The 57671-nt window shown below is 44.0% G+C and carries 51 protein-coding genes and 1 pseudogene (1 of these 52 running past the window's edge); 30 read left to right on the top strand and 22 right to left on the bottom strand.

Annotation, left to right across the window (positions count from 1 at the left end):
* The 3 genes in view from V7R39_RS03550 to V7R39_RS03540 are tightly spaced (at most 44 nt apart) and all read left to right on the top strand, a layout consistent with a single transcriptional unit that may run on beyond the window.
* Positions 1-833: the 3' portion of an ABCB family ABC transporter ATP-binding protein/permease gene (locus V7R39_RS03550; protein ID WP_334028265.1), read on the top strand. The gene continues 958 nt to the left of window position 1, outside the view; 833 of the gene's 1791 nt are visible here — the last part of the coding sequence; its start codon lies off the left edge, out of view; its stop codon occupies positions 831-833.
* A 22-nt stretch (positions 834-855) separates the two neighbouring features.
* Positions 856-1071 (top strand): DUF3820 family protein, encoded by a 216-nt coding sequence (locus V7R39_RS03545; RefSeq protein WP_334028262.1) that lies wholly within the window; start codon positions 856-858, stop codon positions 1069-1071.
* A 44-nt stretch (positions 1072-1115) separates the two neighbouring features.
* Positions 1116-1442, top strand: a complete 327-nt coding sequence (locus V7R39_RS03540; protein ID WP_334028260.1) for a hypothetical protein — start codon at positions 1116-1118, stop codon at positions 1440-1442.
* 252 nt (positions 1443-1694) lie between these two features.
* Here V7R39_RS03540 and V7R39_RS03535 read toward each other — a convergent pair whose 3' ends face one another.
* The 4 genes from V7R39_RS03535 to V7R39_RS03520 form a co-directional block, all read right to left on the bottom strand.
* Positions 1695-3038, bottom strand: coding sequence for a class II 3-deoxy-7-phosphoheptulonate synthase (locus V7R39_RS03535; protein ID WP_334028257.1), 1344 nt, complete (start codon positions 3036-3038; stop codon positions 1695-1697).
* A gap of 93 nt (positions 3039-3131) precedes the next feature.
* Entirely contained in the window at positions 3132-3902 is a 771-nt protein-coding gene (locus V7R39_RS03530; protein WP_334028255.1) for an ABC transporter ATP-binding protein, read from the bottom strand.
* On the bottom strand, positions 3899-4855 hold the full coding sequence (locus V7R39_RS03525) for a FecCD family ABC transporter permease (protein WP_334029106.1): 957 nt from the start codon (positions 4853-4855) through the stop codon (positions 3899-3901). Before V7R39_RS03525 ends, V7R39_RS03530 begins: the two co-directional genes overlap by 4 nt.
* Before the next feature lie 21 nt (positions 4856-4876).
* Positions 4877-5359: a low molecular weight protein-tyrosine-phosphatase gene (locus V7R39_RS03520; protein ID WP_287010030.1), complete on the bottom strand. Its 483-nt coding sequence runs from the start codon at positions 5357-5359 to the stop codon at positions 4877-4879.
* A 156-nt stretch (positions 5360-5515) separates the two neighbouring features.
* On the opposite strand from V7R39_RS03520, the gene pepE reads away from it, so the two are divergent.
* Positions 5516-6238, top strand: coding sequence for a dipeptidase PepE (gene pepE, locus V7R39_RS03515; protein WP_334028252.1), 723 nt, complete (start codon positions 5516-5518; stop codon positions 6236-6238).
* Here the strand turns inward: pepE and bioD are convergent.
* Genes bioD through bioB form a run of 4 tightly spaced genes read right to left on the bottom strand, consistent with a single transcriptional unit; the run spans position 6209 to position 10183 of the window.
* The gene (gene bioD, locus V7R39_RS03510) at positions 6209-6898 is read right to left on the bottom strand and encodes a dethiobiotin synthase (RefSeq protein WP_334028250.1); all 690 of its coding nucleotides are present in this window, start codon (positions 6896-6898) and stop codon (positions 6209-6211) included. The genes pepE and bioD overlap by 30 nt on opposite strands.
* Positions 6895-7809: a methyltransferase domain-containing protein gene (locus V7R39_RS03505; RefSeq protein ID WP_334028248.1), complete on the bottom strand. Its 915-nt coding sequence runs from the start codon at positions 7807-7809 to the stop codon at positions 6895-6897. Before V7R39_RS03505 ends, bioD begins: the two co-directional genes overlap by 4 nt.
* Complete coding sequence (locus V7R39_RS03500) at positions 7806-9053, bottom strand: aminotransferase class I/II-fold pyridoxal phosphate-dependent enzyme (RefSeq protein ID WP_334028246.1); 1248 nt, start codon at positions 9051-9053, stop codon at positions 7806-7808. The genes V7R39_RS03505 and V7R39_RS03500 overlap by 4 nt, the downstream gene beginning before the upstream one ends.
* Complete coding sequence (bioB, locus tag V7R39_RS03495; RefSeq protein ID WP_334028244.1) at positions 9053-10183, bottom strand: biotin synthase BioB; 1131 nt, start codon at positions 10181-10183, stop codon at positions 9053-9055. Before bioB ends, V7R39_RS03500 begins: the two co-directional genes overlap by 1 nt.
* A gap of 109 nt (positions 10184-10292) precedes the next feature.
* On the opposite strand from bioB, the gene bioA reads away from it, so the two are divergent.
* The 7 genes from bioA (at position 10293) to V7R39_RS03465 (ending at position 16354) form a co-directional block, all read left to right on the top strand.
* Positions 10293-11558, top strand: a complete 1266-nt coding sequence (gene bioA, locus V7R39_RS03490; protein ID WP_334028242.1) for an adenosylmethionine--8-amino-7-oxononanoate transaminase — start codon at positions 10293-10295, stop codon at positions 11556-11558.
* Positions 11559-11855: 297 nt separating this feature from the next.
* Positions 11856-12377, top strand: coding sequence for a DUF2937 family protein (locus V7R39_RS03485; RefSeq protein ID WP_334028240.1), 522 nt, complete (start codon positions 11856-11858; stop codon positions 12375-12377).
* Positions 12378-12639: 262 nt separating this feature from the next.
* Complete coding sequence (locus tag V7R39_RS03480) at positions 12640-12921, top strand: hypothetical protein (RefSeq protein ID WP_334028238.1); 282 nt, start codon at positions 12640-12642, stop codon at positions 12919-12921.
* A 239-nt stretch (positions 12922-13160) separates the two neighbouring features.
* A complete protein-coding gene (locus V7R39_RS17780) occupies positions 13161-13517 on the top strand; it encodes a transporter substrate-binding domain-containing protein (RefSeq protein WP_438823508.1) in 357 nt (118 codons plus the stop codon).
* A gap of 72 nt (positions 13518-13589) precedes the next feature.
* Entirely contained in the window at positions 13590-13997 is a 408-nt protein-coding gene (locus V7R39_RS17775; protein ID WP_438823507.1) for a hypothetical protein, read from the top strand.
* Between the two features lie 373 nt (positions 13998-14370).
* Positions 14371-15162 (top strand): DUF1206 domain-containing protein, encoded by a 792-nt coding sequence (locus V7R39_RS03470; protein WP_334028236.1) that lies wholly within the window; start codon positions 14371-14373, stop codon positions 15160-15162.
* Positions 15163-15223: 61 nt separating this feature from the next.
* Positions 15224-16354, top strand: a complete 1131-nt coding sequence (locus V7R39_RS03465; RefSeq protein ID WP_334028234.1) for an AI-2E family transporter — start codon at positions 15224-15226, stop codon at positions 16352-16354.
* Between the two features lie 43 nt (positions 16355-16397).
* On the opposite strand, the pseudogene V7R39_RS03460 reads toward V7R39_RS03465, so the two are convergent.
* Positions 16398-16891 (bottom strand): annotated as a pseudogene (locus V7R39_RS03460) (hypothetical protein).
* A 252-nt stretch (positions 16892-17143) separates the two neighbouring features.
* Here V7R39_RS03460 and V7R39_RS03455 point away from each other — a divergent pair.
* The gene (locus tag V7R39_RS03455) at positions 17144-18112 is read left to right on the top strand and encodes a calcium/sodium antiporter (RefSeq protein ID WP_334028232.1); all 969 of its coding nucleotides are present in this window, start codon (positions 17144-17146) and stop codon (positions 18110-18112) included.
* A gap of 20 nt (positions 18113-18132) precedes the next feature.
* On the opposite strand, the gene V7R39_RS03450 is transcribed toward V7R39_RS03455, so the two are convergent.
* On the bottom strand, positions 18133-18567 hold the full coding sequence (locus V7R39_RS03450; RefSeq protein WP_334028231.1) for a hypothetical protein: 435 nt from the start codon (positions 18565-18567) through the stop codon (positions 18133-18135).
* Between the two features lie 266 nt (positions 18568-18833).
* On the opposite strand from V7R39_RS03450, the gene asnS reads away from it, so the two are divergent.
* Positions 18834-20231 carry an asparagine--tRNA ligase gene (gene asnS / locus V7R39_RS03445; protein ID WP_334028229.1) on the top strand — a complete coding sequence of 466 codons (1398 nt, stop codon included), beginning with the start codon at positions 18834-18836 and terminating at the stop codon, positions 20229-20231.
* Positions 20232-20391: 160 nt separating this feature from the next.
* Positions 20392-21717: a short-chain fatty acid transporter gene (locus V7R39_RS03440; protein ID WP_334028227.1), complete on the top strand. Its 1326-nt coding sequence runs from the start codon at positions 20392-20394 to the stop codon at positions 21715-21717.
* A gap of 93 nt (positions 21718-21810) precedes the next feature.
* Here V7R39_RS03440 and V7R39_RS03435 read toward each other — a convergent pair whose 3' ends face one another.
* Entirely contained in the window at positions 21811-23028 is a 1218-nt protein-coding gene (locus tag V7R39_RS03435; protein ID WP_334028225.1) for a hypothetical protein, read from the bottom strand.
* Positions 23029-23164: 136 nt separating this feature from the next.
* Here V7R39_RS03435 and V7R39_RS03430 point away from each other — a divergent pair, with 136 nt between their 5' ends.
* The 7 genes from V7R39_RS03430 (at position 23165) to V7R39_RS03400 (ending at position 32933) form a co-directional block, all read left to right on the top strand.
* The gene (locus V7R39_RS03430; RefSeq protein WP_334028224.1) at positions 23165-24307 is read left to right on the top strand and encodes a paraquat-inducible protein A; all 1143 of its coding nucleotides are present in this window, start codon (positions 23165-23167) and stop codon (positions 24305-24307) included.
* Positions 24304-25959 carry an intermembrane transport protein PqiB gene (gene pqiB, locus V7R39_RS03425; protein ID WP_334028222.1) on the top strand — a complete coding sequence of 552 codons (1656 nt, stop codon included), beginning with the start codon at positions 24304-24306 and terminating at the stop codon, positions 25957-25959. Before V7R39_RS03430 ends, pqiB begins: the two co-directional genes overlap by 4 nt.
* 89 nt (positions 25960-26048) lie before the next feature.
* The gene (locus tag V7R39_RS03420) at positions 26049-26696 is read left to right on the top strand and encodes a PqiC family protein (RefSeq protein ID WP_334028220.1); all 648 of its coding nucleotides are present in this window, start codon (positions 26049-26051) and stop codon (positions 26694-26696) included.
* 5 nt (positions 26697-26701) lie between these two features.
* Complete coding sequence (locus V7R39_RS03415) at positions 26702-27793, top strand: GGDEF domain-containing protein (protein WP_334028218.1); 1092 nt, start codon at positions 26702-26704, stop codon at positions 27791-27793.
* Positions 27794-27975: 182 nt separating this feature from the next.
* Positions 27976-29124, top strand: coding sequence for an efflux RND transporter periplasmic adaptor subunit (locus V7R39_RS03410; protein ID WP_334028216.1), 1149 nt, complete (start codon positions 27976-27978; stop codon positions 29122-29124).
* A gap of 13 nt (positions 29125-29137) precedes the next feature.
* Complete coding sequence (locus tag V7R39_RS03405; RefSeq protein ID WP_334028214.1) at positions 29138-32314, top strand: efflux RND transporter permease subunit; 3177 nt, start codon at positions 29138-29140, stop codon at positions 32312-32314.
* A gap of 127 nt (positions 32315-32441) precedes the next feature.
* A complete protein-coding gene (locus V7R39_RS03400) occupies positions 32442-32933 on the top strand; it encodes a GNAT family N-acetyltransferase (RefSeq protein WP_334028211.1) in 492 nt (163 codons plus the stop codon).
* Positions 32934-33042: 109 nt separating this feature from the next.
* Here V7R39_RS03400 and V7R39_RS03395 read toward each other — a convergent pair whose 3' ends face one another.
* The 7 genes from V7R39_RS03395 to V7R39_RS03365 form a co-directional block, all read right to left on the bottom strand.
* Positions 33043-34332, bottom strand: coding sequence for a sensor histidine kinase (locus V7R39_RS03395; protein ID WP_334028209.1), 1290 nt, complete (start codon positions 34330-34332; stop codon positions 33043-33045).
* Positions 34329-35672: a sigma-54-dependent transcriptional regulator gene (locus tag V7R39_RS03390; RefSeq protein WP_334028207.1), complete on the bottom strand. Its 1344-nt coding sequence runs from the start codon at positions 35670-35672 to the stop codon at positions 34329-34331. Before V7R39_RS03390 ends, V7R39_RS03395 begins: the two co-directional genes overlap by 4 nt.
* A gap of 149 nt (positions 35673-35821) precedes the next feature.
* A complete protein-coding gene (locus V7R39_RS03385; protein WP_334028205.1) occupies positions 35822-37030 on the bottom strand; it encodes an ABC transporter permease in 1209 nt (402 codons plus the stop codon).
* Between the two features lie 11 nt (positions 37031-37041).
* On the bottom strand, positions 37042-38355 hold the full coding sequence (locus V7R39_RS03380; protein ID WP_334028203.1) for an ABC transporter permease: 1314 nt from the start codon (positions 38353-38355) through the stop codon (positions 37042-37044).
* 1 nt (position 38356) lies between these two features.
* The gene (locus V7R39_RS03375) at positions 38357-39091 is read right to left on the bottom strand and encodes an ABC transporter ATP-binding protein (RefSeq protein WP_334028201.1); all 735 of its coding nucleotides are present in this window, start codon (positions 39089-39091) and stop codon (positions 38357-38359) included.
* A gap of 16 nt (positions 39092-39107) precedes the next feature.
* The gene (locus tag V7R39_RS03370) at positions 39108-40361 is read right to left on the bottom strand and encodes an efflux RND transporter periplasmic adaptor subunit (protein ID WP_334028199.1); all 1254 of its coding nucleotides are present in this window, start codon (positions 40359-40361) and stop codon (positions 39108-39110) included.
* Positions 40362-40812: 451 nt separating this feature from the next.
* Positions 40813-41424: a TetR/AcrR family transcriptional regulator gene (locus V7R39_RS03365; protein WP_334028197.1), complete on the bottom strand. Its 612-nt coding sequence runs from the start codon at positions 41422-41424 to the stop codon at positions 40813-40815.
* A 167-nt stretch (positions 41425-41591) separates the two neighbouring features.
* On the opposite strand from V7R39_RS03365, the gene V7R39_RS03360 reads away from it, so the two are divergent.
* On the top strand, positions 41592-42665 hold the full coding sequence (locus tag V7R39_RS03360; RefSeq protein WP_438823506.1) for an efflux RND transporter periplasmic adaptor subunit: 1074 nt from the start codon (positions 41592-41594) through the stop codon (positions 42663-42665).
* A 3-nt stretch (positions 42666-42668) separates the two neighbouring features.
* Positions 42669-45710, top strand: a complete 3042-nt coding sequence (locus V7R39_RS03355; RefSeq protein ID WP_334028195.1) for an efflux RND transporter permease subunit — start codon at positions 42669-42671, stop codon at positions 45708-45710.
* Positions 45711-45836: 126 nt separating this feature from the next.
* Here the strand turns inward: V7R39_RS03355 and V7R39_RS03350 are convergent, their stop codons facing one another.
* Positions 45837-46256 (bottom strand): CBS domain-containing protein, encoded by a 420-nt coding sequence (locus tag V7R39_RS03350; protein ID WP_334028193.1) that lies wholly within the window; start codon positions 46254-46256, stop codon positions 45837-45839.
* 329 nt (positions 46257-46585) lie between these two features.
* Between V7R39_RS03350 and asd the strand changes: the two genes are divergently transcribed.
* On the top strand, positions 46586-47749 hold the full coding sequence (gene asd, locus V7R39_RS03345) for an aspartate-semialdehyde dehydrogenase (protein WP_334028191.1): 1164 nt from the start codon (positions 46586-46588) through the stop codon (positions 47747-47749).
* Between the two features lie 152 nt (positions 47750-47901).
* Here the strand turns inward: asd and V7R39_RS03340 are convergent, their stop codons facing one another.
* Entirely contained in the window at positions 47902-48915 is a 1014-nt protein-coding gene (locus V7R39_RS03340) for a 2-dehydropantoate 2-reductase (RefSeq protein ID WP_334028189.1), read from the bottom strand.
* Positions 48916-49795: 880 nt separating this feature from the next.
* Here V7R39_RS03340 and V7R39_RS03335 point away from each other — a divergent pair.
* Positions 49796-51535, top strand: coding sequence for a protein adenylyltransferase SelO (locus V7R39_RS03335; RefSeq protein ID WP_334028187.1), 1740 nt, complete (start codon positions 49796-49798; stop codon positions 51533-51535).
* 107 nt (positions 51536-51642) lie between these two features.
* Here the strand turns inward: V7R39_RS03335 and V7R39_RS03330 are convergent, their stop codons facing one another.
* Entirely contained in the window at positions 51643-52023 is a 381-nt protein-coding gene (locus V7R39_RS03330) for a glutaredoxin domain-containing protein (protein ID WP_334028185.1), read from the bottom strand.
* Between the two features lie 282 nt (positions 52024-52305).
* Here V7R39_RS03330 and V7R39_RS03325 point away from each other — a divergent pair, with 282 nt between their 5' ends.
* The gene (locus V7R39_RS03325; RefSeq protein WP_334028183.1) at positions 52306-52740 is read left to right on the top strand and encodes a DUF1499 domain-containing protein; all 435 of its coding nucleotides are present in this window, start codon (positions 52306-52308) and stop codon (positions 52738-52740) included.
* A gap of 34 nt (positions 52741-52774) precedes the next feature.
* Here the strand turns inward: V7R39_RS03325 and nei are convergent, their stop codons facing one another.
* The gene (nei, locus tag V7R39_RS03320; RefSeq protein WP_334028181.1) at positions 52775-53599 is read right to left on the bottom strand and encodes an endonuclease VIII; all 825 of its coding nucleotides are present in this window, start codon (positions 53597-53599) and stop codon (positions 52775-52777) included.
* Between the two features lie 548 nt (positions 53600-54147).
* Here nei and V7R39_RS03315 point away from each other — a divergent pair.
* From V7R39_RS03315 to V7R39_RS03300, 4 genes are all read left to right on the top strand, one after another.
* On the top strand, positions 54148-54840 hold the full coding sequence (locus V7R39_RS03315; RefSeq protein ID WP_334028179.1) for a hypothetical protein: 693 nt from the start codon (positions 54148-54150) through the stop codon (positions 54838-54840).
* 127 nt (positions 54841-54967) lie between these two features.
* On the top strand, positions 54968-55801 hold the full coding sequence (locus V7R39_RS03310) for a hypothetical protein (RefSeq protein WP_334028177.1): 834 nt from the start codon (positions 54968-54970) through the stop codon (positions 55799-55801).
* A 189-nt stretch (positions 55802-55990) separates the two neighbouring features.
* Positions 55991-56554 (top strand): recombinase family protein, encoded by a 564-nt coding sequence (locus V7R39_RS03305; protein WP_334028175.1) that lies wholly within the window; start codon positions 55991-55993, stop codon positions 56552-56554.
* A 10-nt stretch (positions 56555-56564) separates the two neighbouring features.
* On the top strand, positions 56565-57338 hold the full coding sequence (locus tag V7R39_RS03300; RefSeq protein ID WP_334028173.1) for a hypothetical protein: 774 nt from the start codon (positions 56565-56567) through the stop codon (positions 57336-57338).
* The last annotated feature ends 333 nt before the right edge of the window (positions 57339-57671 follow it).

Below are 57671 nucleotides of genomic sequence, written 5' to 3'. Positions count from 1 at the left end.
GCAGCCTAGCAAACATTGACAAGCTGTTTAATTTACTGGCGCAAGTACCTAAAATTAAAGATGCTGAGAATGCAGAGACATTAAAGACAACCAACCCTACAGTCAGCTTCAAAGACGTGCATTTTTCTTACGGCGAAAAACGCAAAATACTCAGCGGCATCACCTTTACTGTTCCTGCCGGTAAAAAGATTGCAGTGGTTGGTGCAAGTGGTGCCGGTAAGTCGACTATTATGAAATTACTGTTTCGCTTTTATGAGCCGAATGAAGGTCAGATATTCATAGACGGCAAAGACATAAAGCAGCTTTCACAAGATAGTCTTCGCGCTCATATTGGCATAGTGCCCCAAGACACTGTGCTTTTTAATACGTCGCTAAAAGAGAATATTCGTTACGGCAACCCCAAAGCCACTGATGACGAAATTAGCCAGGTTATTAGACTTGCCCACCTTGAAGCCTTTATCGAGAAGTTGCCAGAGGGACTCGAGACAACCGTTGGCGAGAGAGGCTTAAAACTCTCTGGTGGCGAAAAACAGCGTGTGGCCATTGCTAGAGCCTTGCTTAAAGGTGCGTCTATTATGATTTTCGATGAAGCGACAAGCTCTTTAGACAGTGCTTCTGAAAAGGCTATTCTATCAGCCTTGCGCGATGCCGCTAAAGGCCATACCAGCCTTGTTATTGCCCATCGATTATCCACTATTGTTGATGCCGATGAGATATTAGTGGTTAACGAGGGAGCCATTGTGGAGCAAGGCACACACGATAACTTGCTCGCAAAAGACGGCGAATATGCCTCATTGTGGCAAACTCAACAGCGTAACAAACTCGAGTCTTAACAACTGGATTTGAAATTAACATATGGACCCAGAAAGCATTAAAGAAGCAATAAACCAAACTATGCCATTCGGTAAATACGCGGGAAGACGATTGTTTCATCTTCCCGAAACGTACCTGGTTTGGTTTCACAAGCAAGGGTTTCCTAGCGGTAAATTGGGAGAGCAACTTGCACTGATGTATGAAATTAAATTGAATGGCCTAGAATCTGTTGTCGAACCTCTTCTTTATGATGACTAAGGCATTTACACACAGCGTTTATATAAGGCTTACATCCAAAGACTATGTCCGTAAGACCCCGTAAGCAAAGGCGAGGTGAAGTCAACGCCCGCATTTTAAAAATACATGAGGCCATGGCAACAAAGGTACTCAATAACCCTGACTTGCTTGATAGCGTGCGCGAAACCTTAGAGCAGCGCTACAACAACAGGCTCATGCGTTACGGCAGCTATATGCTGTGGAGCAGTATTTTAGAAACCGTCAATAACCCTGAGCTATTTAAGTCTTTATTACTTGCTGATGACGAGCGCACGGCAAACCTGAGAAGAGAAACCATATTCACGGGTGTGTTAAGCGAGGAAGAACGCCAGCATGTGCTGACAAGTGAATAGCATATCGCTTATACCAGACTGCATAGATGGTTACTCACTCAGCGAGACTTAAAATGTTCGTAATTGCGGCGTGTTGCCGCAGGTGCAGTGGTTTTACATCAAGGTGACACAACAAAAGGCGCTCGCATTACATTTGAATGTAAATATGAGCGCCTTTTTTGATTTGCGGCATAGCTTCTATGCCAAAATCAAACCTTATAAGCTTTGGCTTTATAAGCCTTGATTTAAATGATGAGGCTTAAACGTCGAGGCTTAAGCGTTGCGCAAATGATCAGCCACTAAAAACGCCATTTCTAATACCTGATCCGCATTTAAGCGAGGGTCGCATTGGGTTTTATACGCTTGGGCTAAGTCTTCGTCACTTATTTCGTACGCGCCGCCCGTACACTCAGTTACGTGCTGTCCCGTCATTTCTAAATGAATACCACCGGCATGAGTCCCTTCTGCTTCATGCGCTTGGAAAAACTGCTTAATTTCGCGCAATATGGCGTCGAAATTACGAGTCTTGTAGCCAGAAGACGCAGAGAACGTATTGCCGTGCATAGGGTCTGAACTCCATACAACATGACGACCTTCATTTTTCACTCTGCGCAGTAAGCGCGGAAGGTTATCGGCAAGATTGTCAGCACCCATTCGCGTTATCAATGTTAAACGACCAGGATCGTTCAGCGGGTTTAATGTATCGATGAGACGAATGAGTTCGTCTTCTTCCATACTTGGCCCCACTTTTACCCCTATGGGATTGTGAATGCCGCGGAAAAATTCAATATGCGCATGGTCGAGCTGGCGCGTTCTTTCACCTATCCATACCATGTGCGCCGAGCAGTCGTAAGGCTTTCCAGTTAGCGTGTCAGTGCGAGTTAGCGCTTGCTCGTAGTTTAACAACAGTGCTTCGTGAGACGTAAACAGCGAGGTCTCGTGCAGCGTAGAACTCGAGTTAGCATTAATACCAATAACATCCATAAACTCCAACGAATCTTGGATGCGCGTGGCCATATCAGAATAACGTTCTTTTAGCGGACTATTTTCCACAAACGCCATATTCCAGCGATTCACTTCGTGAAGGTCTGCTAGCCCACCTTGCGCGAAGGCGCGTAATAAATTCAACGTAGAAGAACTGCGATGATATGCCTCTAGCAAACGGTTTGGGTCTGGACGACGCGCCGCTTCAGTAAACTCAAAATTGTTGATGATGTCGCCGCGGTAGCTTGGCAGTGTAATGCCATTTCGCGTTTCAAAATTAGAAGAGCGAGGCTTAGCATATTGGCCAGCCATGCGAGCAACTTTGGTTACTGGGCAACGCCCCGCAAACGTAAGCACTATCGCCATCTGTAAAAGCACTTTAAACGTATCGCGAATTTTAGGTGCGTTAAATTCATCAAACGACTCTGCGCAATCTCCGCCCTGCAACAAAAACCCTTTTCCTAGGCTTACTTCGCCAAGCTGACGACGAAGCTCTCTGGCCTCAGCAGCAAATACTAATGGAGGATAAGTACTTAGGGTCTGTTCAACATTGCTTAACAAGGCACTGTCTTCATATTCTGGTTGCTGCAGAATAGGTTTCTGCCTCCAGCTATCTACTTTCCATTCACTCACCGGTACTCTCCTGAAAATACGTCATCGTAAAGCTATGCATATGCGAGCATGCTTACGGACGCTAAAAAATAATCTCTGAATATTTTAACATACTTATGGGAGGGTGATAGGCGCACAAACTTGAATTTCTAGAAAGTTTTTCTTCTTGCTTATTAGAAAATGACACTCAAATACGCGCTCTAAATTGTGTTGAGTCGCCACAGAATGCGGCGCACCGCTAGCCACAATACGCCCCTTATTCATAAGCCATAGAGAAGTGCTGTAGTTAGCACTTAATGCAATATCGTGAGAGCTCATAATAATGGTGTTGCCTTTAACGCACAGGGCTTGGATAAGTGAAGCGACTGCGTATTGATGTCGAATATCTAGCCCTTGCAGAGGTTCATCGAGAATGGCAATGCCATCACCGATTTCCAGCTGAGGCCAAATTTGTATCAGTGCCCGACAAATCTCTACTCGCTGTCGCTCCCCTCCTGAGAGGTGGGTAAGTGGCTTATCGAGAAATAACTCTACTTCAAGCGCACGTTCCAGCATAGCTGGAATAAGAAGATTATCGCGATGACTGTGAGCATAAAACGATAAATACTCACCCACACGTAAGGCAAAGTTAGACTCCAACTGTTGCGATAGCATGGTTCTAAGTGATGCTAACTCAGCAAGTGACCAGGTGCCTAGTGCTTTATCGCACAGCACGACTTCCCCTTGCTCTGGCGCAATAAGACCGGCAATAACGGCCATCAACGAACTTTTTCCCGCACCGTTTGGGCCAAGAAGGTGTATGCACTCCCCTTTTACAGCATGCAGTGAATCAACTTGTAAGCGGTTGGTGAGACTAATATTGTTTAAATGAAGCACCGTACTCATCGAAGTTGACCTTTTAACAACGCCCAGATAAGCAGCGGCCCGCCAAGTGTAGCGGTGATCATCGACACCGGCAGAGTGATCGCTCTTGTAAGCTCTGAACACAGTGCAACAAGCAGCAGCAGAGTTGCCCCGGCTAAAGCGCACAGTGGCAAAAGAAACTTATTATTGTGTCCAATCAGTAAACGAAGAATGTGCGGAATCAACAAGCCTACAAAGGCAATAGAGCCCGCCATCGACACGGCAGCCCCAACGGCTATGGCGCAGGCGACTAAACTTCGCTCTGTGAGCTGATGCACATCTACACCACTGCTTGTTGCCGCTGCATCACCTGCATATAGCCTGTTGTAGCTGCCTGCACTAGCGAACTGGTACCACAGCGCTGTAATAATGAGTGGGCCACCCACCAGCAGTATTGGCCAGCTGGTTTGGTATAAGCTTCCCATTAGCCAGAAGGTAAGGTTTCTAAGTGAATTGGCATCGCTGAATAAATAGAGCCAGGCGATAATTGCTCCGCTCAAGGTGGAAATAGCGATACCTGATAAGATAACCGCAGTAGACGACCCGAGTAGCTTCCTGGCGAGTTTGTAAATAGTGAAGGTGGTTGCTAGTGCCCCGATAAAACACCCTAATGGTAGTAGATAGTGAAGATATGCTTGGGCCCAGTGTGGCGTTATGAGCAGCAGCAAAGCCGCCACAAGGCTGGCGCCACTTGTAATACCGACAATACCTGGATCGGCCAGTGGATTTCTTAGCACGACCTGCAAGGTCGCTCCACTCACCGATAACGCAGCTCCCACCAGGGTGGCAGTCAGCACAAGAGGCAGCTGCAGTTGATATAAAATATGCAGCTTAAGCGCGTTCGGTGAATCTGAAAACGCCACGACAGCGAGTACACTCACCAGCGCAACAACAAATAATGATGCAACTGCAGTAACCGTTGCTTTAGGATTTATCAACGTGTGCTGGCCTAGTTATTACACCGCGCTACTGGAGGCGTTTTTTATATGTGTGATTAAGCCATCAGAGGCCGACTCAATGAGGTCGAGCACTAACTCAAATCCTCGTTTCCCCCCGTAATACGGGTCAGGCACTTCTTTTTCATCTTCATCGCAAAAGTCGAGAAACAGGCTGACTTTTTCGTGATATTGAGCAGGGCACATACCATGTAAGTTGCCTAGGTTGCTCTCATCCATCGCCAATATATAATCAAATTTTTCAAAGTCACTTTCGTGAACTCGACGACACTTCAGCCCTTTAAAACTGTAGCCTCGCTCTACACCCGCCGCCTGAGAGCGCTTATCTGGTGGGTTGCCGATATGATAGCCATGAGTGCCTGCAGAATCGATGAAGAGATCTAATCCCGCTTCTGCCGCTTTATGTTTGAAAACTGCCTCTGCTGTAGGAGAACGACAAATATTCCCTAGACAGACAAATAAAACCGATGTGGATTGCTTCATTTACGTTCCTTTAACCTACGTAAGACTATCGATACGAACACCACTGCAACATAAAGTTCGCCGCACTAAACTTTATCGCCAATTTAGCGTATTCTTGCTGCAATTATTCTTACGTTAGCCAGCGTAAATCTAAATCTATGATTTTGTGGAGTTTGTATGACCGCACATGCACTAATGCTTAGTAGCTCTCGTCAAGGTGACGAGGCATACCTTGAACATGCAAGGCCTCATATTCTTGCACACTTAGGAAATATTCGCGACCTCCTATTCGTTCCTTACGCTGCCGTCACTGGCACCTACGACGAATACGTAAACAAAGTCGCAGAGGCACTGCCAGAGTGCAATGTCACTGGATTGCATACGGTAGAAGACCCAGTATCTGCTATTAATCATGCCAAAGAAAACGGCCAAAGCATTGTGGTTGGTGGAGGCAATACCTTCCATCTACTCTCAACCTTGTATGCCAGTGCATTAGTGGTTCCCATCAAGCATGCCATCGCAGACGCAACTCCCTATATTGGCTGGAGTGCAGGCTCTAACATTTGCGGTCAATCAATTAGAACCACCAACGACATGCCCATTATAGAGCCGCCTAGCTTTGAAGCACTGAGCATTGTTCCCTTCCAATTAAATCCGCACTACACCGATTATCAGCCTGAGGGCTTTAACGGTGAAACTCGTGATCAACGGCTTTTCGAGTTTACAGCGCTAAACCCCACCACCCCCATAGTAGCTATTCGCGAGGGAACGGCACTAACGCTGACTGACGATAAGCTTGCGTTAGTTGGAGAAAAAGAGGGCTATATATTTTTAGGCAATGAAAAATCACCTATTGCCCCCGGTGCAGATTTAACAGAGTTGCTCAATCGCGAGGGCTAATCTGTCGTCGCTTGGCTGTTGGCCGAAGGGGATTTCGGCTAACAACGGCTCTGGCAGCATTGCTTTTAACGACGCTAAATTATCGCCATAGCGGGTCATATTGCCAGTAATATCGTTGGCTATCCAGCCGGCAATGTTAAGCCCGTCACCTCTAATTGCTTGGGCAGTAAGCAAGGCATGATTTAAGCACCCCAAGCGCATACCCACCACTAAAATTACGTCCATACCAATGGATGCCACCACATCAGATAAAAACCTGTTTAGCTTAGTCTCATCGCCCACATTCAGCGGCAAGCGCCAACCACCGGCACCTTCCATCAATAACAAATCTGGCTTGTAGGCTTGCAGGCTTCCCAGCCCCTTTATTATTTTTTCATCGCTTAGTAACACGCCCGCCTCAGCGGCCGCTATATGCGGAGCGATGGGCGGTTTAAGCGCAATGGGGTTTATTTCGCTAATAGGTAAATCAATGCTGCTAGATTTCTGGATAGAGGCGGCATCTTCGTTTACCCATTCACCATTAACAAGGTCGCATCCAGCGCTTATTGGCTTATAACCAATCGCTGTGTGCCCTAATTGTGACGCTGCTTTAAGAAGCTGGCATGTCACGTAGGTTTTGCCGACTTCGGTGTCTGTGCCGGTGATGAAGTATTGTTTCATGCATTTTTTTCCAATCTAAAATGACATACGCGATAGGTAAGCGGAAGACGCCCCGCTTCGCTATGAATATTGTGATACGCCATACTCAATTTTTTAATATCCTGACGACTAAGCACTTTTTGTTGCTTGCCTGTCTCTCCTGCCCCTACGCCTTTCACCGAGCGCAATAAAGACATAATGTCGCTATGGGTATCTACATAGTTACAACTAATAACTCGCTTTACGGCTAGACCTGCACCGCGAAATGCGCGATTCCAAGCATCGGCAGTGGGCAATGAAGTCATTGCCGTAGGAAGCTGAGCTAATTTGCGCGCATTGGTCAGCTCTTCAAAGGAACCTGATACCATAATGGCCAACTCTGCGATGGCATCACGTTTGAGTACCCGATGCACTTCCTCAGCGACGCTATTCAAGCAATTGGCCCACTGCAATGCCATAGATGAATAGACAACATCAATGCTGTTACTCGCTATAGGTAGCGCTTGAGCACTACCCAGTTTAAAAGTGAGATGAGGGTAGTTAGTACCCGCTAACGACAGCATCCCTTGTGCAATATCAACACCAACGGCATGTAAGCCACGTGCGTTGAGAGATTGGGTGTGTACGCCTGTCCCGCATCCAATATCAAGGGCATTGCCTACAAGTTGGGCAGGTAAGTTGTGTAACCCCTGCTGCGCAATGGTGAATTGAATAGCCGCGAGCTTATCGTAACGTGGGGCTGCCTTGGAAAAGCGCTCTGCGACTGCTTTCTCACTTATGCCTGCGCTTATGCCTGAGCTTATGCCTGCGCTTATATTTGGACTTTTACTAGCGCTCTGTAGTGGGGGTGGCCTATCCAGGCCTTTCTCCTGAGCCACTGCGCCTGCCTCCTGAACCAATGCGTTTGCTGCTTGAGCGCAAAATTCATTCACGATATGGCCCCATTCGACAAAGCGAGCGCGTCGACTAACATATCGATATCTTGTTCGGTATGGGTGGCGGTAAGAGTAATACGCAGTCTATCTTCATTTTTCGGCACCGTGGGTTGACGAATAGCGCTAACCCACATCCCTCGCTCTTTTAACGCATCACTAAGCGCGACAGCTCGCTTAGGGCAACCCACAATAACAGGCTGAATCGCGCTTTTAGAGCCAACCAAAGAGAGGTCGCCAACGGTCGCTGCGTTATGGGCAACGCGGCCTTCTCCAAACTCTTGGACAAACCGCACTCTGAAATATTCAATATTTACCGCTAGCTTCTCACGGCGAGAGGTGTCAGAGCCAATATGGGTTAGCGAATACAAGGTGGCAACTGCTTGCGCAGGCGGCATGGCCGTTGAATAGACATAGTGTTTTGAGAAATTAACTAAATAATCAATCAGTGTTTGACTACCCGCAATAAATGCTCCGCCTGTTCCAATGGCTTTGCCAAAGGTTCCCATTACAATAGGTACTTGGCTTTGACTTAACTTTAGTTCCTCAACTGTACCAAACCCGTTGTCTCCATAAACACCCATGCCATGAGCGTCATCGAGCATAAACCAAGCGCGGTGTTGCTCAGCTAATGCAGCTATCTCTTTTACAGGCGCTCGGTCGCCATCCATACTAAACACGCCCTCGCTGGCGATCAGCGCATCAGTGTGTAACGACTCGCGAGCAGACAGCAAAGATGCTAAGTGCTCCACATTATTGTGTCGAAACCGGCGAAGCGAGACGTTCTTGTTAAGCGACATAGCCCCTTCAAGAAAGGAAGCGTGCATGAGTTTATCGGCAAAAATAGCCGACGACTGCACTGCCGACGCGTTTGGGGAGCCTTGGCCAAAAAGCGCCGTACACACGGCTTGGTTCGCGGCAAAGCCTGAGCTAAATAACAATGCCGCTTCACGATTTAGCCCGTCAGCAAGGGTGGCCTCTAGCGCGAGGTGAGCCTGTGTATGACCCGTAACAAGCGGTGATGCACCGCTACCGCCACCAAATTGGGCAAGCCCTTCTACCCAGCTTTGCAGCACCCCTTCATGCTGGCGCATACCAAGATAATCGTTGCTGGAAAAGTTGAGATAGTGGTCGCCGTTAATACATATAACGTTGTCTTTTTCGTACTGCTGACACACGCGTTGACGCAGCAAGCCCGCCTGTGCCCGCTGAGTGAGTGCATCGTCTAACCAAGAAAAGGACATCAGACCTCTGCTGTATTCGATTCGTTTTTCAAAGAGGCTTTAGCAGCTGTTGGCTTACTAGCATCGTAAAAAAGTGCGTCAGCATCGCCCTCAGCTTGCTGTGCAATTTCTTCCTCTAGTACTTGTTGATGGGCTTCGTCAGAAAAGTCGCGGGTTCTCTCTGTGTTGATGCCCAACTTTTTAAACAGCATCACATCTTCGTGAGTATCTGGGTTAGACGTAGTCAACAGCTTACAACCATAAAATATAGAGTTAGCCCCTGCCATAAAGCACATGGCTTGCATCTGTTCATTCATTGCCTCTCTACCTGCCGATAAACGAACGTGAGACTTAGGCATCATAATACGCGCCACAGCGATAGTGCGAATAAACTCGAAGTAGTCTAAATCTTCAACGCTGTCTAAAGGCGTCCCTTTTACTTTAACTAACATATTAATAGGAACACTTTGCGGCTGCTCAGGCAGGTTGGCTAGCTGCACAAGCATACTTGCTCTGTCTGCTGCTGTTTCTCCCATACCAACAATGCCACCAGAACATACGTTCATGCCTGCTTCTCTGACATTTTCTAGGGTATTTAGGCGGTCTTCATATGTGCGTGTAGTAATAATATCGCCGTAATATTCTGGCGACGTATCAAGATTGTGATTGTAATAGTCTAGCCCAGCTTGTTTAAGCGCAACGGCCTGGTCTCGGGTAAGCATGCCAAGGGTCATACAGGTTTCAAGACCCAGCTTTTTCACCTCTTCAATCATGCTGACAATGTAAGGCATATCGCGGTCCCGAGGGTTACGCCATGCGGCACCCATGCAAAAGCGTGTAGAACCCACTTGCTTTGCTTCTTTAGCGCGCTCAATCACTTTTTCGATTTCTAAAAGGCGCTCTTTTTCAAGCCCAGTGTCATAGCGCGCGCTTTGCGGACAATATTTACAATCTTCCGGGCATGCACCGGTTTTAATCGACAATAGCGTACTCACCTGAACTTCATTGGGATTAAAATGCTGCCTATGCACGACCTGTGCTTGAAAGAGTAAATCGTTAAATGGCATTTCAAACAAAGCGGTTACTTCGTCTTTTGTCCAATCGTTACGAATTGTTGTCGTTTGCGCATTTTGCGCTGAAGCCAGTGTCATGGACTGTCCTTTACTTGTTCTTTACTAAATGAGAATGCTGGCTTAGTCTATGCGTCATTACAAAGTTGTCAACTCTGACCATTCCAAAATATTTACTAGCGGTTAAATTTTGAACAATATAGAATTTGATAAACAGCATATTTGGCACCCGTATACGTCTGCCGTTAATCCACTACCATGCTACGAAGTCACTGGGGCTAATGGCGCTGAACTGACGCTCTCTACTGGTGAGGTCCTTGTCGACGGCATGTCGAGCTGGTGGGCGGCAATACATGGCTACAATCATCCTGTGCTAAATAAAGCCGCTCACGACCAGGTAGATGCTTTTTCCCATGTCATGTTTGGTGGCATTACCCACCAGCCAGCAGTGGATGTATGTAGAACCCTGCTACAAATGGTTCCTGCAGGGCTAGAACGGGTTTTTCTTGCTGATTCAGGTTCGGTGTCTGTTGAGGTGGCAATTAAAATGGCCATTCAGTATTGGGCATGTCAAGGGCGACCCGAGAAATCGCGAATTGTTGCACCTCGCAATGGCTACCACGGTGATACGTTTGCAGCAATGAGTGTGTGCGATCCGGTTAACGGCATGCATAGCTTGTTTGAAAGCGTGTTGAGCAAGCAATTTTTCGCTCCCGCCCCTCAGACTCGTTACGGTCAGACTTTTAGCGAAGACGACATTCTTGTTTTAGAAGAATTGTTTGAGAAGAATCACCACCAAATGGCGGCGCTGATATTAGAGCCTATTGTTCAGGGAGCAGGCGGCATGCGCATGTACCATCCTGAATATTTAAAGCGCTGTCGTCAGTTGTGCGATACCTATGATGTACTGCTTATTTGTGATGAGATTGCAACTGGTTTTGGACGCACAGGGAAGCTCTTCGCCTGTGAGCACGCGGGCATTACGCCAGACATTATGTGCTTAGGCAAAGCCTTAACCGGTGGCTATTTAACCATGGCGGCAACGATATGCACTGAAGATGTGGCATTGGGAGTTTGCCAAGGTTCGCCGGGGGTGTTCATGCACGGGCCTACCTACATGGGCAATCCGCTTGCCTGTGCTGTGGCTAATGCAAGCCTGTCAATTATCAATGAGAACCATTGGCAGCAGCAGATACCGGCTATTGAGAAACAATTACAGAGCGAATTAGCAAAATGTGCAGACCTACCAAGTGTAGCGGACGTGCGTGTGCTGGGGGCAATTGGCGTAGTTGAAGCAGTGCAGCCCGTTAACGTGGCAGAAATACAGCGTCATTTTGTGAAGCAAGGCGTTTGGATAAGACCCTTCGGTAAATTGGTATACATTATGCCTCCCTACATAATAAATTCAGAGCAGCTAAGTAGATTGACTCACGCTATCTATGACTTTTTTAAATAGCGACATCTTGTAAGGCAAAGCGTAACTAAGGTGAAGTGAAGCCAAGGCAAAGAGCTATTAATGCGAAGGCTACAAAGATTTGGTGTCATCTGGGTGTGGAACTCACACACCACGCACTTCGATGATGGCATGCGCCAAGTATTACGCATTGCGGCTAAATAGCACAGCGAGTAAATAGCGCAGCTGCTGCGGAAGTGGGAGTCTTGAGCGTTAATGCATGCTTTGTTGGGTACATATTTGCTGGTATGGATGCCAAGCAAATCGCTGTCATATTTGTATTAAATTTGAGGTTAACTAATGATCACGCGCGTTTTAGATAAAGTTGTTTTTGCTGTTTTATTTATTATTACGCTACAAGTGCCCATTCTTGCCGATCATTACAGGCAGTACCTTAATGGCTATTACGATGCTATACGAGATGAAGTCACCCTGTCTTCTGAGCTAGCAAAGCAGCATGGCTTTTCATCTGTTGAAGCCATGCTAGACAGCCTCCAACAAAATGACGAGGCTCTAGTAAGAGATAACGCCTCGCAAAAAGCACAGCGCTTTTCAATGATTGAGTCTTTAGAGCAAGGCATGCGAACCCTTGAGTATGGTCATTACTTTGAAAAGCTGACGTACATGGCCAGCCCAAAACAGTTTTCAACGCTAAAAAAAGTAGTCGATAATTTTCGCCCTTCCATTCCCTTAACGCCGGCTTCGGTTATTTTTAGTCTAGTAACCGCTATATTGCTCAACCTGCTTATTTGGACTCCTCATTTTTGCTATTGCCAAGCCAAAAAGTTAAAGAATACGTCAAAGCCCTTCTCTTACAAATAGCCTTCAGGTGTTTATCATTCAGCGGTGATGTTGCTTTGCCACTAACGTGCAATTACACGTTGTAATTTCGAATTGGCATTAATGATGCAACACCTTAAATAGTAACAACGTATTTATTAATTCAGATTATTAGATGAAAGTTAACGAATGAATGTTCATCAGCACCAACCGTGCTCTTGATGCACCTGCATTTGAAAACTGTACTCTTCATAAAAGCAAGGCAATACCTCATTCGTGTTTCATAGCTTAAGGAGAAACAATTATGCCAACTGACGCACAAGTATTGATCGGAAAAGTGTTGCAAATTAAAGACAAGCTGTACGCTAAACGCCACTCTATTCCCACTGATTTACAGAAAGAGTGGAATACACTTGATAGAAAAACAGCATGTTTTGAAAGCGACGCTTTATTTCACTCTGCGGTGAAAGGCAAGAAAATGAACAAAAAGATAAACTATTCAGGTTCAGTGGAAGAATTATCGCAACTTGTTTCACGTCTCAAAACGTTAAACAAAAAGGTCAACATTACTCACGTTCATCACTAATTGCCTTTAACTGCTGGTAAAATTTGGTGCATACATGCACACATTATAGATTTTACTATTGATAAACGTTGAGCTTTGTACCAATTAAGCATTTAGCCTCAAGAGTGCACAGATTGAAGAGTGTCTAGATTGAAGAATGCTTATACTTTAGAGACGTTCTGGTTTGGCAGTAATGCAATATGGAAACAGTTTCTACACGATAATGTCGAGTAGAAATAGAATGTTGTAGTGAACCAGTTTTGAAACCTTTAACTTGCCGCTTTAAAAGCCGACCGTATTGGTCTTTACTGTTAGTGTCGATAGTCAGTTTATTAGTAAATGCATTTCCCGCATCAGCAAACAATACTATTAGTGTGACGGTTTTTGAAAATCACAGGCGGTATGTCGAAGCGTCTGAATCCTACGGCCTTTCGTGGAAGCTTCTTGAGCTAGCAGCGCAACATGCGAAATATCAGCTTGAGCTACAGCCATCTTCGTGGCGAGCTTCTATGAAGCGAGTTCAAGTCAACAAGGTGGACATGGTTTTTGGTGCGCTTAAGACGGTCGAGCGAGAAAGATGGGCTTCTTTTTCGTTACCACTTATCACTGAAGGTTAGGCGATATTTACCCAGCCTACTGATCCTATTACCCATTTTGACGACATTGATTTAGAAAACAGTGCCATAGGTGTGTCTGCAAATTCCCTTCAAAAAACGCTGGCTAAAGAGTTGGGCTTTAAAAATATCTATTCTACGGTTCGTCGCCCTCAGCTTTATGACATGTTGAAAGGAAACAGGTTAGATTATTTATTCTTTGGCACCAGCATAATTAATTATTACTGTGTCAATTACAACAAGGCCGCATCGCCCAGATGCATGAAACAAGTTACTGAAGAGTTCCACCCCAGCGGTGTTCATACTCTAGCGTTAAGCAGCAATAGCGTGGCAGTAGATAAGCTAAATAATGTCAATCAAGCACTTGCCTCCCTTCGTCATTCAAAAGAATTAAAAGCCGTGTTCGAGCACTACGCCAATTCAGATAGCTTGTATAAGGCCTGGCTCAAAAGCATCGACGCTTGGCTTGCTGAAAGAAACTAACGGTTTTTTATCGATTTATATTCACGTTCGATTTATATTCACGAAGCAGCGCTTGTTAATGTTCTAGCATCAACACCAACTAAAGATATTACAGCGAACAGTGTAAATACTTCTTAATTTAATTATGTGTACGTTGGCACAGATATTATATTTCACTCGACCACATCCGAACCACCTTGCTTTTAAACTCTAGAAAATAGCGGTAAATGTTTTCCAGACCTTATCTTACCTGCCCTTAAAAAAGAATCGAGAATACAAAACAAGTATATCTCGCCATCCTCATATATTTACTCAACACTTTGTACCCATGGCGCATAGCTTGCACAGGTCTTTGTCTTTATCACAGCCACTACAAAGCAAATTAGATAGGCATATGGACATCACGTTTCTGACGAAAGTTATTGCTCGCATTGGATACTCAGCAAAATGCATTGTGTACTGTGTTCTCGGCATTCTTACACTGCTAGTTGCGTTTACCGCCACAAGAGCTGAAGAAGTGACAAAAAAATCAGTCTTTCAAGAGATTTTGTATACCCCGTTTGGCTCGGTCTCTCTCACCGCTGTTACCGTAGGTTTCGCCTGCTATATAGCGTGGCGTTTAGCTCAAGGTGTTTCTAATCCTGGCAACCTTGATATGACAAAGCCAAAAGATATCCTCATGCGCCTATTCTATTTCTTTTCTGCCATCGCCTACGGCTCAGCAACTTATGTATCAATAAAAGTACTAATGTCACTACAAGACGATTCTAAACAGCAACAGCAGCAAGTTGGAGAGAGTATTCTTCAAACAACATGGGGAGCGATACTTGTTGGCGCAATCAGTTTGGCAGTTATCCTTTTTTCCCTCATTCAGTTTAAGCATGTAGTAAAAACGGATTTTATGGATAAATTTGTAAGCTCTATGCCTGCCTTACAAAGCAAAATAGTAGTGTGGTGCGGCCGCTTGGGCTTCGCCTGTCGCGGCGTTGTATATTTGATGGTTGGTGTCTTCTTTATGAATGCATCCATCGCGCAAAAATCGGAAAAAGCAGGTGGTCTTCCTGAAGCCGTCTCCACATTATTAGTTCAACCCTTCGGGCCATGGATGGTAAGTGCCCTAGGCGTTGGTTTAATGGGGTTCGGTATTTTTTGTGGTTTCGAGGGCCGATACCGGAAAACAGACTAGTCAATATTGAGACTTAATGACAGAAGTATTCACTCACTCTTCACATTATAAGGACAGTACAATGAAGGAAAATCCACTTTTACATAGGCATGACGAATACAAAGTAAAAACAAGAGATGTTCGAGTTGTAAGGCTTCTGATTGTTTTAGTCGCGCTTGCCACACTCTACACCTTGTATTTCGCTCAGTCGCTGATCATTCCAGTGGTTTTTTCAATGTTGGTTGCACTACTGTTGAGCCCTCTTGTAACTAGACTCAAGCGGCTGTTCATACCGCGGGCCGTTTCCTCTATGGTTCTATTAGCGATGTTGGTTACGCCATTAACCTTTTTGGCATTCGAACTTTCGGAGCCGGCTGAGCGATGGATGAAATCCCTACCGCTATTGGCCGAGCAGATTGCTGAAGAACTCTCAATGATAAGTTCCGTGGCGCACGGCGATACAACCTTGCAGGAAAGCCAAGCGAGTAATACCGCCTACCCGTGGTTTGAAAAAGAGCCAACGCAAAAAACCGACGATTCGGCTGTAGAAGAGCAATTTAAACAAGGTAGTAGGCAAATGATTTTTGAAATGTTGCTGGCTGCTCCGCTTTTTCTCGCACAGGTAATAGGCGCCATTGTACTAACTCTCTTTCTTCTTATTTTTGGGCCACCACTGTCGAAAGTTGTCATCAATGACTTTCCAATAATCAAAAATAGAGAGCGAGCAAAACTTTTGATTAGAAGTATCCAACAGGCTCTATCTCATTATATTTTAACCATCAGTATTATTAATTGTGCACTAGGTGTTCTAACAGCAATCGGCCTTTCGTACTTTAATATTCGCGATGCTATTTTATGGGGTGCCATCGTCGGTCTTTTAAACTTTGTCCCTTATATGGGCTCTATAATTAGTGTTGGTATACTGTTGCTTGTTGGTACGCTGCAGTTTGGAATAACAAGCACGGCACTGCTTCCTGTTGGAATATTCCTTACTTTGAATATCATTGAATCTCAAATAGTAACCCCAACGGTTTTAGGCAAAAGCATGCAGATTAACCCGCTGGTTATCATAGTGTGGCTTTTTGTCAGTGGCTGGATCTGGGGCATGTTAGGTGTACTGTTGGCGGTGCCGATATTTGTATGTATCAAACTGACACTCCAACAAATGGAAGTCTTTCCTCACTGGTTAAAATTCATTGAGGCTCATGACTAACAAAAATAGATGAATAGAAACCGTCCTACAGAAATACGCAACATTACTGCTCATCCTCTGAGGAGCTTGTTGCGACTGATTCATAGGAGACGATATCGTCGACTTGCATTTTCGTTGCATCAAAAAAATGCGTTCTTCAACACTGAGACCACCGCTTGGAAAGTAGAAATATCAGTATTATCCAGTGTACCTTCAATAGGTATTCGCGCAGCGACTAATTGAGACTCATCATTTTCAAGTATTGCACTTAGCAAATCGGCAACGCCCTCAAAAATAATGGTAAATAATTCGTCATCGTCTTTTTCTATATCTTCCCGCCAAGGAAAAATCGAGTGTTCTCACAGACAGCAGCGGCTTAGGAGGTGATTGCTCGTCAACGGCATAAATCTCAATATCGTCAACCGAGTAGGCGCCGCGATACAAATGTAAATCTACGTCGCCGACCTGCCCCATCATGCCTTTTGTCTGATTAATTTGTTGATTGATATAATATTGAACTGCGTATGGCGCGCCGATACGCGCTGATATCACAAGCATTAGCGTCACACATGCTTCCTTCAAAAATTAAGCCAATACGAGCACCACACAATTTGTAAAGCAGTTGCATTCTGTCCATATATAAACGTGAATACCTAGGCCTTTTTGAAAAACTCAGAAACAGCGGATATCTTTTTCATTGCCTGTACGTATTCTGTATTACAAAAAAGAGCAGCATTTGCGATACTAGGGCGTGTTTACAGAACAATGTTAATAGACCGCACATAATAGATGCAGATTTAAGGAGAAAGTATGTTTTTAGCCTGCTTGGCTATTGGTATTGGTTTACCGGTACTACTGTGGAGCGCAGGAAAGTTTGTGGGTGGCGCTGCCTCGGTGGCAAATCACTTCGGCGTATCACCGCTATTGATAGGTATGCTCATCATCGGTTTTGGTACGTCTGCCCCGGAAATCATTGTCTCCATATTTGCCGCGCTCCAAGGAAACTCGGGTATCGCGCTAGGTAATGCCTATGGGTCTAATATCGCAAACGTATTACTTATATTAGGGCTAACCGCTGTTATCAGTCCCATTGCAGTGAAATCAGAGATCATTAAAAAAGAGCTGCCGGTGTTACTTGGCATTACTTTTTTTGCAGCTTGGCAGGTACTTGACCAAGAGGTTTCTAAAGACGATGCGTTCTCACTATTAGGATTATTCGTCCTGCTTATTTCGTGGAGCATTTATCATGGTATGAAAGGCGATAAAGACGCACTTGCCGACGAATACAGTGACGAAATCAACGCTTCAGAGGGCACGGTAAAAACTCATGTGATGTGGCTAATTGCAGGTTTGCTACTGCTTGTTGCAAGCTCTCGCATGTTGGTGTGGGGTGCGGTGGAAGTTGCTACCTTCTTTGGTGTCAGCGACACTATTATCGGGCTTACGGTTATTGCTATTGGTACGTCATTGCCAGAACTCGCCTCTTCTCTTATTGCCGTTAAAAAGGGAGAGCACGACTTAGCCATCGGTAATGTGATTGGCTCTAATATGTTTAACACCCTTGCGGTAGTGGGCATTGCCGGTACCATTCAGCCCATGGCCGTGAGTTCAGATTTTATTTATCGAGACATCGTTGTCATGCTTGCATCCACGGTGGCCTTATTTATCTTTTGTATCGGTATTAAGCGCCAAGGGCGACTCAATCGCATTGAGGGTGGAGCTTTCGTGCTAGCCTACATGGCTTACACCTATTGGCTTATACAAGTGGCTTTCATTTAAACCTTCCACCAACGAAAAAGCTAACTCACTGTTGTGGCCAACGTGATTAAACTGGTGGCCACAATTATTGCGAGAATGATTAAGTTGATACCAAAGCGGTCGTTTTTTCGGCGGCTTCTTTTCGCTCGCATCACGGTGCTAATCAAACTCAGTACTAAACATACGCGAAGCAACACAATCATTGCATCAACGTATGACATGGTCCACGTGTTATCTCCCTCTACGCCCCAGTATTGCTGAACCCCGGTAATGAATTCTGGGCGAGCATAGTGAAACAGAATTAACACCACGACCAAGCCCGCCCAAGCTGCAATATTAAGCCCAAGCATGATCTTGTAAAACAGAGTGTCTGTGTGAGGGGTTTTCCGTCTTTCCTCATTGTGATGTAACGGCTTTGAGTTCATATTGTACTTTTCATCGCCTTTTCTTGATAAAGAAACATTTTTATTTCCCATTTGTCACTCTGTTCTCTGGCATCCAGCTTATGGTTGAGTATACTAGCGTGCTATTGGATTGTGGCAGACTTCTCATTTAAAGCACCTTCGCCAATGTACAGGCAGGCGTGTGTCTGGAAAGCCACGTTTTAAATTTGTGTTATTTTATCGGCAAAAAAATCCAAAACATTGACCAAAAACCATTTTTTCGTGCATTTTGCACACTGCGTTTATGTGACTAATGATAGTACATAGCAGCTAAGAAACAGTAAGACGGAGAAACTAACATGACGCACGCGCCCGTTGTTGACGTACTTAAAGGCAAGTACGCCGTTGGCGAATCGGTAACCGTTAAAGGTTGGGTGAGAACACGCCGAGATTCTAAAGCCGGTTTATCATTTATCGCGCTACACGATGGTAGCTGCTTCGATCCGGTTCAAGTAATTGCGCTAAACTCTCTGTCAAATTACGCCGACATCCAGCGCCTAACCGCTGGCTGTTCGCTGTCGGTTACCGGCACAGTAAAAGAGTCACAAGGTCAAGGCCAGTCTCTTGAGATTGATGCTACAGAAGTCGACGTTATTGGATTAGTAGAAAACCCAGATACGTATCCGATGGCCGCTAAGCGACACAGCATCGAATACCTTCGCGAATACGCACACTTGCGCCCTCGTACTAACGTTATTGGTGCGGTAACTCGCGTACGCAACTGTTTATCGCAAGCTATCCACCGCTTCTTCCACGAGAAGGGCTATTACTGGATTTCAACGCCTATTTTAACGGCAAGCGATACCGAAGGCGCGGGTGAAATGTTCCGTGTTTCAACATTAGACATGATGAACCTTCCTCATGACGACAAGGGCAATGTTGATTATTCTGAGGACTTTTTCGGCAAAGAAACCTACCTAACAGTAAGTGGGCAGCTTAACGTTGAAACTTATTGTACGGCAATGTCTAAGGTTTATACCTTCGGCCCAACCTTCCGTGCTGAAAACTCAAATACGTCACGTCACCTTGCTGAGTTTTGGATGATTGAACCTGAAGTGGCCTTTGCCGACCTAAGCGATGTTGCACAGCTTGCAGAAGACATGCTGAAATACGTTTGTAAGGCCGTGTTAGAAGAACTTCCCGACGATATGGCGTTCTTTGCCCAGCGCATAAAGAAAGATGCAATAGAGCGTCTTGAAAGCCTAGTGAACTCTGAATTTGTGCGCATGGATTACACCGATGCCATCCAAATATTGCAAAACTGCGGTAAAACCTTTGAGTTCCCAGTTGAGTGGGGCATCGACCTTTCATCAGAGCACGAACGCTACCTAGCAGAAGAGCATGTTGGCGCGCCTATTATCATGCAAAACTATCCAAAAGATATTAAAGCCTTCTACATGCGCATTAATGACGACGGCAAAACCGTTGCCGCAATGGATGTATTGGCTCCAGGAATTGGTGAAATTATTGGTGGTTCACAACGTGAAGAGCGTCTTGATGTTTTTGACGCCCGCCTTGAAGAAATGGAACTATCAAAAGAAGACTACGCGTGGTATCGAGACCTTCGCCGCTATGGCACCGTTCCTCACTCAGGCTTCGGTTTAGGATTCGAACGTTTAGTTGCTTACGTAACTGGAATGCAAAATGTACGTGATGTGATCCCCTTCCCTCGTACACCAGGCAATGCAAGCTTCTAAAAAAGCTGCTTTACAAGTACCTTTGAAGCCCGCTACTGCGGGCTTCTTTGTTTACGCCAATTCAATTTCAAATGCCTATTTACCTATACTGCTGTATAGGGTAAATGCGAAAGATACGTTATGCTTTAGCAATCTCTTAACAAAAATAAATTAAAAAACAATGTTAAATAGAGCTGCCAAACCTTTAGTTAAACTGGTTAAGCGTTATCTACCCGACCCGTTTGTTTTTGTTCTTATTCTGACTGTTTGCGTGTTTTTAGCCGCTGTAATCATTGAGCAACAACCTGTTATTACTGTTGTTGAACAATGGGGAAATGGCCTGTGGGGACTACTCACATTTTCTATGCAGATGTTGCTGGTACTTGTCACTGGATTTATGCTGGCTTCTACTGCGTTCATGCGAATGCTGTTAGAAAAGCTGGCTCACCTTGGCAACACTCCGGGAAAAGCAATCCTATTGGTGACCCTTGTTTCACTCTCGGCAAGCTGGATAAACTGGGGTTTCGGATTAGTTGTGGGGGCACTGTTTGCCAAAGCCTTAGCACGAAAAACTCCCGTGGATTATCGACTTCTTGTGGCCAGTGCCTATTCGGGATTTTTGGTTTGGCATGGCGGCCTTGCGGGTTCAGTACCCCTTACTATTGCCACACCGGGTCACTTTAGTGAAAACCAAATCGGTGTAATTAGCACAAGCGATACCCTTTTCAGTGGGTTTAATATTGCGCTGCTTTGCATTCTTTTTATTGTTGTTCCGCTGGTAAATCGGCTTATGCTGCCATCACATCAAGACAGCGTTATTGTCAGTCCAGACAAACTCATCGATAGCATAGAAAAAGAACAAGGCCTAGAACAAGTAAAAAGCAATGAAAGGCCCGCTGATAAATTAGAAAACAGTAAAATTCTGGGCATTCTCATTGGCGTTTTTGGGATAGCGTACCTTGTTAGCTATTTTATAAAAGACGGCGGTTTAAACCTCAACATTGTGAATACTATTTTCTTGTTTTTGGCCATTGCTCTACACGGTACACCCAAACGTTTGCTGCAAAGTCTGCAGCAGGCAGTGAAAGGCGGCAGTGGAATTATTATTCAGTTTCCTTTTTACGCCGGCATTATGGCCGTCATGGTACAGTCTGGTTTGGCTGAAAGTATGTCGCAATGGTTAATTAGCTTTGCTTCTGCCCAGTCGCTACCAGTGCTTACCTTTATTAGCGCAGGTATAGTGAACATTTTTGTCCCCTCTGGCGGCGGTCAGTGGGCAGTGCAAGCGCCGGTGGTGCTTCCTGCAGCAGCCGAATTAGGGGCAGATATCTCTCGCGTTGCAATGGCCGTTGCTTGGGGGGATGCGTGGACAAATTTAATCCAGCCCTTTTGGGCATTGCCAGTGTTAGCAATAGCGGGCTTGAAAGCCAAAGACATCATGGGTTTCTGTTTAGTTCAGCTTATCATCACAGGTGTGATCATCGCCTTAGCGCTGCGCTTTTTTTAAGATGACGAGAGCGACGAGCCGGCCTGGCTATCGAAAAGGCTTTTTTCAACAGAGCGCTTGCCAATGAAGCTTATGCTGTGAGGGCAACCGTTATTAGTTGCCTATATTGGGATTGCCCATATTGGGGTTGCCTACTTGGGGTTGCCTACTTGGGGTTGCATACCTTAGTGGGTTGCCTAACGCAGGCGACTGACAGGCTATCACCTCATAGGTATAGGCATTATCCTCATCAACATTTTGGCTAATTTGCAAGATTTCATAATCGTTGAGCTCGACCACTTTCGTCCCCTCTTTATGCTCGCATCTTGAATGAGTATCAGCCTCAAACCTGAAGATAAATTGAGCTAGCAAATTCTCTTGAGTGCGCCTTAATCGCTTACTTTGTTTATTTGCATCAGATAAGAGTGCTACAAATTCGGCTTCCAGTGGATCATTAGTCTCGTTTATCTCTTTGATAATCGCAGCAATATTTTTTTCCTTTTTATTCTTATCGCCATTAACGTCACTACTTATATTGTCATTCGCATCGCCGCTAATACGACTAATGTTGCTATTACTGTTCATGCTAGTAGGTTTTATGCCACTTTGGCTGGTTACCTTTTCAGTTCTATTCTCAGACAGTTTGATATCTGCGCCTTGAGATACTTCAACGTCCATTCCAGACAATAAGCCGAACTGCGCAGCCACCGTAATTACTTTTAAAAGCAGGGCAAATGTCCAAATATAGCGCACAAGAGCTGTGGTAAAGACAAATCGATAATTTGGCGCATGCCACAGGCTGTGCACGCCTATGGGCTTTAAAATGAGTAACACCAATAAATATATAGGCACAAGCACCGTACTGAGCAACAGTGCGAGTAACGTGGTGATAAAAAACCAACTCGGTAACGTTAAGATGAGAGCAAAATTATGACTATAAGGCAGCGCGCCAGACGATACGCCTGTCACGTCATTAACCATGCCACCTGCCGATGCAATAGCGAAGTTGGCTATTACGGCATAGATAAATAATATAAGCGCTTTGCCTGGCAGGCTATCCCACACTTTCATAAAACGAGGCCATATTTCTTTTACTAACGCCGACAATACAAGGCCAAACATAATCAGCTCAAACAGCGTGTTTTCTACATCGTGATATAACCAAGCAACCATCATTAGTGAAGCAATAAAATAGCAACGTTGAGCAAAAGTTAAGGTGCGCCAAAAGCGAACAAACTGAACACTTTGTCGTGAAAGGTTTTTGGTAAAAAATCGATAGCCACGCTTTCGGCCAGAGGAAAGAAATTGTTGAAACGCCTGTAGTGTTTGCATCACGTATATCGCTAGTTATTGCTTTTAAAATGGAATAGAGTTAAAGACACGTATACAACGTGCTATTTTGTAGACACTAAATATCAATGCTTTATATTATTGATATTACACACAACAGGTGTCGTTAGCGACTAGTATGGAAAATCCAGAGCAATTAACAATAGTGTGCGACCAATGCCACACCAGTGTAAGTATTCCTACTCTTGCCCATCATCAACGAGCAACGTGCCCTAAATGTGGCCACTCGCTGATTTTTTTCAAAAGCAATGCCACTGAAAAGCTTCACGCTTATGCACTCAGTGGGCTAATTTTTTTATTGCTGTCGCTGCCGTTTAATTTTCTTACTTTCAAAGCCAGTGGGCAAAAGCACAGTATCGATTTACCAAGCGGTATCACGGTGCTCATTGAAAACGACTATTTATCATTGGCGATTGTCACCGGGTTGGCTACCATTTTACTACCAGGCTTAGTCCTTATTGGCTTAGCCTGGCTTTCTTTTGCGCAACTTAAACAGCAGCGCCCATTTTATCTATATCGTCTATTTTCTCTCGTAAAGGCGCTTCTTCCATGGAGCATGGCAGAGATCTTTTTAATCGGTACTCTTGTTAGCCTAATTAAAATAAACGAACTAGCCGATGTCACTATAGGGTTATCTTTTTTTGCTTTTGTTGGCTTTAGTGCATTTACTACGCTGGCTATCATGCAATTTGACCCTACGCGTTATGAAATGTGGCTGACACAAGGAAAACCACCGAGGCCTAAACCATTAACCGCGGCTCAAGCAGACGCTAGTATACAGCGCACATGGGCATTGCTTATCACATCGTGCATTTTGTATATCCCTGCCAATTTACTGCCAATTATGTATACTGAACTCTTTGGGCAAGAAACGCCTAACACGATTATTGGTGGAGTAATTTCCCTATGGGAATCGGGCTCTTACCCCGTGGCTATTATCATTTTAATCGCCAGCGTAGTAGTGCCAGTGGCGAAAATTTTAATATTAGCGTGGCTCAATTATTCGGTTCAGCAGCAACGTACTAACTCACAACAGTTGCGCACGCGATACTATCGACTTACCGAGGCTATTGGGCGGTGGTCAATGATTGACGTTTTTGTGGTAGCGGTACTGGTTTCTCTGATACAAATGGGAAACTCCCTATCAATTTATCCTGGACAAGCGGCTCTCGCATTTTGTGCGGTAGTTTTTATTACAATGATAGCTGCAATGACATTTGACTCACGGCTAATATGGCAGCAGTGGAAGCAATTACCATGACCACAAACGAACCGAGCACTAACGAGGCGAAGATAAAACCAACATCATCAGTGTCTAGAATATGGTTAATCCCTATCATAGTGGCACTAATAGGTGGATGGATGGTGTATTATCAGTGGACAAACCAAGGCCCGCTGATAACAATCGAGCTGAACTCAGCGTCAGGTATTGAGGTTAATAAAACGCCGATTAAAGTGCGTGACCTGGACATTGGGCAAGTGAAAAAAATCTCATTAAAGCCCGATCTCGACGGCGTTTTAGTTACCGCTAGAATAGACGCCAGCGCTTCCCATCTACTTAATGAGAATGCCAAGTTTTGGGTGGTAGCACCCCGCATCAGCTTTTCCGAGGTCTCGGGTTTAAACACCCTAATTTCCGGAAGCTACATTGCCATGTCGGCTGATGACAATGGCAAAGAGCAGCTGCACTTCAACGCTCTTTCTCGACCGCCAGTTACACCGCCTGGCACACCAGGGCTTCACGTGATGCTTAGAAGCGACGATGAATTTGCCTATAAACCAGGCGACCCTATTATCTATAAGGGTTTTAAAGTCGGCGAGTTTGAAGATGCTACCTTTAATATCGATGAGCGAGTGGTGTATTACGACGCATTTATCGAAGCGCCTTACCATAAATTAATCACCGTAAATACGCGATTTTGGGATGTCAGTGGCGTAAAACTTCAGCTTGAGTCAAGTGGGGTTAGCGTTGAAACGGGAAGTTTAGAAACTCTACTTGCCAACGGTATAACATTCGGCATCCCCGATGGTGTGCCAAAAGGTGAGCTTGTGGTAGAAAATGCTTTTTTCACCATTTACGGAGACAATACGGCAGCGTCAGATGCCCGTTATAAAGTCGCCGCTGAATATCTGCTGTTCATTGATGAAAGTGTAAGAGGCCTTACTGTCGGAGCTCCGGTTGAGTATCGCGGCATCGAAATTGGGAATGTAACAGGCATCAACTCGCTACCCGCGGTAGAAGGTAATATTTTAGAGCAAGACTACCCAATACCAGTACTTATCAACATATACCCTGGAAAAGCCCGCCAGCCTGATACCGAAGAAGGACTAAGTGCCATTAAGCAAACCTTGCGCAATTGGCTAGAGCGCGACTTACGGGCCACGTTAAGAATGGGGAACGTGCTTACGGGAGGGTTATATGTAGACTTACAACATGTACCTGACGCAGCGGGGAGCGGTGAAATCTCAATAGTGAATGGTTACGAGGTAATTCCTACGGTAAGCAATGAATTTACCCAGCTTACGCAAAAAGCAGACGCCATTCTCGACAAAATAAACCAGCTACCGCTCAAAGAAATGGTAGCAAACGTTCAGCTAGCGGTGGAAGACATGAAGCTGGCGGCAGAATCTGTAGAAACAGCAAGCACCGACTTCGACCTTCTTATTGAAGACATTGACGCCAAGGCACTCAATGGCAATCTAAACCAAGTACTGGTAAGTTTAGACGGTTTACTTAAGAACTACAGTGATGGCGGTTTCAATAAGACGGAAATAAAAGAGACCGTAGATACGCTGCAAGATACGTTGAGAAATGTCCAACCACTGCTGCTGAAGTTGAATCAGTCACCGAATAGCCTCATCTTTTCAAAAGACGGTGGCGAAGATATTCAGCCTAAAGCACAAGAGAAATAACGATAAAATTAGTTTACTGTGCGTTGAAATATCAAGCTAAATTATAAAAAGATAGCCTATTGGCGTATGTTGATAGATAGGGAAATCGCGTGAAGGGACAAAATGAAATGAAAATGACGACTGAGCTTCAATCGAAAACCAGGCGCAATACCTTTGCGCTAGTTATGGCTTCGCTATTGTTTGCGTTGTCTGGCTGCACAAGCACTCAATCGTCTCTATCCTATTATTTGCTTCACTCTGCAGTATCTTTTGAACAGCCAGAAGGCTCTTTGTCGTCACCAACACAGTCAGTGAAGCAAGGCACCACACTTCTTATAACAAGTATTACCCTACCCGACTATCTCAAGCATCGAGGGCTGGTGTATCAAGTAAGTGATACAAACCTGCATATTTCTACGACTCACCTCTGGGCAGAACCCTTTGAAGAAGGTCTTCGCAAGACGCTACGAGATCAGCTTACCAACGACAATCTAGTAGTACTCACAAATAGAGACTATCAGGGCGAGAGTGCAGTTGAACTTAGCATTCACATTTCCGACTTCGTTAGCACTTTCAATGGCAACGTAGTATTGAAAGGTCATTTTATTGTGTCTACCCAGCAACCAGAAAAAAATCGCTATCCATTTTTCATTGAAACAACGTTAAAGGAAGATGGGTTTTCTGCCAGTGTAATCGCCATGCGAAAAGCCTTGGCCGTGTTGTCGACTGAAATTGCAGAAAGTGCTAGAGCAAACTAAGCACAATGATTAGTATTTTCAAAAAATATGTGACGAGTGGCGTAAAGCATCACTATAAAGATGAGACTAACCGCAGGATCATGGTAGTAAATCTATTTTCCGCGGTTGGTGTGTCCATCACCTTCATTTTAGGAATTAGAGCTCTACTTGCGCAAGAACTCCCTCTCGCCATTATTCTGCTAACAGCAAGTGTTGTTTTTGCTTTTTCCCAACGCATTCAAATTCAATTTGGTACGCGGCGCTCACGCACAGTGTCTATTACCCTGTTGATATCGTGTTTAATGGTATTGGTATTTCTTTTACTCGTTACCGGCGGCAAAGATAACACTGGGCCTTTGTGGATTTATTTGGTCCCGCCGGTGACCATGTTTTTCGCGGGGGTAATACGAGGCCTTTTTGCGCTACTTTTATTCACCATCGCCTGCATCCTGTTGTTCTTTGTTTTCGATGAGTCTTTACTTATTGCGTCTTACTCCTACGCGTTTAAATCTCGCTTGCTCTACTCGTTTTTAACGGTGGCGTTTCTTTCTGCTTTTTACGAATACAGCAGACAGAAAAGTTACGATATTGCCCTAGACTTGTCGGAACAGTTTGAGCAACAGGCTAATCATGACCATTTAACCAAGCTTGTTAACAGGCGCGGTGCGCAAACCGCATTAGAACGTGAATATGCGCGAATTCAGCGAAGCAGCAACACATTCTCAATAGCCATTGCCGATATAGACAAATTCAAAAGCATTAATGATACTTACGGTCACGAGGCCGGCGACAAAGTACTTCGCAAAATTTCGCGAATTTTTAGCGCCCGATTAAGGAAGCAAGATATTCTTGCTCGATGGGGTGGTGAAGAGTTTATGTTTATCTTCCCAGAAACATCCGCTAGCGAAGCTGCGAATGTATTAGAAGCGCTACGCGAGGTCTTAAGCTTTTCGCCTATCGCCATATCGGATCACGATATTCACATTACGAGTAGTTTTGGAATTTGTGAGATAACTTCTCAAGTATCTTTAGCCGATGGAATACGGCATGCAGACATGTCCCTTTACCGCGCAAAGGAGTCTGGCCGCAACAAGGTCGTGCTTTACTCTGACAGTTAAAATAACTGCTTACATTTTTCAATAGTTGATGACATTGTCATCACTGTCCCTCTCCACTAGCGTCTGCGCTCTTAGCTGTCTCAGTGTTTTTTTAAGGTCATGTTTAGTTACAAATATAATGGAAAATTTATCTGCATAAGCGCTAGACTATTAGCAGACTCGGCAACTATATAGACTAAGCAATGAAATTGATGAAGATTGTATTACCCATAGGCATTCTTGTCCTCGGATACGCAGGTATGAAAGGTATTGAAGTATCAGCCGCTGATAATACGGCTGCCGAAAAAATTGATACGCGACCTACCGTCACTATCGATTCTTTAGTTCCTGAGGACGTAAGAATACAGCTAACTTCTTACGGAGAGGTTGTCCCATTAGAAACGACCAATCTTTCTGCACAAGTATCCGGTGAAGTTCAAACATGGAACCCTAAGCTCGTCAGCGGGGGGTTAGTGCGCCGCGGAGAAACATTATTTACTATAGAGCCAGACGCCTATGAGGCAGCCCTTCTCCTTGCGCAAGCCAACGTAGCCAGTGCCGAAGCTCAGCTAATACAAGAAAAAGCGCAGGCTGATGTAGCTGCAAGAGAGGCGAAGACCATGCCAAGCTCTAAGGTTTCTGCCTTATACCTTCGAAAGCCACAGGTTATGAGCGCTGAGGCTGGGTTAAAATCAGCGCAAGCTCAACTAAAACTGGCAAAACGTGACCTAGACAATTGCAAAGTAAAGGCGCCATACGACGCGCTTATTGTGTCACGCAATATTAGTACAGGCGATTATGTTTCGCAGGGAACAACAGTGGCCGTTTTAAACAATATTGAGTATGCAGAGGTGACCTTTCCTGTTGCTGGATTTGATAGTAAATTTCTCGACGCCAATACTTTGGGAAAAGAAGTGCTTATTTCAGGTAACACCGCAGAAGACAAAGCGTTGAAAGGCACAATACACCGCGACACGGGGGTCGTCGACAACAATACTCGTATGTCATACCTCGTAGCGCGAATTAATGACCCTTACGCCATTAACTCTAATGGCCCAACATTGAAATTTGGCTCTTATGCATCGGTGACATTTGAAGGAACTTTACTGCGCGATGTTTTTCGAATTCCGCAAGAACTTGTGACTAACAGGAAAGTTTGGACGTTAGATGAAGAGAATAATCTGCATTCCAACACCGTCAGCGTTGTGCGTGAAGAAAACGGAGACTTTTTGATACAAGGTGACTTTAACCCAAAAAGAGTGGTTATGGACTTACCAGAGTATCCGCAAAATGGCATGGCCGTGAAGGTAATTGAAAACCTTTCCGACTCAGTAACAGCGAAAGCAGACTAAAATAGGAACCGCCATGGAGACGCACAACGACACTCAGCACGGTATTATCGCTTGGTTTGCGCGCAATTCAGTTGCCGCCAACCTACTTATGGTTTTCATCATTATTATGGGTATTGCCAGCTTTTTGACGATACAACGTCAAATGTTTCCCAACATTGAAATTAACTATATTACTGTTAGTGCAAATTATCCTGGCGCCTCACCTCAAGAAATAGAAGAAAGTATTTTTATTAAAATTGAAGAGGCTATTAAAGACATCACGGAAATAAAACGCACCGTATCGCGGGCGTTTAGAGGTAGCGGTACAGTTAGTCTTGAGATTGAAACAGATGCGGAATTAACAGACGTCCTCGATAAAGTGAAGCTTCGAATAGATGGTATTGCGACTTTTCCAGCCGATATGGAGCCGGTGAATGTCTCACAAGTAGAATTTCAGCAAGACGTTATCGAAATGCCCCTAGTTGGTGATCTGCCCCTCTCTGAATTAAAAGAAATTGCCAAGGAAGTTGAAGATGAACTTCTACAGTTGAGCAATGTTTCACTGGTTCGCATGTCGGCGCCCGATGACGAAATTGCGATTGAAATCAAGCCAGATACGCTTCGAAAGTACAACTTATCAATTTCTGATATCACCCGGGCTATCAATAACTATTCGGCCAATATGTCTGCTGGGCAAATTCGCACCAATGCAGGCCTTGTTTCGGTGCGTGTTGAAAACCAGTTTTACAGCGGTGAAGAGTTTGCCGAAATACCGGTTAAAATAGGCGCGGGTGGTGCTCGCGTGACGCTTGGCGATGTAGCTTACATAAATGACGGATTCGTAGAGGGAGAAAGATACTTCAAATACAACGGAATGAACGCTATTTCGATGGCGGTTAAAGCCACCAAAACACAAGACACTATTCCTGTTGCCGAAACCGTAAAAGCCTATATCGAACAAAAAAATCAGTCATTTACTAAAGATGTTCGCATTGAGGTATTGGTGGATATGACCTATTACCTTAATGCCCGACTGGACATGATGCTATCAAACCTGCTTCAAGGTTCTGTACTCGTTGCCTTTATGCTTACCCTATTTTTACGGTTTAGGTTGGCGCTATGGGTAATGGTCGGCCTTCCCGTTTGCTTTTTAGGTGCGGTAATGCTGATGCCGTTATTTGGCATTAGTATCAATATTCTCTCCTTATTCGCATTTATCATGGTTCTGGGAATAGTGGTGGACGACGCCATTGTGATTGGGGAAAGTGCTTATACTGAAGTTGAGAGCAAAGGCGGCGGTGTGGATAATGTGGTTCGGGGCGCTAAGCGAGTAGCAACGCCAGCAACTTTTGGTGTACTCACCACTATAGCCGTTTTCGCTCCTTTCACATTGAGTAGCGGGCCAGAGGGCGCATTTTTCTATAATATTGCCGTTGTGGTTATTCTGTGCTTAGTGTTTAGCCTTATTGAATCGAAGCTCATTTTACCTGCTCACTTAGCACACACCACTTTCTCTCCTGTTAAGCCAGATAGCTGGCGCGCTAAATTTAATAAACGCTTTCAAAGTTTTATTAACGGCCCCTACAAACGTACCGTTGAAGCTGCTATTAACGCACGTTGGGTAGTATTTATGATGTTTGTTGCGCTACTCATGATTAGCTGGGGGCTAATAAACGCAAACTACGTACGTATGGTGCCTAACCCAAAAGTACCTCATGACTTCCCTAGCGTACGAATTGAAATGAATGAGAACGTGTCTGACCTTGCGACTATCAATGCGTTAAAAATTGTCGAAAACACCATTCTTAGTGTAGAGGAAGAACTAATAGAAGAGTTCGGCAGCGGCATGGTTCGCGACAGATTGGTGTTCAATGAGTCGCGCAACGAAGGCGAAATACTCACACCGCTAGTTAACGAAGACGACCGCCCTATCGATACATTCGAGTTGGCGCGACGCTGGAGAGAGGCTATACCTGAAATTAGCGGCATGAAGTCATTCACGGTTATCGACGATGTTAACGGCGGTGGTGATGACGGCGAATTCGGTTACCTTCTTTTTGGCCCCGATATTGATACGTTGAACGCTGCAGGCTTGAAGTTTATTGAAATGCTTCAACAGCAAGACGGGCTGTTTGATGTGAGTTCTACTATTGACCCACCTAGCAAAGAAGTACAAATGTCATTATTGCCGGTAGCTTATGACTTAGGGCTTACGCTTTCAGATATAGCATCACAAGTTGGCGCTGGGTTTTATGGAGGAGAAGCTCAGCGCGTTATTCGCAACGGTGAAGAAGTGCGTGTTATGGTTCGCTACCCTGAGCTTACCCGCGAACGCTTTGCCGACTTAAAATACTCGATAATCACTACCCCAACGGGCGAAGAAGTCATGCTTGGTGACGTTGTTGTACTTGAAGAAAAACCAGGTATTAGCTACATACGCAGAGAAGGTGGATACAGAAGCGTATACGTATGGGGCAATATTGACGAGGAAACCGTTGAGCCAAATGAAGTGGTAGAAGAGATCAAAGAAACCTTATTACCTCAGCTTAAAGAGGAGTTTCCTTCGGTGATGACCGAGCTTGGCGGTGACATTGAAGAGCAACAGGCTCAACAAAATGAGCAGGTTTTGTTTTTCATAGCCGCGATGGTGATGGTTTATATACTTCTTGCGGTGCCGTTAAAAAGCTACGGACAGCCGCTCATCATCATGTCGGTTATTCCATTTAGTCTTACAGGGGCTATCTGGGGGCATTTTATTCTAGGGTTAGACCTTTCTATGATGTCTACTTTTGGTTTAATTGCCGCCGCCGGTGTTGTTATTAACGACTCTTTGGTAATGACCGACTTTGTTAATCAGCGACGCAGCCAGGGTTACAGTGTAAAACACGCTGTGGTTGAGGCAGGTACAGCGCGTTTTAGGGCTATTACATTAACCTCAATAACTACCTTTGTTGGGGTTTTACCCATCATGTTTGAGACCAGCCTGCAGGCGGCCTTCGTAGTGCCAATGGCAGCCGCACTTGGGTTTGCAGTTCTTTATGCCACCTTGGTTACGCTAATTTTAGTGCCGTGCCTCTACTTAATCTTACTTGATTTGTGGCTGCCCTTTTCATGGATAAAGAGAAAAGTATTTGGAAGCAGAGGCCTTAATTCAAATGTGGATATAGGCTCCAGCGAACCTGCTGTTGAAAGCAGTGGTCATATTGATTAGCCTTTAAGCCTCGTTTAAATAGCGCACAGAGCGCTGCAAAAAGCGTTAACATAGATAAAACGCCCTGAGCAAATGTCAGCCTTATTTTTAAGGCTGACGTTTTTCATAGAGTAAATAAGGAATTTTCATGAGTAATGCGCTAAGTATTCGCCAAGCCACGCCACAAGATATCCATCAAATTCGTCAGTTTATTTTAGAATTGGCTATTTACGAAAAAGCTGAGCACGAAGTTGAAGCCTCAGAAGCTGACTTACACAACACCCTATTTGGTGATAAAGCCACAGCGCATTGCGTTATTTGTGAAAATGATGGTGCACCAATTGGTTTCGCCGTTTACTTCTTTAACTACTCTACGTGGCAAGGCAAAAACGGGCTTTATTTAGAAGATCTTTATGTTTCCCCACAATCTAGGGGGTTAGGTGCAGGTAAAGCCCTACTTCAGCACCTTGCTAGTATTGCAGTAACATCAAACTGTGGCCGTTTTGAATGGAGCGTACTTGATTGGAACAAACCCGCTATCGATTTTTATGAATCACTAGGTGCGAAAGCGAAAAGTGAGTGGTTAGGCTATAGAATGGATGGTGAAACTCTGGTGAACTTTGCAAAAACGGGCAAATAGGGTGCGTGATATTACCGACTTCATTTTCAGGTATTCTCTTACCGAGTAACTAACGGGTGTCGAGCTTTGCTGCACCACATGCTGCACCACAAAGGTAGACCCGCCTTAATTATTTTTCAAAAATTACACGAACACTCAACCCTTTATGTTGCCTGTTTTGTATAAATAAATTGCCGCCATGGGCGTCGGTTATCTCTCTGCAAAGTGCAAGACCAAGGCCACTTCCATTTGCTTTGGTAGAGTAAAATGGTAGTAGCGCATTTGCCATTACACTTTCAGACATTCCTTTGCCACCGTCGAGCACCTCAATAATAACTTGAGTCGAATTTTGTTTGATAGCCAGCTCAATCTCTTCTTCGCTCCCGCCTGCCTCCTGCGCGTTTTTTAGCAGGTTTATTAGTAACTGTTCTAGCTGCACAGCATCAGCTTGAAATGGCACCGCTTCAGACATGATCAGCTTAAATGGAAACTGCTGCGAAAGCTGCGATAAAATATCATTCCAATTAATTGTGTCGAAATTAGGCGGTGGCAGTTTCGCAAACTTGCCATAACCTTGAACAAATTGATTTAGGTGAGCGATTCTCTCTTCCATCGTATGAAACACGCGAACCAAGCGGGGATCAGAATTTTGTTTGCCTACTATCTTACCACTATGTAGCAAGCTAGATATCGGCCCCAACGAGTTGTTTAATTCATGACTTATTACACGGATCACCTTTTTCCACACCGATACTTCCTGTCTGTTTAGTTCCCGCGTCATTTGTTTAAGAATAAATAATTTGTGGGGTTGGTTGTTCAATAAAAATGTTCCCTTCGCCAAGTGCCACGTTTCAACCCCCTTGTCGCCGATGGGAAGAGTGAATAGGCCTTCCTTGCTATCTGACATCATATCGCCAAGTGCTGTGGGTTTTTCCTTTAGCGCATCATCAAGTAAAACGCCTTCTAGGCGATGCGTCGTATTGAAGAAGCGCCGTGCTTGGTAATTGCTGAAAACAATATGGCGATTATCATTTACAAGTAACAATACATCGGGTGAGCTTTGTAATACTTTGTCTAACATAAGTTCACGCTGATGAAGCCACTGCTTCTCTTTGCGAAGCGTGTCTGCGGTATTATTGAAAAGTGCACATAGTTTGCCAAATTCATCATTAGACGTGCACGCTAGGGTTGACGCGTATTCTCCGTCTTTGAAGTTAAGTAAGCCAACTTCAAGTGCTTGCAAGTTACTGTAAACTTTTGCCGTCATTAAATAAATGCAAATCCAGCTAATGCCAAGAGAAGCAAACACGATTAACACTTTAATATGAATGGCCAAAGTAACTAGGTAAAGCAGTGGCGAGATCCCAATAGCGGTGGCAGCCATCGCCGCTACAATAAGCGTATGACGAACGTTTCTCACGATTTGTAATCTATCGAATATTTATCTAGCCGGCGATACAAAGCCTGTCGAGATAGCCCAAAATGTTTAGCGACCTTTGCAATTACACCGTTAAAATCTATTAATGCCGCCTCTATTTCTGCTTGGTTAGGCTCGATTATTGTGCCGCGAGCGGTTTGCTTTACCCCTGACTTTACAGGCAAGCCAAAAGCGTCAGCATCAAGCACACCAGTTGGGTGTAAAATATTTACCCGCCTACATGCATTTTCAAGCTCTCTCACGTTACCCGGCCAAGCGTGCCGAATGATGGCTTGTTGCGCAGTAAGGCATAACTCGCGACCTGGTAAAAAATGGTTAACTAAAGTTAATACGTCGCTTCCTCGCTGACAAAGGGGCGGAACATTAATTTCAATTACGTTTAACCTGTAAAACAAATCTTCGCGAAACTCTCCCTTAGCAATGTCTTCGATTAGGTTAGAGTTAGTCGCAGAAATTATACGCACATTAGTATGCTGCGTTTTTACCGAGCCAAGCTTCTCAAATTCACCAGTTTGCAACACCCTAAGTAACTTAATTTGGCCAGATAAAGGTAAATTTCCAATTTCATCTAAAAACAATGTACCGCCGTTGGCTGCTTCAAAGCGACCAATTCGGCTTTTGTTTGCGCTGGTAAATGCCCCTGCTTCTGCGCCGAAAAGTTCAGCTTCAATAAGCTCGTGCGGTAATGCGCCAGCGTTCACCTTAACAAAAGGTGCTTTATAAAGAGATGAGTGTCGCTGAATAAGTTCAGCTATTTTTTCTTTACCGCTACCATTTGGGCCTGTGATTAAAACTGGTACGTCAGACTTCGCCACCTGCAAAGACATATCGACAACCCGCTGCATAGCGCCACTCTCGTAAATTAACCCAACTTGTTCGGCGGCATGTTTGGCGCTTACTGATACGTTTGTTTGTTGCTGTAAAACTTTGTTGTGCGTGTTGGCCTGCCCTAACGCGATAAGGTTGTTAACGGTGGTAACCAACTTAGTATCATCCCATGGTTTTGGAATATAGTCGGCCGCTCCCGCTTTGACTAGCTCAACCGCGTGTTCAAGCTCTGTCCACGCGGTAATTAAAACGATGGGTAACAAAGGGTTAAGCTCACGAAGTGCGTTGAAGAGCGCTCGCCCTTCTGCACCCGACGTTGTATCAGCGCTAAAATTCATGTCTTGAATAACCAGTGACACCGACTGATAATTAGCAACTTGCAACGCGTCTTTTGGCGATGTGGCGGTGACAGTTTGATACCCATGAATTTCTAGTAGCAGCGACAACGCTTCCAGCACCGCAATATTGTCGTCTACTAATAAAATTTTCGTCATTATATGCCTGTCTATTGTATTATCTGGTCTAATGTATTATCCGGTCTATTGTATTAGTAAATGCATTAGTCGTTATTGTTTAATGTAGGTTATTTGCATGGTTTTCTCAGACTACTTGCACGCTTTTTTCAGACAGAGGATAAAGCGCCTTAAATACTGCGTGTAGCAATACTCGGTGAAATATTTGCCGCGCGTACAGCAGGCACCACTACCGCCAACAAACTGACTGTTAGCATGAAAAACGCTGTCAAAACGACATAAGGTAATTCAAGCGCTTCAATAGAATAGGTCTGCATAAGCACTCTACCTAAAAATACCGCAGCTACGCTACCAAGCACCAATCCTACAGTACAGACTATGGCGTTCTCTACTAAGAAGTACCTCACAATAGCCGATTTGCGTGCCCCAATCGCGCGACGGGTACCAATTTGTTTGGTTCGCTTACTTATATTAAATTGTGTGAGTCCAAAAATACCAAGGGCGGTCACCAACACTAATATCACCACCAGCACGATAAGCATACGCATCATTAATACATCTGCTGCATCATAGCTGTTTTTGCTTTCATCAAGCCCGTCCACATTAATAATGACACGTTTGTTGTACGCTTGAAGCATTGTATCTTCTATAAGCTTCATAACATTATCACGTTCATTCGACTCTGTTCTTACCAAGAAGTGTTGATAATTTTGTGCATTTATAAAGGGGATAATGCCCGTTGTGCCGCTATCATCAGCGCGAGGCCATGCACTTTCCATAACATCGACTATTCCAATGATCTCAAGTGCTCTGCCGCTAACGTAGAGTGACTCGCCCAGCCCAGCTCCATCGTCGAATAAGTTTTCCGCCAGCATTTTAGAAACAATAATGGTATTGGGGCCGTCATCATGAAAATTATCGCTTATCACAATTTCCTCAGGCCTAAAATTTCTCCCGGCTATTAATTTTACTCCAAAGGTTTCCAGAGCATTTTCATCAGCATAAAAATACGCTAAACGCGCCTCTTTTGACTTTTCTGGAAGTGGCTTTAACCTAGCCGATGTCGAAGAACCACCGCCAGATAGAGGAACGACATGAGACAATGAAGCATTTATTACACCCGGAATACTTCTTATCATGGCTTCATCAAACTCGGCTTGCTGGCTAAGGTTGATATCTTTACCAAAAGTCATTACGGTAAAACTGAATATGTCTTGTTGAAGGTAACCGGTATCCTCTTTTAAATAAGTGAGGTTTTCGTTAATCATAAAAGTGGCGTTACTGACAATGGCAGTGGTTAGTGCTACCTGAAGGAATAATAAAACCGCTCCTGCTTTTGAGCGACGTAATGCACTGAGTATAGGTTTAATATCACGCATTGCAGTGGCTCCTATTGGCTCTTAAGGTAAATGGCAGGTTGTGTTTTACATACCAACCATGCTGGATACAGCCCAGCGATGAAGCTTGCCATCAAAGAAATTACCGGGGCTGCAAGCAACATAGACCAGTCCATCGTTGCCAAGTTAGAGTAATCACCATGAGTTGTACGAATACCCCATAACCCCAGTTGAGCAACAACTATGCCCAGCCCCCCCCCTGCTATACCGATGACTGAAACTTCAACAATATGTTGCAAAAAAATATGGCGTTTACTAGCACCTAATGCCCGTCTCACACCAACCTCTGGTGCTCGTTTTAAAAACTTGGCAAGAAGCAACCCAAGAATATTTGCCACGCATACCATCAAAAACATAAAGCTGAGGGCAACCAAAATACGATTATCCTCAGAGACTACCTCATTATATTCCATCCACTCATTTACGTCGCGCAAGCCGTATTTTAGTTCATCACGTTGAAAACGGCCCTTTTCTTTTTGATCTTCCATGTATGCCATTAAAAATTGACCGTACGCATCTTTTTCTTTTTCAGTGTTCAATTGCACCCAAAACTGCGTCCACACGCTCTCAGAAGTTAGTAAATCTTGATAGCCACGCATGACTTCCTCCTTCCAACCATTGGTATTTCCCCATGTACCAATTTCCTCAAGCGGCGCGATAGCAAAAGGAATATAAAGCAATTCAGGTGAGTTAAAACTACCATTATTCAGGTCATAGTATTTAACATGATGCTCCCAATCGTTGGTTACGCCTGCAATACGATAACTTTTGTTATCTAAAAAAATTTCTTTACCTACCGAGTTTTCGCCGTTAAAAAATCGGTCATTAATTTCTTTTGATAACACGACTACATAGGGGCTATTTTTCTGATCGTCGCGTGTCCACGCTTGGCCGTAAATAAAGGTACGTTCGAAAATATCGAAAAACTCCCTATTCACCAGCCTAGCTGGCTCCATTCGCGGTTTTATATCTGCGGAATTTAAGTGAACCGAGAAGCCGGTTCTAAAACTTGGGCTACTTAGTACATCAATATCTGCGTTATATAAATTAGTCGCATCCTTGAAGGTTAGCTGAAACGGCATGTTATCGCTTGAATGCCAACTGAGCCCATCGTCTATAGTTTGTAACTGAGGGTAGAAAATTTTGCTGCTTTTATGTGGAATAGGATCTAATGCCATCATGTGATAAACCGACAGGCTCGTCATGGTAATGCCGATTCCTATTGCTATTGCAAACACCATGAGAAAGCTAATGACAGGAGTATTCCGTATGCTTCGCCAACTCAGGTCGATATAATGTAATAGCATACTACGCGCCCCCTGCGTTCAGAGGCTCAGCTTCGTTAACACTTTCATTGCAGTGCTTGTTTTGATAAAGCGTAAAGTCGGCGAGTTGACCGTCGACGACTTGTATATTTCGCGGGGCACGGCGGGCTAACTCTGGATCATGAGTCACCATAACAATAGTGGCACCATTGCGATTGATTTCTTCAAGCAATTCCATGACCTGACGCGCCATCATCGTATCTAAATTACCCGTAGGTTCATCCGCTAGTAAAAACCGAGGGCTACCAGCGAGTGCACGAGCAATTGCAACACGCTGCTGTTGGCCGCCCGAGAGTTGCTGCGGGAGGTGCTTAGCACGACTAGCTAGTCCAACTTGTTCAAGGCATTCGTCAATTTTTCGCTTGCGTTCTTTTGAACGCACGCCTCGATAGCGCAATGGTACTTCTACATTCTCAAATACATTCAAATCGGGTATTAAATTAAAGCCCTGAAAAATAAATCCAATTTTTTGATTTCGTAAATCGGCTCGCTGACTATCAGATAGCGCTCCTACGTCTATGCCATCTAGTAAATAGTTGCCCGACGTAAAAGGCTCAAGCAATCCCGCCATATTCAAGAACGTGGTTTTTCCCGAGCCTGAGGGACCCGTAACGGCTATAAATTCGCCCTCTCTAACGTCTAGTGAAAAATCTCTAAGCGCATGAGTTTGAACGCTGTCCGTTTGATACACTTTGCTGACGTTCTGCATTTTCAACATATTGATATTCCTTAGTTTAACGTAGAAGCACCGAGGGCGCTTGCTTAAACTTTTCATAGCTTGACGTAATTATTTTGTCGCCCTCTTGAAGCCCACGAATCACCTCAACTTCTCGCATGCTAGTGGCACCAGTTTCAATAGCTACCATCTCGGCAATATCACCGCGAACAACATAAGCAGTGTGCCCCCCTGTTTGCAGAAAACTACCGCGAGCAACTTTTAATATATTTGATTTATTTTCTAACAAGATACGTGCAGAAACCTGTTGATTTTGACGAATAGATTGCACACTGTTCTCTGGGAAACGCACCCGCGCAGTCACTTGCCTGTTAACGACTTCTGGAGATATAGACACCAGTTTACCAAGAACCGTCTGTCCACCCATGGTCAGCTCAACATCCATACCAATACCGAGTTCTCCTGCATAACTTTCAGCAACGCTTAATTGCACTTCGTAGGCTGACAAGTCGACCAACGTCATCAAAAGAGCATTTTTTTCTACCAACGCATTGGGTTGAATAATAACGTTACCTACTATTCCACTTACACTTGCTTTTATTTGCAGATTAGTCATTTGTCTTGTCAATTCATCAACAATTAGCGCTTGTCGCGCCACTTTTTCTTCGCTGGTCTTTAATTCAAACGCAAGTGTATCAACAGCAAGGTCTATCTCGCCTAAAGCATGCTTGTGCGTTAAGGTAGCGCGCAGGAGATCGTCCTGCGCTTTTTCAAAGTCTATCTGGCTAATAAGGTCGTTCTTGATTGAAAGTGCCGCTCGTTTGTCTTCACGTATTGCTGCGTTAAGCTCAACCTTTGCTAAGTCGGCTTGCTTATTGAGCAGTAATCTTTGGCGTCTTACATCAAGCTCTTGCCTAGCAAGATCGCTTTGCAAACTCGCCAACACCAACTTTTCCTGACTAAGCTTGCTTTTTAATTCAGGAGAATTAACCACGGCGATTACGTCATCGGTCTCAATGAAGTCACCTGGCTTCACATTTAGCATCACATAACCTTGTTGAGGGCTATACACTTGAGGCGCATTAGCCGCAATAATTTTTCCAGTGGTTATAATGTCTCTAACTAAATCCCCTTTCGTTACCGTGTGTATATTGAGCGCATCTTTTGCTATGGACAAATCAGCAATCGGCAACGCTAGAGAAAAGTAACCAATAATGCACGCAGCAATAAACGCGCTTATAGAAAGCAACTGCTTCTTACCGCGCTTCCCACTTACTATTGTTTTATCTTGATTACTTGTATCTTGAATCATTGTACTTCCCCGCTTACTGGTGCTTCGATGATCGCTAATACCACACCGAACACCAGGACTAATATAGGAAGGCTAACGTGGTGTAATAGTATTATCACTTTATTGATCTCTTTCTGAAAATTACTCTTCAACTCAGCGTGTGTCAGACCGGAAAACCAGGCGTTGCGACATCATCCCTTAAGGCAATACCAAATGCGTGCCAATTTTTACTGTACTGATTTTGTTATATTTTTTTATAGATAGCGGTAGGAAAGTGTCCACATCGGACAGCTTGCACTGTCCGTTACAAAAACGGACGTTACTTTTGAATTGCAGAACACTTATTGCGCTCGACGTTTTAGGCAGGAATGTTTTTTGTATGGTCAGAGATATGGCGTAAGAGTAAGTAAATAGAGCTAGTAGGTTTTCTCTATTACGTCAGTTAGTGTTATTCGCTATGCAAACGTAAAATCTAATTTGCATATCTACACAGTACAAGGGCAACGATATTATCAGTAATTCGCCGCTTGTCGTCATCACTTAATGTGTCTTCTATCTTAAACAGCTGGGGCCAGAAACACTGCCCTTTAATCAAGCTGTCAATTTCATTAACCACGTGCTCTAGGTTGTCAAACAATAGGCGGCCGTCGGCTTTTCCGGCTTTGAGCCAGCGGTGTAACGAGGACTCTTGCGCCTTAAGTTGCGCAACTTCGTCTTTTAATTTATCGGGTTCATAGAAAAAATGTCCTATGGCAACGCGAGCTAATTCTAAATGTCCTTCACTACAGGTGAATGAAACTTCTTGCAAGATAAGCTCTTCTAACTGCGCGTTAAGAGGTAAGGCACTCTTGTACTCAACCCCAATATTCACCAAAGCGCTCTTCCATTGCTCTTTGATTACATGCATCACCAATTCTTCTTTTTTTGAAAAATGGTTGTATACCGTACGCTTAGAAACCTGCGCTAGCTCGGCCAGTTTGTCCATACTGGTGCCGTTAACCCCAAACTCTTGAAATGCTTGAGTCGCGGCTTGAATAATCGCTTCGCGTTTTTTATCGCTTCGCTTACGTGTAACCTCAGTCATTTTATATTGTCTTAATGAATATAGCCCTCCATTTTACACTGAACAGTTTACTTTTCAATGTAACCGAACTAAAATGCACTCACCAGTTTACTTTATGAAGAAATCTTTATTGTCGTATTCTGTTTCTTCTAGCACATTTACTTACTTAATATGGATTACAAAACACTATGTCCATGATGCGAATCTCTCGTACCGCTTTTGTCACCGCCCTCGCCTTTTTAACACTTGTTGCGTGCACCTCTGAAAAAAGTGAAACATCAGAACCTGACTCACCACGCTATGTGAAGCTTGCCGATGTGAGTAATATTCCAAATTTTGATGAGTTTACATTTCCGGCAGTGGTATCTGCCGTAAAAACGGTAGATTTAAGCTTTGAAGTGTCAGGACGCCTTATTCAAACCGACCTTGTAACCGGCAACGATATTGAAAAAGGCAAACTGCTGGCGACCATAGACAGAAAGCCGTTCGAACGTCGCATGGAAGAATCAAAAACACGTTTAGAGCAATCGAAACGTGAGCTTAATCGCATAGAAAAAATGTTCGCGCAAAACCTTGTGGCACAAAGTGCATTAGATTCAGCGAAAACATCCTACGAACTCGCGATGCTTGATCTAAAAAATGCTGAAGAAGACTTAAGTTACACACAGCTTTACGCGCCATTTGATGCCAAGCTGTCTCAACGATTAGTAGAGAATAATAGCTTTGTTGCGGCAGGCACACCTATTGCTCGTCTTCAAGACGTATCAAAAATCTACTTTAATATTAATGTTCCTGAGCGTTTGCTTACTGCAAATTTAGGCCGTGGCATTAAACAAGCGAGCGCCACCCTTGCCACGAACAGAAGCCAATGGTATCCAGTTAGCTATGTTGAGCACTCTACTCAACCCGATCCGGTGTCGCAAACCTATGAAGTTGTTTTTGCCATGGAGCCGCGCGATGAGTTACCCCTTACGCCAGGCGCACGCGCCATTGTTAAGGTAAGCCTGCAGGGCTCAATGTATCCAGAGGGCCTTGTTGTTCCGGTTAAGTCTTTGGTTGGGGATGAAGACAGCGGTTTTGCAGTGTGGGTTTTTGATAAGGCCACAAGCCGCGTTAACAAACAATCGGTAAACGTAAAACACATACAGAATGAACTTGCCATCATTGAGGGCGACATTAGCCTGGGTCAACGAGTTGTGTCTGCTGGCGCAACTAAAATGACCGCTGATATGAAAGTACTTCCCTACAAAGGAGAGAAGTAATTCATGGATATCGCACGCTTTTCAATTGATAAGCCAGTTAATGTTTGGCTTATGGTAATAATACTGCTTTTGGGCGGCATTGTGGCCATGACCAAAATAGGGCGCTTAGAGGACCCAGCATTTACGATTAAACAGGTAAAAGTGTATACCGCTTACCCTGGAGCGGGCGCACAAAAAGTAGAGCGAGAAGTGACAGAGCGACTGGAAATCGCTATTCAACAAATGCCTCAATTGAAAGAAGTGAACTCCGTATCTTCACCAGGCCTATCTGAAATTACTGTTGAAGTAAAAAGTACTTACGACAGTAATGTACTACCGCAAATATGGGATGAGCTAAGAAAGCGGATACGGGATACGGCAAGTTCTCTTCCAACTGGTACTCAAGACCCCGTTGTCTATGATGACTTTGGCGATGTGTATGGCTTGTATTACGCCCTAAGTGCACCTGACTTCGACACGCGAGAACTTCGTGAATTTGCACGTATTATTCGCCGCGACCTACTCACCACAGACGGCGTGGCTAAAGTGAATGTTACTGGGGTTCAAAACGAACAGATAGTTGCCTACATTAACCCCTATCAACTTGCTGGCTTAGGTATTTCTTTTCCAGATTTAGCCTCGCTGTTCAGAGACAATCTGCGCCCATTTAACGGCGGTCGCATAAAAGTAGACGAAAAAAATGTTCGTATTATTGTTGAGCGTGCTCCCGATAAGTTAGAGGAAATATCCAATTTATCGGTGGTTATTCCTGGCACCAATCGTTCGCTACGTGTGGCAGACATTGCGACACTAAAACTTGAACCTGCCGATATTCAGCCGGTACTGGTTCGTTACAACGGCGCTGAGGCGTTAACGCTAAGCGTGTCGGCACTTTCAGACGTTAATATTGTAGATGTTGGCGAGCGTGTTAATGCCAAAGTTGATGAGTTGTTAAAGCAACTACCTGTTGGAATTACCCTAACTCCTATTTACGACCAAGCGTCGGTGGTTGACGAGTCGGTAGACGGCTTTATCACCAACCTTGTGATGTCTGTCGCAGTAGTAACCTTGACCTTATGCTTGTTCATGGGCTGGCGCTCCGGCGTTGTGGTGGGCACCGTGCTACTTGTAACCGTTCTAGGTACTATCCTTGTAATGTGGCTAATGGGTATTCAGCTTCAGCGCATATCGTTAGGCGCAATGGTTATAGCAATGGGTATGTTGGTTGATAACGCCATTGTAGTGGCAGAAGGCATGATGCTTAGAATGGCCACGGGCACAACGGCAAAAAGTGCAGCAAGCTTCATTGTAAAACGTACTCAATGGCCATTGTTAGGGGCAACAGTAATAGGTATAGCCGCATTCTCAGGCATTGGTTTATCAAATGATGCCACCGGCGAATTCCTTTATTCCTTGTTTGCCGTAGTGCTCGTGTCGCTTATGATTAGTTGGGTGCTAGCCGTAACGCTAGTGCCAGTGCTAGGCGCTTATTTTTATAGAAAAGGCATGTCCCAAGGTGAAAACGACAATCCATCTGCCATGCTGAGTGCCTTTAAGGGCGCACTATTAAAAGCGCTTAAATTTCGCTGGATAACCATAGCAGCCCTTGTGGTTATTACGGTTGTGGCTTACGGCAGCTTTGGTATGGTGAAACAAGGCTTTTTCCCACCATCGAATGCGCCGTTGTTTTTTGTTCATTATTGGGGGCCACAAGACCGCGATATTCGTGCTACTGAAGACATTGCTCAACAAGCCGAGAAACGTATTCTTGATATGGAAAACGTGACTGCGGTTACCACCTTTATTGGCCAAGGCGCAGATCGTTTTACTTTGACCTATTCCCCTAAGAGCGCTAACGAAAACTATGCGTTTTTTATGGTACGAGCAGAGACACTCGATGCGATTCCGTCAATTCAAGCTAGTCTTGCAAATAAGCTTACCGATTTAGACTTTGATGCTAACTTTTACATGGAACGCATGCAGTTTGGCCCAGGGTCGGGTGCAAAATTGGAGGCACGCTTTTCAGGTCCTGATACAGAAGTGTTGAGAGAGTTAGCAGAACAAGCAAAGGCGCTGTTCTTTGAAGATGCTCAAATCATTGATGTACGCCATAACTGGCGTGAAAAAGGGTTTGCCGTCAATACCCAGTACGACAATTATAACGCAGGTATCGCAGGTGTTTCTCATTCTGACTTCAGCCAGACTGTGCAATATGCAAGTAGCGGTGTACAACTTGGAACGGTGCAAGACGGCGACTACGCGTACAGTATCATGGCTAAAATGGGCAAGGCAGAAGATACTGAGCTTCAGTCTATTCGCGAGTCGCAGGTTTGGTCGTCACAGCAACGCCAATATGTGCCCTTTACACAGGTGTCAAAAGGTCTCGAACTCATTACCGAAGAAATGCGAATTCATCGGCGAGATCGCGTACGCACTATTACAGTTGAAGGTGAACCTGGGCCAAACGAAACCGCCGCAAAGGCATTCGAAAGGATACGTCCAGTAATTGAATCTATGGAGTTGCCGCCAGGCTACCATCTTGAATGGGGTGGTGAATTCGAAAGTTCTGGAGATGCTCAAAAAGCATTGGGCGCTGGGCTACCTGCAGGCTTTTTAGTGATGTTTATCATATCAGTGCTTCTGTTTGGTCATGCTAGACAGCCGCTTATCATATGGCTGGTAGTGCCAATGGCTGTTGTAGGTGTGGTGTCTGGCTTGCTAGCGACCGATATGCCCTTTGGTTTTATGTCATTGCTTGGCTTTTTAAGCTTGTTTGGCATGCTGATTAAAAATGCCATTGTACTAATTGAAGAGATTGACCTTCAAATTGAAGAAGGACTAGCCATTAGAAAAGCCATTGTAGAAGCTACCTTAAGCCGTGTTAGGCCAGTTGCGTTAGCCGCAGTGACGACCATATTAGGTATGGCGCCGCTCTTATTCGACCCGTTCTTTGCAGATATGGCCGTTACTATTATGGGCGGACTATCATTCGCAACCGTGCTAACGCTTATTGCCGTACCTGTGCTTTATAGCCTGTTGTTTAAAGTGAGCTACCGTAAATCTTAAGGGTTTAGTAGCGGCTAAGAACGAAAGCGATATACAGAAAAAAAGCGACCAACGTCCCAGTTAGTGGACTGGTCGCTTTTTTTATATGATTGTTTAAAAACGCACTATCCCTCGTCTATCGCAGCGTTAGCGCTTCGATTCAACACGCTGCTGCATAAAGCGCATCACATCGCGCCAAGACACCATGCCTACCGGGTGCGACTTTTCATCCACAATGGGAATACAGGAAATTTTGTTGTTATTGAATAGCTCAATAGCGGTGAAAATTGATGATTCTGGAGACAGAGTGATAACCTCGCGGGTCATTATCTGATGCGCCCTTTTGTCCAGCGTTGCTCTATCGGCCATTCGCTCGCTGATAGTATCAACAAAGGGACTAACAGCTTTCAATAAGTCTCTGTCTGAAATAATACCTTGTAGTTTGTTGTCATGCACTACCACCAAGTGATGAAAACCCGTTGCAGTAAACAGTTCGCGCAAAGACTGTAAGCTGTCATCCATATAAACGCTTACCACGCGTTTAGACATAATATTTGCAACACTCATACTAAAAGGTCTCGTTTTTCTATTGAATTCAATTGAAGCGATGGCGTTTGAGCATAAAAAGTGATCTCGGCAAATGCAAGCACAACGGCCATTAACGCAAAGCTTCACACAACAAAGTCATAAATTATTAAAGTAATAAATCGAAAGGATTATGTCTAAAAACCTACTAGCAAGAGCCCCCAATAACCCTTAGACTGCGAGCATAAAAATAAAAACGACAGGTAAACCGCAGTGTGCGCAAAGCATACTGCAACAAAGGCTTTCGTAGGTAATGTTACGCTACAGCAAAGCCCATACTTATCATTTTAGCAACAAGGGTTCTCAATTCAATGGCACAACAAAAAGTAGGTTTAGTGGGCTGGCGCGGTATGGTTGGCTCAGTATTAATGCAGCGCATGCAAGAAGAAAACGATTTTGCGCATATTGAGCCCACCTTTTTTACCACCTCACAAAAGGGCTCACCTGCCCCAGTTTTTGGTAACAATTCCGCAAGTGATGGCACTCACAATGGAAATTGTGTTTTAGAAGATGCCTTCGATATTGATGCGCTTTGTCAGCAAGATATCATTGTTACGTGTCAAGGCGGTGATTACACTAAAGCCGTTTACGAAGACTTGCGCGCAACCGGATGGAATGGCTATTGGATAGATGCAGCGTCTGCACTTCGAATGAATGACGATGCTATTATTGTACTCGACCCGGTTAATAACAGTGAAATTACATCTGGCATAGACGCTGGCGTTCGCACGTTTGTGGGCGGCAACTGCACCGTCTCATTGATGTTATTAGCACTTGGTGGCCTGTTTGAAAAAGATTTAGTTGAATGGGCATCGCCGATGACCTATCAGGCTGCGTCGGGTTCTGGCGCTAAACACATGCGAGAGCTTATCTCGCAAATGGGCGCTATTTCTGACAATGTAAAAGCCAGCATTGAAGACCCAGCGACCGCCATTCTTGATATCGACCAGCAAGTGGCAGAGTTTATTCGCAGTGACGATTACCCCAGTGAACAATTTGGGGTACCGCTAGCGGGCAGCCTTATTCCTTACATTGACTCTCAGTTACCGTCTGGGCAAAGTCGCGAAGAATGGAAAGCGCAAGCTGAGGCAAATAAAATATTAGGCATTAGCAACACTGAGCAAAAAGAAATACCTATCGACGGAATTTGCGTACGTGTTGGTGCAATGCGTTGCCACAGTCAAGCCATTACCATTAAGCTTAAAAAAGACCTTCCTGTAGAGGAAATAGAAACAATTTTGGCATCACACAATGAGTGGGTAAAAGTGGTTCCTAATGATAGAGACGCTACTATGCAAGAACTTACCCCCGCCAAAGTAACGGGTACATTAACCATACCTGTCGGTCGAATTCGTAAACTAACAATGGGGCCGGAATATATTTCCGCTTTCACCGTGGGCGACCAGCTTTTATGGGGTGCCGCAGAGCCACTTCGCAGAATGCTGCGCATAGTATTGGCTGCATCTAAAAATTAGCTTTAAAAACGGACTCTGCTTCTCCTAAATGCGCGAAAACTTGATGTCATAACTTGATGTCATAAGGTGCGCAATAACATTTTTGCATTTGTAATTAAAAGCTCCGTTTCTGCAAAGAAACGGAGCTTTAATGTGAGAATGGCTCGTCCTATTCAGGGCATCAACTCGCCGGCTGACAAGTGCGGTGATCCTTCTCCACTCGTTTCAGCTCGCTTAACCAATGACACGATATGACTATTCACCGGAGTGTGAATATTAAGTATTGCGCCTTTACGCACAACTTCCCCGTTTAGAAAATCGATTTCAGTTGGCCTGTTGAGCTCTAGGTCTTCATACATCGAGGAGCGTGCTTGAGGGTCTATTTTTAGCGTGGAGGCAGCAACTAACTTAAAGAGGCCATTGGGAAGCGACAAAATATACGGCATCAAAGAAGGTATAACCTTACCCAATCGCGCTGGCGTAATTCCTTCAGCTTTAAGCACAGCCAACGCCTCTTTTTGTACTGCTGCGACTACTTTTCGATAATCTCTATTGCCTAGCTGTTGCTGAAGTGGAATACCAGAGAGTGCATTAACCGCATTATTAAGGTTAATAATTAACTTACCATACTGGACGCTGGTCAAATCATCATAAATATCAACAGGCATTGTTGCATTGTGCAGCTGCGTAAGGAGTTCCTGGCAAACATCATCTTTATTTTCTATTGCTAAACTTCCTTGAGTGCCACAATGAAAATGCCCATCACCTTGATAAAAAATATTAAACGGTACCATGCCCTTCAATACTGTTTGTTGCAGTGATGCTTGAAGCAATTCGCCATTGCCAACGCCATTTTGAAAGCTCACTACCACTGCATTTGAGGAGGCATATTGCTTTATCAATGCCGCCGCACTCTCTGTGTCTAAGCTTTTAACGCACAGCAATATGAAGTCGGCTTCAGCAAGTACATCGTTATCTGTAGTAAAATGGATATCATTTGCGCTTACCGTGCTATTTCGATGTTCCCAATCGGTTAATCGCAACCCGTGCTGCGCAATATCGTGTTGTAAGCGGGCTCTTCCCACCAGGCTTACATTGGCCCCAGCGGCAATTAGACACCCACCAATGTAGCACCCCACGCTGCCTGCGCCGAGTATGACTATTTTCGTAGTTTTATTATTTGTCATTGGTTTCAAATCCAGTAGAGCATTAATTGGTTGGCGCTACGTAATCGACATTTTTTGCTAGCCTGCTACGACCTACTAATACGACGAGCAAATACGACCTGCTAATACGACGAGCTATTAACTTCAATAATCTAAAACATCTTATTTATCGGCCTAAGCATGCATGCAGTCACATAGCCCACCCTTATTGTTCTGCAATATAAATCAGCAGTATGCCAACACATTAGATGGTTAGGTTGCTCTTAATCCATCAAAAAGTAAACACGCCAGGTGCCTGTTTATGTGTTTACTTTCCTTTGTAACCGACGAATGAATGAGCGCATTTTTTTGAGCGTAAAGTAAAAGAAAGCGAAACAAACAAAGTCGAAAAAAATGTATGTATACTTTGAAAGAGAAAAGGCATTTAACGCTAAGTCGGCCTCACCAATAAAAGACATAGGGTTAATAGAAAACGGGAGGTTTAAATAACTAAGAACACTGTATTGAAGAAGCTTACTGCATAGTGTTATACCAAGGAGAAGAATGACTCCATCGAAAATTTTGTGAGCGAAAGATATGTTTTTCATAGCGCAGCCTTAAAATGTATAAATCTGTGCCAGAAATAGCGACAAATGAAACACGTTATTGTGATGCGTATGAGCTTAGTGCAAATGGCTGTTGATAAACTACTGTACCCTAGCCCTAAATTAGCACCGTTAGAAAGTATCCTTAATTATTACCGTTAAATGATGCTTTTATTGCAAAAGATATTTACCCATTGCACCTTCGGATATCTACTTGCGTATAGAGTACCGCGAGTTGTGTTTTGCACTACAGATGTGTCTTTCAATACATTTGTAGTAGCATGTCGTTCTAGTCAAATGGTTTTAAAGAGGCGCCAATGTCAGATGATCAACAAAATAAAACTAAACAGCCCATTCAAACGGTAAGCGACCTTGCAAAACACCTTGATTACTCGTTTCTCAACAGCCTTGTTATGGACCCAGATGCCAGAGTCGATGGCAGTGAACACAACCCAAGACAAGTATTCTCAGGCCATTATGTACCGGTAACGCCAACACCCATAGAAAACCCAAAGTACGTGGCTCATAGCCACACTTTCTTTGAAGAGCTAGGGTTTGATAATAGCCTGGCGCACACGCCTGAATTTATGCGCTTGTTTTCAGGCGACATGTCTTCCCTTCCCTCTGAAATTAAGCCCCACGGGTGGGCTACCGGCTATGCTCTGTCAATCTATGGCACTGAATATATTCAGCAGTGTCCATTTTCAACAGGCAATGGGTATGGAGATGGGCGAGCCCTTTCTATTTTGGAAACAGTGACTAACAAAAAGCGCTATGAAATGCAGTTAAAGGGCGCAGGAAGAACACCTTACTGTCGAGGCGCAGACGGCAGAGCGGTATTGCGCTCCAGTGTGAGAGAGTTTTTAGTACAAGAGCATATGCACGCACTAGGCATTCCTACGTCTCGTTCCCTCAGCTTATTTATGTCTCAGTCGGAAACGGTGGACAGACCTTGGTATTTGGAGGGGTCGAACTCCCAAGACCCTGAAGTGATGGTGCCAAATCTCGTGGCCATATCAACCCGCGTTGCCCCCTCATTTATAAGAGTAGGTCAATTAGAGCTTTTCGGAAGAAGGGCGAGGAGCAATCAACACCCTTCAGCTTTGCAGGAGCTTAAACTGCTGGTTGAGCACTTAATTGAGCGTGAGTATAAGAATGATATTGATACTAACCAGCCATTTGAAGCTCAGCTAGTCGCCCTTGCTACCGCGTTTCAAGACAGACTCACATCGCTTGTGGCGCACTGGGTTCGAGTAGGCTATTGCCAAGGTAATTTCAACAGCGACAATTGCGCGGCGGGAGGTTATACACTGGATTATGGACCGTTTGGGTTTTGTGAACTGTTCGACCCAGCTTACCAACCATGGACGGGTGGAGGTCGCCACTTCTCATTCCTTAATCAGCCCGTAGCAGCAGAAAAAAACTTCGGCATGTTTTGTCGTGCAATTGAGCCATTACTTACCGACACCCCACAGGAACTAGAGGCACTGCGCAATATAAACGAAAATTTCGCCTCGGTTATGCAGCAAAAAATGAACAGCATGTGGGCAGCAAAACTGGGGCTTGCTGTTTATGATAATGAACTACTGCTTCAACTTTTGCACTTAATGATGCGCACGGGTGCAGACTATAACCACTTTTTCAGAGAGCTATCTCACCTTCCTAGTGATGTTGAAGCTCTGACGACGAGTTTTTACGCACCACTAAAAGAGGGTATGGTTGCTCAGTGGAATGAGTGGCTTCAAAATTGGCGAACCAAGCTTGAAAAGTCAGGTGAAAAGTCGTCTGAAGAGACAGATAAAAAGTCATATAATGTTGACGAATGCGCGAGAAGAATGAAGCTTACCAACCCAAAATTTACGTGGCGTGAATGGTTCGTGGTGCCAGCGTATAAAGAGGCGGAAGGAGGTGACTTCGAACGCATTCACGCTTTGCAAGACATGCTTACCAAGCCATACGATGAACAGTCAGAACATGTGCAAAGTCAGTATTACCGGTTGCGCCCCAGAGAGTTTTTTGGCGCGGGCGGCATTTCTCACTATAGTTGTTCTTCTTAACACCGCGCAGCACTCATAGCACCCAAAGCGGATACAAGTTACCTCAAAATACTGCTCATATCTAAATTAAGGCGCTGTCATCTCAGACAGCGCAATTAGTTGCATCGTTATTTTGCTTCGACAAAACGCTCTTCTAAGTAACCAATAATAGCCTTAGAGTCATACAGCCATTCAACGCCGTTTTCGTTTTCGATGCGAAGGCATGGCGTTTGAATTTTTCCGCCGCCCTGTAACAACTCATCCCTATACGGCGAACCTTCAGACACATTTCGCTTTTGAATGGGTACATTGTATTTATACATTGCTCTGCGCGTTTTAATACAAAAAGGGCAACCAAAGAATTGGTACAACGCTAATTTCTGACTTTCTTCAGCCACCTTCGCTTGTTTTTCTGGCGAACGCTTTAATTTTGTGCCGCGGGTAATAACATCGAAAAACGCAATGATGGCACCGAGTAAGTTGCGAATAAGGTTTATAACGAGTTTCATTTTACAGCTCTACTAACGAATGATGAAAAGACGGCGTGATTGTACTACTTAGTGCCATCGGTTGATAATTAAGATCAAGAAATTTGTTGGTGTGAGCAATGCTAGCGTTCGTATTCTTAAAAAGATTTTTAATCTTTCTAATCCTTACGCTGAGCGTGATACATAGAAGACGAAACGCCCTTACCTCATTTATAGCCCTTTGATGAGCAAACAGCATATGCAGAGGAAAACTTGTGCTAATGTGTAACATTAGGGCGTGATATTTATACTAAAAGAGAAATGATGAAAAAGCTGTATTTATTACTTTGTTCTTTAGCGCTTGTAGGCTGCTCTGTTACTCCGCCAAAGCTGGGTATAAGCGGTGAATCGCTTAAAGACTGCCCTGCTACTCCTAACTGCATTAACAGTATGAACAATGGCTCTAGGGATATGGCACCAATTCTATTTAACGGTTCAATGGCAAACGCAAAAGAAAAGTTGCTAAGCGTTATACATTCACTACCTCGAAGCACCGTAGTTGAAGAACGAGATAATTACGTGAGGGTGGAGTTCAGGTCGCAATTATTTGGCTTTGTTGATGATGTTGAGTTTTTACTATCACAATCACAAAATACTAAAACAAAAATTAACTTTAGGTCGGCATCACGGCTTGGGTTGTCCGACCTAGGTGTAAATAAAGCGCGAATGAAAAGGGTTACTGCGTTGTTTGCCAAGTAAAACCCTTTCCGGTTTTTAGGATAAGGTAATTCAACTAGATTAATGGCTGACAGCTTTCACACCAATATATCCGGCGTCCATTCCGCTGCCCTTTAATTATTGGTGTAACACATTCTCTACAAGGAAGTTCTTCGCGATTGAACACCATAAACCGAACGCTTTCATAGCTTCCATTGGTTTTTGAAAGCGCAGAGGCCATACTCGTTGGCACTGTATGCCCTCGTGTTTTATACGCTCGCTTACCTACCGCTATCGTTTGTTTGGCAAGGGCCTCTATTTGCTCTGAGTTTAACTGCTTAGGTTTGTAGTCAGGATGCACGCCTGCGGCAAACATTATTTCACTTCGCAAATAGTTACCAATACCCGCTACAAAATGCTGGTCGAGATACAGCGCGCTTAAACTGCGATTGCAGAAACGCGCTGAAAGAAGTCGTTTACTGAGGGTTTGCCACTTCAAATTCGTCTGAAGTATGTCTGGACCAATTTTAGTCAAAAACGGGTGGGCTTGAAGCTCTTCAGGCTGATAAATACCAATATCGGACGCACTATAAAGCAATGCGCTCTTTTCCTTGGTGTGAAGCGCTAATCGCAGGGAGCGCTTAGTAGCGGGTAACTCACCTCTTTTTGCGGTCATCCAAACGCCATAAAGTTGATTATGAGAGTAAACCGAAAGCTGATTATCGAAATGAATAAGCATGGCCTTTCCTCTCGTCTCAACCTGCTCAACCCGTCGGCCTTTTAGCTTGGCAGCGCCTTGAGTTAGGTGAGGCAAGCCAACCTCTATATCTTCTATCTGCTGACCTTCAATAACCTTAGCAATTTTATCCGCAGCAAGACGAATTTCAGGACCCTCTGGCATTTCACTAAACCCTTATACGGATAACAATAAAACTAATAATACTAGGACTTTACGTTTGAAATCTGTGAAGGGATTTTTATTTTTTTGGTTGTTTATAAACCAAAGTTATTCAGACACAAAAAAGCCCCGTTCTTTTCAAAGAAACGGGGCTTTCTTTATTTGGCGGAGAGAGAGGGATTCGAACCCTCGTAAATGCGAGACCAAAAATAAAACCATATAAAACATAAACTTGAGTGTAAAGCATTGGTGATTCTTGTACCAGCATATTGTACCTATTATTGTGAACAATTTTACTCGTAGCAACTTAAGTGTATAAATATTTACCATAGGAAAAAATTAGTGAATAATTAATCTGCTGAACAATATAAAGGATAGAGGGAATTACCATCAGATTATTAGGCGCATCTTTAAAGCTCAAAAAACAATCGATAAAGAATTGGCTCCGTAAGGGTTTCAGTTGGACTGACATCGCTACTTTATTAACTAATAATTACAGCCTGCTTTTAATTTTCTGTACGTATACATATGCCATGGTGCTTGGGCCACTTGTGGTCAAATTCGACTGGGTATATCTTCAAGAGGTTTGGTCTAGGTGGCAGAGTTTGAATGTGGGTGTATTGGCGTTAATCTCTAGTGTGCTGGTATTTAAAGCCACTAAGCACCACTCTGAACAAGAAAGACAGCGTCGATTCAAAGCCGCAAGAGCGATGTTACCTGATGCTCTTTCTGAACTAACAACTTACCTAAAGTACGCAGCAAAGTCATTAGACCAATTATGGGATGACTTCGAATATTCTGCAGTTTCTAGTGATAGTGAATTCGAGATCATCTACCCTGAATTACCCGTAAAGGCGCGTGAGACTATCAAAGAATGTATTAGTCAAGCCAATGACGATGTAGGTGATTATCTCGCTAGAGTATTAGCCAACCTTCAAGTATTCGATACACGATTATCTGAAATGTGCGAAGAGTGCAAAGGGAAAGCACGTAAATCTCCACATGGTCAGGAAGTAAAAGTAGCAATGATACTGGCAGCTAAATCTCACGCCTTAGTTAGCAATATTTTCGAGTTTTCGAGGGGAATAACAAATTTCAGTGCCATTGAGTTAGAGTTACATCATTACATGTCATCTTATGCATTGCTTGAATTAGAAGTGGGTACTGGCTTGGATAAATACTCGGACTTAACCGCAATGACAGTGAAGAGTATTGGTTCTAAAGAGGGAGTATTTAGTCTGTAAGTTATTACACGGTAACAAAGAATTTATAATCCTCTCTATACGGAAGCCAACTCGAGCCTTTTATTTTGAATACACTATTAACAGCTTAAGTCGCTCATTACCTCCACTAATTTACAAGGACTTAAATATGCGTAATTTTTTATCATATATCATAGCCCTAACAGTCTTCTTTATTGCTTCTAGTTCTGTTGGAGAACTTTTCAGTAGCTATGATGATAAAGGGAACGTTGATGTTAAAGGTATCTTCATAGCAATAACTGTAGGGATGTTAGCAGCTTACTATACTGGTAAGTGGTTCAGCGATAAGTTTGTTCCTTATCATATTTATATTACTTTTCCTATATGCGCAATATTAGTCCTAGGTTACTACTTACATCAAAAATTTGGCTATAGTTCCCTTCTAAGCAAGCCATGGTTTCAAATCTATATTTTGGGAATACTCTCTGCTGTTTTAACATCTGTCGTGTCTTTCATTTGGAAGAAGCTAACAGAACACATTTCTGGCGAAGCTGCTATAAACAAACAAATTAGAAGGCTATTTCAGACCTCTAAAAGTAATATCTACACCAGACATGGAGTTCCTTTCGTTTTGACACTCCATAGTTTATTCGTATTGACCTCTTGGATATGCGTTATCTTGAATATAATCGATATCTTAGGGGCAACCTATGCACTTTCTAAAATACTACTTCGTAGTGAATCAGAGCAATTTAAACGTATTAAAATGCCTTTAATAAACAATAAAAGTTTATCGAATGAAAAAGCTTGGGCTCTTCTATCAGCATACGCAATTACAATGGGAGCCAGTGTCGATAAAGACGATCTCATAGCAGACCTTGAGAATGTCTCAAGAGTACATGTAAACTTTGATTTTGATAGAGCACTCAATGAACTTCAATTCATGTCCGTAATAAGCTCAGATATCGTTGAATCAACAAGAGCTCACTTTGAACCTACTTAAATCATGATGAATAAGTCTAATAATTGATTTAACTACTTTTTGCTCTCTATCGTTTGAAGGCATCTGTATTCATTAGGTATACCCATACGAGCATAGTCAAAACCGCCCTCAAATGTACCTCTATGACTTGATTTTTATTTATGGGTACTTTACCCTCTGCCACGTCTTAGAATCAAACAGGTACAGGAAGTGGCTGATTTAGCTTACATCAGGGTCTCTACTACGGACCAAAACACAGACCGTCAGTTGTCAGACTCTGGGCTCTCTTTCAAGAAGCAATTCATTGACCGCTGTAGTGGTGGTACTACTAACCGCCCAGCAATAGAAGACCTTAAGGAATATGCCAGAGAGGGAGATACTATTCATGTTCATAGTATTGATAGACTCGCTAGGAACCTTGTAGACCTCAAGACACTCGTAACCCAATGGAACTCAGAGGGAATCAACGTAAAGTTTCATAGAGAGGCATTGTGCTTCAATGCTGGTGGGTCTGATGCAATGTCTGACTTAATGCTAAGCATGTTAGGAGCTGTTGCCCAGTTTGAGCTATCAATGATTCAAGAGAGACGTCAGGAAGGCATAGAGAAAGCCAAGCAAGCTGGTAAGTATCGTGGGCGTCCAGTTAATCAATCCAACCACCAGCGCATACACACACTGCGCTCAGAGGGCGTATCGCTTCGTAAGATTGCCTCTGAGGTAGGTGTGTCATTATCAACAGTGCAAAGGGCTTTAGCAGTCTCTGAGAAAGATTAAGTAATTATCAATGAGTAGAAAAGTAACACCAAGAAAGTGTAGTGAATGTGGTAAACGTAGAATGCCAGCCAAAAGGTCAAACGGGCGGTTGAGTACAAAGTGTAAAGATTGTTTTGGAGGTCAGTTCTGGCAATCTGAATTTGGTCGCTGGTTTGCAGAGGCAGCTAAGAGGCAGTCACCAGTTAGTATGCCTATCGATGAGAATGATATTAAGGGGATTCATGGCCTATGGAAAGAGCGTAAGAAGGGCACAGGTTTTAAAAGAGTAAGGGGTCAACTAAAGCCAATCTATGATTACCATATCAGCCACAGGGACCCAGCAAAAGGGGATGGGTTTCAAGGTCGTTTTACCACGGCAAACCTTATGGTTGCCACAGCTAAAGCCAACAAAATGGCTTATAACAAAGAGTCAATAGATCATGGTTTCAGGGTTTACACCAATAAAAGGCCCTTTGAAACAGCAGCAAAGGTAAGAGAGTGGTCTAGCGGACAATATGATTTAACAGGGCTTGTTGGAGAGTTAGAACTCAAGAAATACGTTTTTAAGAAAAACAGTATTGTAGATATTAACTCAGATTTCTTACCTCAAGGAAAGCCGCCACAGACAATGCTGGAGCATCAACTGAATAGGTTCAAAGGAGGCAGCACGGAGCCTTGGAGACACACAGTAAGCAACGCTAACGAATCGTTTTCATCAGCTCTTGTATATGGAATTGGTCTTGGTAGTGGTGAACTAGATGAGTCTTATGAGGGGCCTCAAGAGCTATCAGTTGATGATTTCTAGCTTAATTCAAAGGCCCGCACAGTTACCTCGAAAAACATATCAATGACCTTTGCAAATCCCTTTAGTGGCGTGGCTTGAAGAGGTTTCCTTGATGACCTATTGAGCACGCCTCGACGATACAGGAGTACATTTTTACTCATTAGCGAAATACTGAACTTTGAAAGGAGTTGGATAAGTTCAGTCAAAAATTCGAGCCCGTGTGGCATACAATCACTAACGAGAGATACCAGTGAGCATTTACTGAGGTCAAGGCAATGTCTGTAAAAGTATAAGCAACAAATATATAACTTTTGTTGAGCTTATGAGCTTTTAGCTTTAAGAAGGAACTTTACA

Source organism: Alteromonas sp. P256 (genome assembly GCF_036864455.1).
In the GTDB taxonomy this organism is placed as follows: Bacteria; Pseudomonadota; Gammaproteobacteria; order Enterobacterales; family Alteromonadaceae; genus Alteromonas.
This window is presented reverse-complemented; position numbering and strand designations above follow the sequence as displayed.

Coding starts and splice junctions, on each gene's coding strand:
- V7R39_RS03545 (WP_334028262.1), top strand. CDS start 856: ATGGACCCAGAAAGCATTAAAGAAGCAATAAACCAAACTATGCCATTC.
- V7R39_RS03540 (WP_334028260.1), top strand. CDS start 1,116: ATGTCCGTAAGACCCCGTAAGCAAAGGCGAGGTGAAGTCAACGCCCGC.
- V7R39_RS03530 (WP_334028255.1), bottom strand. CDS start 3,902: ATGAGTACGGTGCTTCATTTAAACAATATTAGTCTCACCAACCGCTTA.
- V7R39_RS03520 (WP_287010030.1), bottom strand. CDS start 5,359: ATGAAGCAATCCACATCGGTTTTATTTGTCTGTCTAGGGAATATTTGT.
- pepE (WP_334028252.1), top strand. CDS start 5,516: ATGACCGCACATGCACTAATGCTTAGTAGCTCTCGTCAAGGTGACGAG.
- bioD (WP_334028250.1), bottom strand. CDS start 6,898: ATGAAACAATACTTCATCACCGGCACAGACACCGAAGTCGGCAAAACC.
- V7R39_RS03500 (WP_334028246.1), bottom strand. CDS start 9,053: ATGTCCTTTTCTTGGTTAGACGATGCACTCACTCAGCGGGCACAGGCG.
- bioB (WP_334028244.1), bottom strand. CDS start 10,183: ATGACACTGGCTTCAGCGCAAAATGCGCAAACGACAACAATTCGTAAC.
- V7R39_RS03485 (WP_334028240.1), top strand. CDS start 11,856: ATGATCACGCGCGTTTTAGATAAAGTTGTTTTTGCTGTTTTATTTATT.
- V7R39_RS03480 (WP_334028238.1), top strand. CDS start 12,640: ATGCCAACTGACGCACAAGTATTGATCGGAAAAGTGTTGCAAATTAAA.
- V7R39_RS03470 (WP_334028236.1), top strand. CDS start 14,371: ATGGACATCACGTTTCTGACGAAAGTTATTGCTCGCATTGGATACTCA.
- V7R39_RS03465 (WP_334028234.1), top strand. CDS start 15,224: ATGAAGGAAAATCCACTTTTACATAGGCATGACGAATACAAAGTAAAA.
- V7R39_RS03455 (WP_334028232.1), top strand. CDS start 17,144: ATGTTTTTAGCCTGCTTGGCTATTGGTATTGGTTTACCGGTACTACTG.
- V7R39_RS03450 (WP_334028231.1), bottom strand. CDS start 18,567: ATGGGAAATAAAAATGTTTCTTTATCAAGAAAAGGCGATGAAAAGTAC.
- asnS (WP_334028229.1), top strand. CDS start 18,834: ATGACGCACGCGCCCGTTGTTGACGTACTTAAAGGCAAGTACGCCGTT.
- V7R39_RS03440 (WP_334028227.1), top strand. CDS start 20,392: ATGTTAAATAGAGCTGCCAAACCTTTAGTTAAACTGGTTAAGCGTTAT.
- V7R39_RS03435 (WP_334028225.1), bottom strand. CDS start 23,028: ATGCAAACACTACAGGCGTTTCAACAATTTCTTTCCTCTGGCCGAAAG.
- V7R39_RS03430 (WP_334028224.1), top strand. CDS start 23,165: ATGGAAAATCCAGAGCAATTAACAATAGTGTGCGACCAATGCCACACC.
- pqiB (WP_334028222.1), top strand. CDS start 24,304: ATGACCACAAACGAACCGAGCACTAACGAGGCGAAGATAAAACCAACA.
- V7R39_RS03415 (WP_334028218.1), top strand. CDS start 26,702: ATGATTAGTATTTTCAAAAAATATGTGACGAGTGGCGTAAAGCATCAC.
- V7R39_RS03410 (WP_334028216.1), top strand. CDS start 27,976: ATGAAATTGATGAAGATTGTATTACCCATAGGCATTCTTGTCCTCGGA.
- V7R39_RS03405 (WP_334028214.1), top strand. CDS start 29,138: ATGGAGACGCACAACGACACTCAGCACGGTATTATCGCTTGGTTTGCG.
- V7R39_RS03400 (WP_334028211.1), top strand. CDS start 32,442: ATGAGTAATGCGCTAAGTATTCGCCAAGCCACGCCACAAGATATCCAT.
- V7R39_RS03390 (WP_334028207.1), bottom strand. CDS start 35,672: ATGACGAAAATTTTATTAGTAGACGACAATATTGCGGTGCTGGAAGCG.
- V7R39_RS03385 (WP_334028205.1), bottom strand. CDS start 37,030: ATGCGTGATATTAAACCTATACTCAGTGCATTACGTCGCTCAAAAGCA.
- V7R39_RS03380 (WP_334028203.1), bottom strand. CDS start 38,355: ATGCTATTACATTATATCGACCTGAGTTGGCGAAGCATACGGAATACT.
- V7R39_RS03375 (WP_334028201.1), bottom strand. CDS start 39,091: ATGTTGAAAATGCAGAACGTCAGCAAAGTGTATCAAACGGACAGCGTT.
- V7R39_RS03370 (WP_334028199.1), bottom strand. CDS start 40,361: ATGATTCAAGATACAAGTAATCAAGATAAAACAATAGTAAGTGGGAAG.
- V7R39_RS03365 (WP_334028197.1), bottom strand. CDS start 41,424: ATGACTGAGGTTACACGTAAGCGAAGCGATAAAAAACGCGAAGCGATT.
- V7R39_RS03360 (WP_438823506.1), top strand. CDS start 41,592: ATGTCCATGATGCGAATCTCTCGTACCGCTTTTGTCACCGCCCTCGCC.
- V7R39_RS03355 (WP_334028195.1), top strand. CDS start 42,669: ATGGATATCGCACGCTTTTCAATTGATAAGCCAGTTAATGTTTGGCTT.
- V7R39_RS03350 (WP_334028193.1), bottom strand. CDS start 46,256: ATGAGTGTTGCAAATATTATGTCTAAACGCGTGGTAAGCGTTTATATG.
- asd (WP_334028191.1), top strand. CDS start 46,586: ATGGCACAACAAAAAGTAGGTTTAGTGGGCTGGCGCGGTATGGTTGGC.
- V7R39_RS03340 (WP_334028189.1), bottom strand. CDS start 48,915: ATGACAAATAATAAAACTACGAAAATAGTCATACTCGGCGCAGGCAGC.
- V7R39_RS03335 (WP_334028187.1), top strand. CDS start 49,796: ATGTCAGATGATCAACAAAATAAAACTAAACAGCCCATTCAAACGGTA.
- V7R39_RS03330 (WP_334028185.1), bottom strand. CDS start 52,023: ATGAAACTCGTTATAAACCTTATTCGCAACTTACTCGGTGCCATCATT.
- V7R39_RS03325 (WP_334028183.1), top strand. CDS start 52,306: ATGAAAAAGCTGTATTTATTACTTTGTTCTTTAGCGCTTGTAGGCTGC.
- nei (WP_334028181.1), bottom strand. CDS start 53,599: ATGCCAGAGGGTCCTGAAATTCGTCTTGCTGCGGATAAAATTGCTAAG.
- V7R39_RS03310 (WP_334028177.1), top strand. CDS start 54,968: ATGCGTAATTTTTTATCATATATCATAGCCCTAACAGTCTTCTTTATT.
- V7R39_RS03300 (WP_334028173.1), top strand. CDS start 56,565: ATGAGTAGAAAAGTAACACCAAGAAAGTGTAGTGAATGTGGTAAACGT.